Genomic DNA, 55,920 nt, shown 5'->3' with positions numbered 1-55,920 from the left:
CCCGATGACGATCGTGCCGAGCATGCTGCGCCGCCACAAAAACCAGCCGAGGCCGGCGAGCGCCGCGTAGAACGGATGATTGGACAGCCCGAACGACAGTCCGGCCGGCGTTTCGAGCACGTCGGGCAACACGACGGCGACCAGCGCGGCGGCCGGCGCGTAGCGCAGCGCGCGCTGCGCGCGTTCGGGCAGCACGGTGCGCTCGCCGCCGATCAGGAACAGCGCGCGCGTGACGGCCGTGACGATCGTCATCCCGACGATGACGATCCAGATCTCGGTCGCGCTCATTCGATGTCCTTTTCGTGCACGGTTTCGGTCCGGATGCGCCGCCAGTCGGCGCGCTCGACGAAGAAATCGGCCGCGCAGCCGGCCGCGAGCGCGGCGAGCACCGCGATCGGGAGCGCGAGCCGGTACGGCAGGTCGAACGCGATCAGCGACACGATGCCCGCGACCGCGACGGCCGCGAGCGTCGAGCGGTTCGCGACCGCCGACACCATGATCGGGATCAGCGCGAGCGTGCCGGCCAGCTCCAGCCCCCAGCTCGCGGGAAAGACGCTCGCGAGCAGGATGCCGGCGAGCGACGACACCTGCCACGACGCCCAGCTCGCGAGCGCCATCCCCCAGAAATACGCTTCCTTGCCCGGCACGCGGCCGTACGCGAAGCCCTGTTTCTGGAACAGCAGATAGATCACGTCGCCGTTGAAATAGCCGATCGCGAGGCGCCGCCACAGCGGCAGGTAGGAAAAATGGGGCGCCAGCCCGGCGCTGAAGATCACGAAGCGCAGGTTGACCATCGCGGCCGTGAGCAACACGGTCCAGATCGGCAGCTTCGCCGCGAGCAGCGGCAGCACCGCGAGCTGCGACGAGCCCGCGTAGACGAACAGCGACATCGCGCTCGCCTGCCCGAGCGTCATCACGGACTTGCTCATCGCGATGCCGGTGACGAGCCCCCAGGACAGGATCGCCATCAGTGTCGGGGAATAGTCGCGCGCGCCCTGGATCAGCGCGAAGCGGTCGGTGGCGGACAATCGAGCGAGCATCGGAAAGCGGGCCGCAGCGGGCGGTTCGTCGGGACGCCGGCGCCTCCTGCCGTGCGACCCATCGTTATTGGAATCGGTACCGGACGATTATAGCGCCGGCCCCGTGCCGCCCGACCGGATCGTCCCCAAATGACGCTAAAATAAGCGTCTTTCCGGTTCAACGCTGCACACCACCCGCAGCACATCACCGCTTCCAGGAGAATCCTATGTCAATGGCCGACCGCGACGGCAAGATCTGGATGGACGGCAAGCTGATCGACTGGCGCGACGCCAAGATCCACGTCCTGACCCATACGCTGCACTACGGCATGGGCGTCTTCGAGGGCGTGCGCGCGTACAAGACGGCCGACGGCGGCACCGCGATCTTCCGCCTGCGCGAGCACACCAAACGCCTGCTGAATTCGGCGAAGATCTTCCAGATGGACGTGCCGTTCGACCGCGAAACGCTCGAAGCCGCGCAGCTCGCGGTCGTGCGCGAGAACCATCTCGAGTCGTGCTACCTGCGCCCGATCATCTGGGTCGGCTCGGAAAAGCTCGGCGTGGCCGCGAAGGGCAATACGATCCACGTCGCGATCGCCGCGTGGCCGTGGGGCGCGTACCTCGGCGAGGACGGCCTCGCGAAGGGCATCCGCGTGAAGACGTCGTCGTTCACGCGCCACCACGTGAACGTGTCGATGGTGCGTGCGAAGGCATCCGGCTGGTATGTGAACTCGATTCTCGCGAACCAGGAAGCGACGGCCGACGGCTACGACGAAGCGCTGCTGCTCGATGTCGACGGCTACGTGTCCGAAGGCTCCGGCGAGAACTTCTTCCTCGTGAACAACGGCAAGCTGTACACGCCCGACCTGTCGTCCTGCCTCGACGGCATCACGCGCGACACGGTCATCACGCTCGCGAAGGACGCCGGCATCGAGGTCATCGAGAAGCGCATCACGCGCGACGAGGTCTACACGGCCGACGAAGCGTTCTTCACCGGCACGGCCGCCGAGGTCACGCCGATCCGCGAACTCGACAACCGCACGATCGGCAGCGGCGCGCGCGGCCCCGTCACGGAAAAGCTCCAGTCGGCGTTTTTCGATATCGTGTCGGGCAAGAACGCGAAGTACGCGCACTGGCTGACGAAGGTCTGAGCGCGCCGCGCCACCGACCGCCCCACACAAGAGTGATAAGAGAAAGTCTCATGAGCGAAATCAAGGAAATGCCGCTGGTCGAGCTGACGGCCAAGGATCTTCCCGCCTACTGCCCGAACCCGGCCATGACGCGCTGGAATGCGCACCCGCGCGTCTTCATCGACGTATCGCACGGCGAGGCGCGCTGCCCGTACTGCGGCACGCGCTACAAGCTGCGCGACGGCGAGGTCGTCAAGGGTCACTGAGCCCCGGCGGCCGGGCCTGACGGCCCGCCGACCCGCAAGGCGGCGCAGCCGGCAGTCCGGCGCGCCGCCCTTCCCCATTCTGGCAACCCGAACGCGGCGCCCGTGCGCCGTGCTTCATTACGACATCGGAAGTCGACCTGATGCGTCGAGCGCTGGTTATCGCACCGAACTGGATCGGTGACGCATTGATGGCGCAGCCGCTTTTTGCGCTGCTGAAAAAGCTCCATCCCCGCATCGCGATCGATGCCGTCGCACCCTCCTGGGTCGCGCCCGTGCTCGAGCGGATGCCCGAGATCCACGATGTCTACGCGACCGATCTCGCGCACGGCAAGCTGCAGCTGCTGCGCCGCTGGCAGCTCGCGAGCGACCTGCGCGACGTCGGCTACGACGCGGCGTACGTGCTGCCGAATTCGCTGAAGTCCGCGGTGATCCCGTGGCTCGCGAACATTCCGCTGCGCATCGGCTATACGGGCGAGCACCGCTACGGGCTGCTGAACGTGCGGCACGCGAACCCCGACAAGTCGGGCGAGCGGCCGCCGATGACGACCCATTACGCGGCGCTCGCGTACGCGCCGGGCGCGAAGCTGCCCGAGTCGATGAAGACGCTGCCCGCGCCGCGCCTGGACGCCGACCTGAACGAGACGGCGCGCGTGTCCGCACGTTTCAATCTCGATACGCGCAAGCCGCTCGTCGTGTTCTGTCCCGGCGCCGAATACGGCCCGGCCAAGCGCTGGCCGCCCGAGCACTTCGCGTCGCTCGCGACCATCGTCCACCAGTCGTTCCCGTATACGCAGATCGTCGCGCTCGGCTCGCCGAAGGATTCGGCCGCCGCGCAGGCGATCGCCGACCACGCGCCGAACGTGCGCAACCTGTGCGGGCAGACGTCGTTGTCCGAGGCGTGCGCGCTGATCGCGCGCGCGAACGCGGTCGTCACCAACGATTCTGGGCTGATGCACGTCGCCGCCGCGTTGCGCCGGCCGCTCGTCGCGTTGTACGGATCGACCGATCCGCGCCATACCCCTCCGCTGTCGGACCTGGCGAAGGTACAATGGTTACATCTCGAATGCAGTCCCTGCTTCGAACGCGAGTGCCCGCTCGGCCACCTGAAGTGCCTGCGCGAACTCGGTCCCGAGCAGGTATTCGGCGATTTGCGCGGCATGCTCGTCGGGCAGCGCTGACCCTGACCGGCAGCGTCGCACGGCGCGCCGGGCAATCCGATTCACCGGTGCACGGCGGCTCGATCCGGGCCGCCGTGCTGAATACGGCGCGCGATGCGCGCGAGAGACCACCCCGATGCCACGTTTTGCCCGCCTGTTCGAAGCTGCCGCCGATACGCTGAACGCCTACTACCAGGCCGTCGCGGATGCCAATCTCGACGCGCTGCTGGCGCTGTGGATCGACGAGGATTTCGCCAGCTGCGTGTGGGCGGACGGCGAGCATCTGCACGGCCTCGACCAGATCCGCAGCGGGCTGGGCAATCGCCTCGCGACGCGCCCCGTCACGATCGAGCCGCTCGACATCCGCGTGTACGACAGCCTCGGCACGGTCGTCTATACGATCGCCGAAGCACATCAGCAGGCCGACCTGACGGCCGAACCCGACATGGTTTTCGCGACGTACGTGATGATCCACGAACGTGGCGAATGGCGCATCGCGCACATCCACGCGAGCCCGATTCCTGAACGAGCGGCCGGACAATTCGCCGCGAAGATCCGTCACGGGCAGGGTCCGCTGCACTGACGAAAAACGAAGCAACGCATTAGCGGGGCGATCATGAGTACGGCTTCTCCGCCCACCTCGCCGCTGACCGGGCCCCCGGCCCCCGACGACGATTCATTGCGCTATCGCGCACCGCGCTGGCTGCCCAACAGCCATGTGCAAACCATCGTGCCCGCGCTGTTCGCGCGGCGGCCGGTAGTCGGTTATCGGCGAGAGCGATGGGAAACGCCCGACCATGACTTCATCGACCTCGACTGGGTCGCGCACCTCGACAGCGCGGCGCCGGCGCCCGACGCGCCGCTGTTCGTGCTGTTCCACGGCCTCGAAGGCAGCTCCGGCTCGCACTACGCGCTCGCGATGATGGCCACCGCGCGCGCGCACGGCTGGCACGCGGTCGTCCCGCACTTCCGCAGTTGCAGCGGCGAGATCAACCGGCAGCCGCGCTTCTACCATCTCGCCGACAGCGCCGAGGTCGACTGGATCCTGCGCCGGCTCGCCGCGCAGCACCGCGGACCGCTGGTCGTGGCCGGCGTGTCGCTGGGCGGCAACGTGCTGCTGCGCTGGCTCGGCGAGCATCGCAGCGACACGTCGATCGTGCGCGCCGCCGCCGCGATCTCGACGCCGATCGACGTGCATGCCGGCGGCCGCGCGCTGTCGCAGGGCTTCGCGATGGTCTACACGCGCAGCTTCCTGAAGACGCTCAAACGCAAGGGGCTCGCGAAACTCGAACAGTATCCGGGGCTGTTCGACCGCGACGCGATGCTGCGGGCCGTGACGATGCGCGACTTCGACGAAGTCGTGACCGCGCCGCTGCACGGCTTCGCGAACGCGGACGACTACTGGACCCAGGCGACGACGCGCCCGCTGCTGCGCGCGATCGACGTGCCCACGCTGATCCTCAACGCCCGCAACGACCCGTTCCTGCCCGAATCGGCGCTGCCGGGCCCGGCCGACGTGTCGCCGGCCGTCGAGCTCGACCAGCCCGCGCACGGCGGCCACGCGGGCTTCATGACCGGGCCGTTCCCCGGCCGCCTCGACTGGCTGTCGGCGCGGGTGTTCGGCTATTGCTCGAAATTCGTCGACCATGGATGACATCGTCAGGCAGGCGCTCGCCAAATGGCCGAACGTGCCGCATTGCACCGGCTGGCTGCTGCTCGATCGGCGCGGCGCATGGCGGCTGCGCGACGACGCCGCGCAGGCGGCCGGCGAGCTCGGTTCGCCGATCCGGCATGCGGCGCTGAACGCGTTCATCGGCCGCAACTACGCATGCGACGCGCAGGGCCAGTGGTTCTTCCAGAACGGGCCGCAGCGCGTGTACGTCGAACTCGCCTATACGCCGTGGGTCGTGCGGCTCGCCGAGCATGACGGGCAGCTTGCGCTCACCGACCAGACGGGCGCCCCGTTCAAGCCGGAGGCAGCGTGGCTCGACGACGGCGGCGGCGTGCTGTTTCGCGACGCCGGCACGCCCGCGCGCATCGCGGCGCTGCACGATCACGACCTCGGGCTGTTCGCCGATCACGCGGATTTCGATGCCGAGCCGCCCGTGCTGCGCTGGCGCGACGGCCGTACGCTGCCGCTCGGCAGCATTGCGTGCGCCGACGTACCGGCACGGTTCGGCTACGTCGCCAGCCCGGCGCGCCGCGCGCGCGACGCGGCCGACAGCGACCAGTGAGCCGCGGCGGCACCGGCCGCGTTCGCCGCGCGATGGCCGCTACCCGCGGCCGTTCTTCTCGTCGTCGCGCTCTTCCTTGTAGCGCGCCTCGAATTCCAGCAGCCGCGCGCCGATGATCGACTGCTCGTAGAACGACACGTCCTTCGCGTCGCGCGCTTCCTTCAGTTGCCGGATCGCCGATGGCCACGCGCCGTCGAGCGCCAGTTTCTCCGCCAGCGCGCGGCGCCGCGCGAGCACGTCGCCCTTGCCGTCGCTCGCCTTCGCGAGGTAATCCCACCAGTCCGGCTGTTCGGGGTCGGCCTTCGCCTGCGCCCGCGCGAGCGTCTGCGCGTCGGCGAAGCGGCGCGCGGCGATCAGCGCCTGCAGGTGCGCGACGATCGCCGCGTGCGACGCCGGCCAGTGCCGCTGCGCGAGCGCCGACAGCCGTACCGCGTCGTCGGTCCGGCCCGCGCGGCGGGCGATGTCGGCGGCCAGCACGTCGAGGCTCGGCGAACGGGTGGCCGGATCGTCGTCGCGCCGCCCGCGCTCGTCGAACGCGCCGCGCGCCGACGCGAGCGCCTTGTCCGCCGCATCGTACTGGCCGAGCAGCGTGTTCGCGAGCGCGATGCCGTACCAGTTCGCCGCGACGTTCGGCGCGGTGCGATCGTCGATCTCGAGCTGCATCCGGCGCGCCTCGGCCGAGATGTCGGTCGGCGCCCGGTTCTGCAGGATGCGCAGCCGCGCGCGCACGAACCCGTATTCGGCCGACTGGCGCGGTTGCCGGTACGGCGCGCGGCGCGCACGATCCTCCATGTCCGCAATCCGCTCGCCGGTCAGCGGATGCGTGCGCGCGTAGGCCGGCACGCCCGCATCGCCCATCGACGCGCGATCGAGCCGCTCGAAGAAGCCCGGCATCCCATACGGGTCGTAGCCGGCTCCCGCGAGCAACTGGAAGCCGACGCGATCGGCCTCGCGCTCGGCCGAACGCGAGAAGCGCAGCTGGTTGTCGACCGCGTACGCCTGCCCGCCCATCGCGATCGCGCTGCCGAGATCGCCGCTGCGCGCGAGCACGCCGGCCAGCACGCCGAGCAGCATCGTCGCGAGCGCCGTGTAGCCGCTCTTCTCGCTCGCGCCGATCATCCGCGCGATGTGCCGCTGCAGCACATGCCCCATCTCGTGGCCGACCACAGATGCGAGCTCCGACTCGGTCTGCGTCGTCACCACCAGCCCGCTGTTGATCCCGATGAAGCCGCCCGGCATCGAGAACGCGTTGATCTGCGGATCGCGCACCGGGAACAGGTCGAAGTCGGGCGTGTAGCCGCCGATGTAGCGCGCCGCCGCCGCGGCCGCGAGCCGCGCCGCCATCGCGTTCAGGTAGTCGCGCACGAGCCAGTCGTCGAGATAGTCGGGATCGCGCCGCACCTCGCGCATCACGCGCTCGCCGAGCCGGCGCTCGGCCCGCGGCGTCAGCGCGCCGCCGGAGCCGTCGCCAAGATCGGGCAGCTCCAGCGCACGCAGCGGCGCGCGCAGGCTCGCGACCGGCGCCGACGCACCGTCCGCGCCCGAGAACCGGCTCTCCGCGCCGCCGTACGTGCCGAACACGCCGGTCGCGATGCCGGACGGCACGGTGGATATCGACGTCGCGCCGCCCGCTGCCGGCTCGAGCGGCGGCGCGGCGGCGCTCTGCGCATGGCCGCCCGGCGGCAGCGCAAGCGCGGCCGACAGCGACACGGCAAGCAACTGTTTGACACGCATGGCAGGATGAATACGACGCCGTCCCGCGCGCGCGGCGCGCATCGCGGCGTTTGGTCTGAATATTCGGGTCATTGTACCGGCGCCGCGACGACTGTCCCCTGCCGCGCATGCGTCATCTGCGCGTCCGGCAACGCGAACGCCGCTGCTATGATAGGCGCCCGCTGCGCGGTTGGATCGGTTCGTCGCGCCGGTACGGGATTCGAAGCGCGGCCGACCGCGAAGCCGGATCGACGGACGTGCGCGCGCACGCCGTTCCACGAGAGGAAGACATGTCAGGACTCACCCATTTCGATGCCGCCGGCCATGCGCACATGGTCGACGTCGGCGACAAGCAGGAAACGCGGCGCATCGCGATCGCGCGCGGCACGATCCGGATGCTGCCGGCCACGTTCGCGCTGATCCGCGACGGCAAGGCCAAGAAAGGCGACGTGCTCGGCGTCGCGCGCATCGCGGCGATCCAGGGCGCGAAGCGCACGGCCGATCTCATTCCGCTGTGCCACCCGCTCGCGCTGACGCGCGTGGCCGTCGACTTCGAACTCGACGACGCGCTGCCGGGCGTGCATTGCGTCGTGCAGGTCGAGACGTTCGGCCGGACCGGCGTCGAGATGGAAGCGCTGACGGCCGTCCAGGTCGGGCTGCTGACCGTGTACGACATGTGCAAGGCGGTCGACCGCGGGATGGTGATCACCGACGTGAGCGTGCGCGAGAAGCGCGGCGGGAAGTCGGGGGACTGGAAGGCGGAAGACGCGGCGGGCTGAACGGCCAGGGCGCAGCCGGCCCGCAAATTCGAGATAAAACCGTTTATCTCATACAATTACCGGATTCCGCACGAGAGAGCGTGCGAACCAGCAAAACAGCACAACAAAGCGAGCCCTGGTGATGAATTCGCAAGCGTTAAGAAGCGCGTTGCTGGCCGGACCGGTCCAGCACGCGCGCCTCGTCAAGCTGGATACCCCGCTCGGCCCTGACGTCCTGTTGCCGCAGCGGGTCGCGGGCCGGTCGCGGCTCGGGCGCCATTTCGAGTTCACCGTCGATACCGTGTCGGTATCCGACGACGTCGAACTCAAGAAACTGATCGCGCAGCCGGTGACGCTCTGGATCCAGCAGGCCGACCAATCGTACGCGCCACACCACGGCTATGCGCATGCGGTCCGCCGGCTCGGATCGGACAGCGGCGTCACGCACTACCAGATCGTCTTTGCATCGTTCCTGCACTTCCTGAAGTTCCGCCGCGATCAGCGCATCTGGCAGGACCGGTCGGCCGACGACATCATCGCCGACGTGTTGAACCAGCACCCGCAGGCCCAGGGCCGCTTCACGTTCCAGCTCTCCCGGCCGCTGCCGTCGCGCTCGTTCTGCATGCAATACGAGGACGACTGGAATTTCGTGCATCGCCTGATGGAATCGGAAGGCCTGTACGGTTTCTGGGAACAGGACAACGACGGCAGGTCGCACCGGCTCGTCATCGTCGATCGCCTCGATGCGTTGCCCGCGCTGTCGCCGCGAACCGTGCGCTTTCATCACGCGGGCACGGGCGACGAAGCCGACACGCTCGTCCAGTTCACCGGTACGCGCACGCTGCGCAGCGTCGCGCGCGCCACGCGCACGTTCGACTACAAGCAGCCGCCCACCGCGTCGAATCCGAAGGCCACCCACACGCCGACGATCGCGAACCAGGGCGACCTGCCGGGGCAGCTCGAAGTCTACGAATACACGGGTGCGTACACGTATCCCGAGCAGTCGCGCGGCGACCATCTGTCGAAGATCTGGATGGAAGAACAGGAATCGCAAGCGAAGCGCTTTCATGGTGTCGGCGGCGTGCGGCGCATGGACGCGGGACGCACGTTCGCGTTCGCCGATCATCCCGAACACGACAAGGACGATGCCGGTCAACGCGAATTCGCGGTGATCGAGACGACGTGGGTCATCGTCAACAACCTGCCCGTGGCCGACGAGTCGGCCGTTTTCCCGCACAGTCTGCAAGCCGAGATCGGCCGCATCGTGCAGGCAGGCGATACTCCGCTGTCGCGTGTGCGTCATCCCGACGGCACGGAGGGCTTCTATCAGATCCGCATCGAAGCGCAGCGCACGACGGTGCCGTTCCGCAGCCCGTTCGAGCATGCGAAGCCGCCGATGCACCTGCAATCCGCGATCGTCGTCGCCCCGCAGGGCGAAGAGGTCCACACGGACGCGCTCAACCGGGTCAAGGTCCGCTTCCACTGGGACCGCCTGAACGACGGCGACGAAAAGGCATCGTGCTGGCTCCGCGCCACGTCGTCCGATTCGGGCAACGGCTACGGCGCCGTTCACCCGCACCGCAGCGGCGAGGAAGTGCTGGTCGACTTCGTCGGCGGCGACTGCGATCGTCCGATCATCGTCGGCAAGGTCTACAACGGCGCGACGAGTCCGCAATGGCACAGCAACGGGATCCTGTCCGGATACCGGTCAAAGGAATATGCGGGCGCCGGCTACAACCAGCTGGTACTGGACGACGCGACGTCGCAGAACCGCGTGCACCTGTACAGCAGCCAGACCAACGCACATCTGCATCTGGGCTACCTGATCGACCACGCGGGCAACAACCGCGGCAGCTATCTCGGCAGCGGCTTCGACCTGCGCTCGGACGCCTACGGCGCCGTGCGCGCGAACCGCGGGCTGTACGTCACGACGCATCCGAAGCAGGCGGCAAGCCAGCCGCTCGACGTCGACGAGACGCGGGAGCAGCTCGTGCGCGCGGAAGGACTGATCGACGCGATGTCGCAGGTCAGCGCGCAGCATCAGGGCGAGTCGCTCGCCCCCGGCCACTCGGCACTGAAGCAGTTCGCCGATGCGACGCGGAACAGCGTGAGCGGCGGCACGTCGGGCGGGCGGACGGCCGGCGGCGGAACCGGCAGCGCGAATGCGTTCAAGGAGCCGGTCATGCTGTTCGGCAGCCCGGCCGGCATCGGGATGTCCACGCAGCAATCCGCGCAATTTGCCGCGGACCAGCAGATCAACCTCGTCAGCGGACAAAGCACGCACGTCGCCGCCGGGAAATCGCTGGTCGCCAGTGTCCTCGACCGGATCAGCCTGTTCGCGCAAAACGCGGGGATGAAGTTGTTCGCCGGCAAGGGCAAGGTCGAAGTGCAGGCGCACGCGGACAACATCGAGCTGACCGCGCAGAAGGCGCTGAAGCTGATCGCCGTCACGCAGTCGGTCGAAGGCGCCGCGGCGAAGGAAATCCTGCTGACGTCCGGCGGCGCCTATATCCGCATCGCGAACGGCAACATCGAGGTGCATGCGCCCGGCAAGATCGACATCAAGGGCGCGCAGCATGCGTTCAGCGGCCCCACCCACCTGTCGCAAGCGATGCCGACGCTGCCGAACTCCAACGGCAACTACGACCAGGCGTTCATCGCGCACTGGGCCGGCACCGACATCCCGGTCGCGAACACGCGGTACCAGATGTTCTCGAACGGACAGCTGATCTCGGAAGGCGTCACCAACGCGGCAGGCGAGACAGAGCTCACGCAGAGCCACGTGCCGCACGACGTCGTCGTCAAGTTTCTGGGGAAATCGAATGGCTGACGGACAACAGGACAAGGTGCTCGGAACCGGTGCGGCGATGCTCACCCCGACGGGATACCAGGATCGGCCGAAGGTACAGATCAACATCTGCGACAAGCATGTGACGCCGGCGGCGGATTCCATTATCGGAACGTGCCCGTACTACTACCGGCCGCTGCATGGCGAGTACTGGGAAACGGTCGAAAAAGTCAGCACGTCGAGTATCTGGGCAACCGTCAAGAAATTCGCGACGTCATGGGATCCGTGGAAAGACACGAAAGTTGCCCGTGAACTGCTGCATCGGCGGGAGAACCTGATACAAGCCGAAAGCACCGATTCCGACTGGTCCCGCCACGGCAATTTCATGATGCGTCATATCGGATGCGGACATAAGCCGCCGGGATATTACGTCAGCTACGGTTACTACTATTGCTCGAATTACGGCAAATACCTGCTCCCGCAATTGAGCGACAAAGGCAAGGCGTGGCTTGCGAGCGCACGCTGGTTCCTGCAGCATTATCTGGAACAGGGTTTGCAGCAGAACATGCGCGGCGACACCATTTCGATCAGGGGCAAGAAGCCGAACAGCGGCGGTTGCGAGATGAACGTGCCGCAGTACGCGCTCGAACTGGATGACGACACCTTCAAGACGTACGCGTTCAAGACCCACCCTCTCGCCTATCTCGACGGCGGTCTGGCCGGGCTCGGGCCTGTCGATATGTACTACATCCTGAAGCAACCCAACGCCCAGGAATGGGGTGATCTCAGGACATTCTCCCAGGCATTCGACAGCGGTGTCGGCGTGGGCAAACAGTACGTCGACAATACCGTCGAATATGCGAAAAAGGCCGGTGATGCCGTCAACGAACATGTCATCGACCCTGTTGCACAGGCAATCGAAAAACTGATGCCGAAATGAAATGACGAAAAAATTCCTGAAGCTGTCGCTCGGTGCGGCAGTCGTGCTCATTGTCTTGATTGTCGGGTTCTCATCTATGTCGAATGACTGGCAGGTCGTTTCCAACACTTTCATGAAGAACAGCAAGCCTTACGGCGGAGGCGACTTCGTGATATCGGGAAACGAGGCGATCACGCTGAAGATCAGCGATCCTGAAATCACGTTCAAACCGTACGCGGAATGGAAGGACAAGGAAAAAGCCGAGCCGGCCGAAGCCTGGATGAGCGACAGTCGCGAAACGCTGAACCGGACGTCGGTCGAATTCTGGCGCGGCCCGGTGAACGGCGACATGACGCGCCATTTCAAGCAGGTGGGCCAGACCGCCGCCTGGTGGCACGCCAAGGACTGGACGGTCGAATTCATCAGCACCGGCTGGATGGACTACAAGTCGCCTCAGCCTGCCGACGGGCTGACGCCGCACGTGACCAAGCTCTGGAAGTCGTCCAACGGCGGACGCGACTGGGTACAGCTCGCGTGGCCCGAAGATCGGAACATCGGTCGCCTGCTCTTTCTGGATCCGCAGCGCGGCTATGCGATCGGTTGGGGCCCGCACGTGTGGCGCACGTCCGACGGCGGTCAATCGTGGCGGGAAATCCAACTGCCACCGGGTGCTGCGGAGGCCGGCAAACCCCGCCGCACCTTTGACGGCATCGACCTCGGCCCGGACGGTACCTTGCGCGTGGCATACCACGTCGAGAAATCCGAGCATGCTACCGCCGGAAGCGTCGTCTATCGGCTGGGCTGGGAGCAATCCGGGTTCGCCCTGGAGGCCGTTTTGCCCGAACAGGTAGTCGTCAACCTGTCCTCGTCTCCAACCGCGTCGAATCACTATGCGCTTTACGCGCTGTCGCGCCTCGGCGAACCGCGCAATTTCGATAATCCCGCCGACAAGGGAAAACGCGTCGGCGCCATTTCGACCTGGACGAACGGCGAACCCGAGCAGGTGCGCCAGTTGCATTCGTTTGACGACGCACTGACGCTCGATAGTCTGAGCGTCGGCCGGGACGGATTGCTGCTCGTCTACGCAACCGACGCCAGCCGCAACGGCACACCGCTCGATCTCACGTTCGTCAGCAGCGACGGCGGGAAGACCTGGAACTCGAGCAGGGAGAAACCGGCTCAGGGCGGATATTTCAACGCCCAAACGAACACGCTGTATTCGCTGGTCGCCTATACGCTCAAGAAGCGGCAGTTCTGACCGTTCCGATGCGATTGCCGCGGACCGCCGTCGCGATTCGGGTGCCGGCTCCGCGGCAGCGCACATCGAGCGCACGGCTCGGCGGCCGCACGGATCGACTTTCGGTGGCCGCGTGCAACGGTGCGGCCATCGGCGCGCAGCCCGCCCGTCACTGCCCGCGCTGCGGCTCGAACACGAACGGTTGCGTCAGCAGGAAAGGATTCGCGGTCGCGCCAGTCTGCGCGCAAGTCGCGTGCGTCATCGCCTCGACGGCCGCGCGATCGGCCGCCGCGTTGCGGCTACTCGTCGTCACGGTCACGTTCTGCGCTTCGCCGGACGTCGTCATCAGCGCGCGCACGAGCACGGTAACCGGACGCGTGAGCGGTTTCGCGCTATCCGGATAGACGGCCCGGGGGATATGGCAGGTCAGCTTGCTTTCCTGCGACGACGACAGCATCGCGCAGCCGGAAAGCAGTACCGCGACGGCGGGCAGGATCAGGTAGGTCGAGCGAAGGGCCATGGTCGAATGTCGTTCTTCAGCACTGTTCTGGGCACATGCGTCGCGCGCCGGCAGCCTTTCGCCGGCCGCATCGCGTGTGTCGCACCGCGCCGCGGCCATCGGACCGGCGCCCCGTTACGGCCGCGCGGCCGAGCAATGCTCGACCGCGATCCTGCTCGGCGGAATGCCCGGATAGCCTGGACATTCTCCGTATTCACACCGGCTACGCGCCGCGCCGGCGGGCACGCGAGCGCTTTCGCGCATTGTGCACGCGCCGCCCGGTCAGCGGCGGCGATTTGACAATGGTTGACGCGAATCGCCGCCCATTCGGCTGGAATCCGCGCGATCCGCGACGTAATCGATACCCGACCGGATTGGCGCGCTATGCGCCGGGCGGCCGTCTTGCTCCGACGTCGGCCGCCGTCAGCGCGGCGCGGTAGACGCCGGAATTCCCCGTTCCGGCGTGCACGACACGCGTCAATCCGAATCGTCGTCGTCCGAATCGTCGCCCTCGTCGGCCGGCGCTTCGCCGTACTTCGCGACGACGGCCGCCCTGAACGTCTTCAGCGCCGGCTCCTGATCGCACAGCTTGTACAACGCAGCCAGCTGTTGCGGCCAGTCCTTCAATTCCTTCGCAAACACATGCAGGCGCGCGACGGTATCGAGCGCGTCCGCTTCGCGGCCGGCCAGCGCCTGCAGCACCGCATAGCGGCGCAGCACCGTCTCGCCGGGCAGCAGCGCGATCGCGCGCTCGTGCGCGGCGAGCTTGAGCGGCAGGTTGTCCGACGAAATCGTGAGCAGCGTCGCCGCACCGTAATCGCCCCACGCGCCGAACAGCAGCGACGGCGCATCGCGGTACTGCGCGGCCGGGCTGCTGCCGTAATAGAGCACTTCCGCGCGCTGGTAGTCGCGCAGCACGGGCACCGCCGCCAGCACGCCGCCGAACGACAGCACCGCGAACAGCCCGAATGCCGCACGCCCCGGCAGGATACGCAGCGGCTTCACCTCGAGCAGCCCGATCACGAACATCGCCGGCAAGAGGAAGAACATGTATTGCTGCGGATACTCGACCAGCGCATGCATCAGCAGGATGCCGATCAGCGCGAAGCCGAACACGCGCATGCTCGACTGCGGCGCCCGCACCGCACGCACGAACCACATGACGAGCGTGACGGCGAGCACGCCGAGCCCGACGAGACCGGACTTCGCGAGCAGGTCGATGAAGATGTCGTGCGAGTTGTTCGCGATCTCGACGCCGCCGAGCGTGCGCACGAGCGCAAACTGATGCGACGGGAATTCGCCCCAGCCGACCCCGAGCAGCGGATGCTCGCGGAACATCGCGAGCCCGTACTTCCACAGCGCGAGGCGCGGCGCGATCTGCCCGGCATCGCGCATCCGGTCGGCTGCCGACTCCGCGAGATTCAGGTGGTAGTGCACGTTGGCCCAGCGCACCGCGACGTTCGCCGCGATGAATGCGACCGCAAGCACGACCGGTATCAGCCACGCACGCGCATTGCCCGGCGTGCGGCGCGATTCGACCCACGCCATCCAGAAGCCCGCGACGACCATCACCGCGACCTGCAGCCACGGCCCGCGCGACACCGTCAGCGCGAGACCGACCGACAGCACGAGCGACAGCGCGAGCCATGCCCACACCGCGAGCCGGCGCGTCTGCACCAGATACAGCGCACCCGCGAGCGCGAAGGCGATGTAGCTGGCCAGGTGGTTCGCCTGCGCCATGTTGCCGTACGGGCGGCGATCGACCGCGATGTTGTACACCACGACGAACGGCGAGACGGCCGATTCGAGGTGGAACAGCTGCACGATCTGGGTGCCGACCGCGAACACGCCGCCCACGAGCAGCGCACCGGCCATCATCCGCGACACGATTTCCGCCATCCCGTCGCGCGCCAGCGCATACCCGGCCTGCATCGCGACCAGCGCGGCGGCGAGATAGCCGACCGCCAGCCAGTTCATCGACGGCACCTTGAGCGGGATCAGCGCGACCTGCGCGATCAGCACCGCCGCAAAACCGAGCGGCGCCGCGAACGCCGCCGGCGCGGCAAACGGCTGGGCCGGGCGGCCGGTGCGCGCGAGCAGCACGACGGACACGCCCACCAGCAGATACAGCACCAGCGCGGAAAACTCCGAATAGAAGGTCGGGATCGGATACGTGTGATTCGTGATCGCGTACGGCACGATCAGGGCGACAGCCAGCGCAACGAGCGACAACGAACGGGAAAAAGTAGAAGGCATGAGCGAACCGGATGTCAGCAACCGGCGCACTATACAAAACTTTCCCCGCTCTGTGCGGGGCTGTCGCTCCGCGTGCCGGCGTCGGGCCGCAGCCCGGCCGGCCGAAGCGGCGGCCGGCAGGCCGCATGCGCGGCCGCTCTCCTTCTGCGCCAGCCTTATGCACGGCACTCCGCGGGCGCATATTTCGCGGGCAGCGTCGCGGCGTTACCGGGCAACGGCCCGGCGCCGGGCGCCGGCAGCGACGACGCGTCCTTGCCGGCGGCGAAGCATTCCCACGCAATCGCGCCCGCCTGTATCGCCCCCTTTTTGAGCGGCACGCGCGCGGTGGGCGCATCGGCCTTGTCGGGCGCGGACGGCACGAGCACCAGCGTATTCGTGCCGGCCGCGGCGACGCGGGTGGTGAACGCAACCGTGATCTGGCCGGTGGCGCCATCGATCGCAACCGATTCGACGTTGCGGGTCGCGGCCGGCGGGCTGTAGCCGCCGTCGAGGCTCGCGCCGCTCGCGGCATTGTCGGCGACCGCGAGCCGCGCCGACGACGCGAGCGCAAGCCCCTCGCCGACGCGCGACCGTGCGAGGTAATCCTGGTACGCGGGAATCGCATAGGCCGCGACGACGCCGACGATCGCCAGCACGATCATCAGTTCGATCAGCGTGAACCCGGCCAGCCGCCAGCGCGGCGACGACCGGTTCGCGCGCCGCAGATCGGCGGCAACGCGACGGAACAGGGAAACGGAAAAGGCTTCGAACATGGCAGGCTCCGGAAACGAAAAACGCCTGCCGACAAAGGCAGGCGTCTCGATCGTAGCCAGCGGGCCGCGAAGCCGGCAGTCGGCCGGATGGCCAGTCAGTGCTGCGGCACGTCGCGGCGTTTCCTGAGCGCGTAACCGATCGCGACGACGAACAGGGCCCCGACGATGCTCGCGCCGTAAACCACTTCCGGCGTATCGAGCACCGGCCAGCGGTCGCCGACCGGGTCGTTCACGATCAGCCCGCCCGCGATCCAGCCGAGCAGCCCGGCGCCGAGCGCCACGACGACCGGGAAACGGTCGAGCAGCTTCAGCACCAGCGTGCTGCCCCACACGATGATCGGCACGCTGACGACGAGCCCGAAGATCACGAGCGCGATCCGGTGCGACGGATCGGCTTGCTCGGCCGCGCCGGCGATCGCGATCACGTTGTCGAGGCTCATGACCGCATCGGCGATCACGATCGTCTTCACGGCATCCCACAGCCGGTCGGCCGGCTTGATGTTGTCGTGCGCGTCGGCGGCCGGCGCCATCAGCTTGATGCCGATCCACAGCAGCAGCAGCCCGCCGCCGAGCTTCAGGAACGGCACGTCGAGCAGCGCGACCGCGAACGTGATCAGCGCGACGCGCAGCAGGATCGCCCCAGCGGTGCCCCAGACGACCCCGCGCAGCCGCTGGTTCGCCGGCAGGTTGCGGCATGCAAGCGCGATCACGACCGCGTTGTCGCCGCCGAGCAGGATATCGATGATGACGATCTGGAGAATGGCGCCCCAGTGCAGCGAGGTCAGGAATTCGAGCATGGCGGTGAGGAAAGGGCAGCGGCCGCCTCGCGGGCGACCCGGTTCATCGTCGGCACATGCAGCACGCATGCCCGGTGCTTACGAATTCATTGCGGGAGCATAACAAAAAACGCCGGCAAAGCCGGCGTTTTCTGCAGGACGAGCCCGATGGAAATACTTACAGCGCCTTCTTCAGCAGACGGCCCATTTCCGACGGGTTGCGCGTGACGGTGATGCCGCACGCTTCCATGATTTCCAGCTTCGCTTCGGCCGTATCCGCACCGCCCGAGATCAGCGCGCCGGCGTGGCCCATGCGCTTGCCCGGAGGCGCCGTGACGCCCGCGATGAAGCCGACGACCGGCTTCTTCATGTTGTCCTTGATCCACTCGGCGGCGTTGGCTTCGTCCGGACCGCCGATTTCGCCGATCATCACGACCGCATCCGTATCCGGATCGTCGTTGAACATCTTCATCACGTCGATGTGCTTCAGACCGTTGATCGGGTCGCCGCCGATACCGACTGCCGACGACTGGCCGAGGCCCAGTGCCGTCAGCTGCGCAACCGCTTCATACGTCAGCGTGCCCGAACGCGACACGACGCCGATGCGGCCCTTGCGGTGGATGTGACCCGGCATGATGCCGATCTTCAGTTCGTCCGGCGTGATCGTGCCCGGGCAGTTCGGCCCGAGCAGCAGCGTCTTGCGGCCTTCGCGACGCATGCGGTCCTTCACTTCGATCATGTCGCGCACGGGAATGCCTTCCGTGATGCAGATCGCGAGATCCAGATCGGCTTCGACCGCTTCCCAGATCGCAGCGGCTGCGCCTGCCGGCGGCACGTAGATGACCGACACGGTCGCGCCGGTTTCCGCCTTCGCTTCCTTGACGCTCGCGTAGATCGGAATGCCTTCGAAATCTTCGCCGGCCTTCTTCGGGTTCACGCCCGCGACGAATGCTTCGCGGCCGTTTGCGTATTCACGGCAGGCGCGCGTATGGAACTGACCGGTTTTGCCGGTAATGCCCTGCGTGATGACCTTCGTGTCCTTGTTGATCAGAATCGACATGTATTTTGACCTCTGTTCGATGGGCGTCGCGTGCAAGCCGCGCCGCCATGCGTATTCGATAGCGTTACTTGCCTGCGGCAGCCGCGACGACCTTCTGCGCAGCCTCTTCCATGCTGTCGGCCGAGATGATCGGCAGGCCCGAATCGGCCAGCATCTTCTTGCCGAGGTCCTCGTTCGTGCCCTTCATGCGCACGACGAGCGGCACGTTCAGGTTCACGGCCTTCGAACCGGCGATCACGCCTTCCGCGATCACGTCGCAGCGCATGATGCCGCCGAAGATGTTCACGAGGATCGCCTTCAGGTCGGGGTTCTTCAGCATCAGCTTGAACGCTTCCGTGACCTTCTCGGTCGTCGCACCGCCGCCGACGTCCAGGAAGTTCGCCGGTTCGCCGCCGAACAGCTTGATGGTGTCCATCGTCGCCATCGCGAGGCCTGCGCCGTTCACGAGGCAGCCGATGTTGCCGTCGAGCGAGATGTACGCGAGATCGAACTTCGACGCTTCGATTTCAGCCGGATCTTCTTCGTCCAGATCGCGGTACGCAACGATTTCCGGGTGACGGAACAGCGCGTTCGAGTCGAAGTTGAACTTCGCGTCGAGTGCGGTGACCTTGCCGTCGCCGGAGACGTTCAGCGGGTTGATTTCAGCCAGCGAAGCGTCGGTTTCCCAGAATGCCTTGTACAGGCCTTGCAGGATCGCGCGCGCTTGCGGAATCGATGCGGCCGGCACGCCGATCTTCGCGGCGAGGTCGTCGGCCTGCGCGTCCAGCAGGCCCGTCGACGGCTCGACGATGACCTTGTGGATCAGTTCCGGGTGCTTTTCGGCGACTTCTTCGATGTCCATGCCGCCTTCGCTCGAACCCATCAGCACGATCTTCTGCGAGATGCGGTCGACGACGAGGCTGACATACAGTTCCTGCTTGATGTCGGCGCCTTCTTCGATCATCAGGCGGTTGACCTTCTGGCCTTCCGGACCGGTCTGGTGCGTGACGAGCTGCATGCCGAGGATCTGGTTCGCGTATTCGCGCACCTGTTCGATCGACTTCGCCACCTTCACGCCGCCGCCCTTGCCACGGCCACCCGCGTGAATCTGAGCCTTCACGACCCAAACCGGGCCGCCGAGCTCTTCCGCCACCTTGACGGCCTCGTCAACCGAGAACGCCGGCTTGCCGCGCGGTACCGCGACGCCGAATTTCCGCAGGATTTCCTTACCCTGGTACTCGTGAATCTTCATGCGTGATTCCCTTCAGTCTGAGAGTTGGATGAAATGTCGCTTAAGACGCTTCTTCGAATGATTTCCGTTCATTCCTTCGTGCTGCCTTCACCGGGCAGATCCGGCCGAATCGGGCCATACCAGCGCGGGTAGTACTGCCGCACGACCTCGCCATCGAATCGCAGCGCGCGGCAGCGGCCGAGCTGGAAAGGCGGTTCGGCGTGCACGCCGTCATGGTCCGGCCCTTCGCCACCCTCCTCGCGCACGTTCCATACATCACCGGCGAACGCCTGGATCGCGGCCGTCGGCAGCACGGCGCACAGTTCGGTGAGATGGGAACAGCCTGCGACGCCGGCGAGCAGCCGGTTCGCGTTGCGGCGGAAATTGCGGAAGAGGTTGAGCCCGATGAGGGCCCGATAGGCGGGGGAAGCGGATTGACAGTGACCGGGATAGGGCACCCATTCCGAAGACGCTTCGGCGTCGACGACATTGAGGTCACGATCGATGGTCACGCGCAGCCAGAGTTCGTGGATCGGCAGGCCCTGAGGCCGGATGCCCGACGCAAGCGCGACATCGCGCGGCTTGTGGTCGGTCAGGCAGGCTTCGATGTCCCACAAGCCGTCGCCGCGCTCGTAGGCTTCCGCTCGGATTGCGCGTCGATGTCGCAACTGACGGGGCACGGGCTCGGATAGCGGCATGCTGGAGGTTGAGGCCGAAGAGGAAAACCCGTGGATTTTAGCATATTGGGTATTTGAGGCATTCGGCCCCGACGGCGGGTATTCCCGCCTGTCCGGAAGCGGTTGCGATGCAGCAAAATCGCGCGCCACGCGCGCGACCGGGCGGCTCAGTCATCGATCGGGAAATCGTCGCCGACCTTCAGCAACTTCACGATGGTCGCGCTCGAGAAGCCCCGCGCGGCCAGGAAGCGCGCCTGCTTCGCGCGCTCGGCAGGCGTTTGCGGCAGTGCACCGAATTTCTTGCGCCAAACGGCCTGCGCGCGCGTCCACTCGGTCTCGCGCAATTGGGCATTCACCTCTTCGACGAGACTGTCGCCGACCGCATGGCGCTTCAGTTCGCTGACGATGCGCGCGACGCCGACGCGCGACGCGCGACGATGCACGAGGCTCTCGGCGAAGCGCGCGTCGGACAGCCAGCCTTCCTTTTCCAGCGCATCGAGCACCGGGTCGACGGATTCGTCCTCGCCGACGTAAGGGGCGAGCTTGCGCGCGAGTTCCGCGCGGCTGTATTCGCGCCTCGACAGATAGCCGAGCGCGCGCCCCTTCAACGACCGCGGCGGCTTCGACGACTCGCGTTCGCGAGCGCCCGGGGCGTCGCTTGAAGCAGCGCCGCCGGAAGATGCGCCGGATGCACGGCGTGTGCGGCGCGGATGCTGGCTGCTGCGCGTATAGACATCTTCCGTCGCGGGCGCATCGGCTGCGCGATCGCCCGGGGCTCGATCGCCCGGGGCACGAGCGCCCGGGGCACGATCGCCCGGGAAGCGGACACCGGACACCCGACGGCGGGGGCGATCGTGTGCGTCGAACGATTCGTCGTCGTCGAACGGATCGTCCGGTGCGGCAATCTCAAACGAAACGAGGGCATCGTCGGATGCCCTCGTCGCGGTGCGGTTCGCGGCGTTGCCGCCTGCGTCCCGCCGGCTGGCGCCCGAGGGTGCGGCTCGCCGGCCGGAGCGACCCGCCGTTTCGGGCGTGTCGTGCTCCTCCGGCTCGCCAGCCCGACCTCGGCGCGCAACCATCACTCTTCTTCGTCCAGCGCCTCGGCTTCGTTGGCTACGCCATCGGGCATGCTGACGACACCGAGCGATTCGCGGATGCGGTTTTCGATCTCGCGCGCGATTTCCGGATTTTCGCGCAGGAATTCACGCGCGTTGTCCTTGCCCTGGCCGATCTTCTCGCCGTTATAGCTGTACCAGGCGCCGGCCTTGTCGACGATCTTCGCCTGCACGCCGAGATCGATGATCTCGCCCTGGCGGGAAATGCCTTCGCCGTACAGGATGTCGAAGATCGCTTCGCGGAACGGCGGCGATACCTTGTTCTTGACGACCTTCACGCGGGTTTCGTTGCCGATCACCTCGTCGTTCTTCTTGATCGAGCCGATCCGGCGGATGTCGAGACGCACCGACGAATAGAACTTCAGTGCGTTGCCGCCCGTCGTGGTTTCCGGGTTGCCGAACATCACGCCGATCTTCATCCGGATCTGGTTGATGAAGATCACGAGGCAGTTCGTGCGCTTGATCGTGCCGGTCAGCTTGCGCAGTGCCTGCGACATCAGGCGGGCCTGCAGGCCCGGCAGCGAATCGCCCATCTCGCCTTCGATTTCGGCCTTCGGCACGAGCGCCGCGACCGAGTCGATGACGATCATGTCGATCGAGCCCGAGCGCACCAGCGCATCGGTGATTTCGAGCGCCTGCTCGCCGGTGTCCGGCTGCGAGATCAGCAGCTCCGGCACGTTCACGCCGAGCTTCGACGCGTACTGGACGTCGAGCGCGTGCTCGGCGTCGATGAAGGCTGCGGTGCCGCCGATCTTCTGCAGTTCGGCGATGACCTGCAGCGTGAGCGTGGTTTTACCGGACGATTCCGGACCGTAGATCTCGACCACCCGGCCGCGCGGCAGGCCGCCGACGCCCAACGCGATGTCGAGACCCAGCGACCCCGTGGAGACGACTTGGATATTCTCGGCCGCCTCGCCGTCGCCCATGCGCATGATCGAGCCCTTGCCGAACTGCTTCTCGATTTGCGCGAGCGCGGCCGCCAGCGCCTTGCTCTTCTCGGCGGTCATCCCGGAGCCCTTCTTGCTATCTTCCATGAATCGTCCTTTGCTATGATGAGCAGCGTCTGTTGGAGGCGCGCCCGCATCAAGCGCTGCCCACGAATGCAGACACTGTATAAAAAAACAGTGGTTTATGCAAGCCCGCAATGCGGGTTGCGTTGTACACGAATAACTTCGGAGACAGCCGCGCCGGCGCGAACGCCCTGCCGGCATCGGTCAGCAACATGCGAATTCTCATCGCCGAAGACGACAGCATACTCGCGGACGGACTCACCCGGTCACTCCGCCAATCGGGCTATGCCGTCGATCACGTGAAGAGCGGCGTCGACGCCGACACCGCGCTGTCGATGCAGACTTTCGACCTGCTGATCCTCGATCTCGGGCTCCCGAAAATGTCCGGGCTCGACGTGCTCAAGCGCCTGCGCGCGCGCAATTCCAATCTCCCCGTGCTGATCCTGACCGCCGCCGACAGCGTCGACGAACGCGTGAAGGGGCTCGACCTCGGCGCCGACGACTACATGGCCAAGCCGTTCGCACTCAACGAGCTCGAGGCGCGCGTGCGCGCGCTGACCCGGCGCGGCGCCGGCGGCGGCCCGACGGTCGTGCGCCACGGCTCGCTCGCATTCGACCAGGTCGGCCGCATCGCGTATGCGAACGATCACGTGCTCGATCTCTCCGCGCGCGAACTCGGCCTGCTCGAGGTGCTGCTGCAGCGGATCGGCCGCCTCGTGTCGAAGGAACAACTCGTCGATCACCTGTGCGAATGGGGCGAGGAAGTCAGCAACAACGCGATCGAAGTCTACGTGCACCGGCTGCGCAAGAAGATCGAACCGAGCGGCGTGCGGATCTCGACCGTGCGCGGCCTCGGCTATTGCCTCGAGAAGGTCGCGCCCGCGACGCCGGCCGACACGGCGGCGCCCCAGCCCGCGGCCGCCGGCACGCCGCTGCGCTGACGCCGGACGGCGCCGCGATGGCCACGCCGGCCCATTCCCCTTCCCGCCACCCGACCGGCGCGCCGTCGTCGGCTGCCGACGACGCGCGCGACGCCCGCTACGAGAACCCGTTCGCGCCGCCCGACGAAACCGAATCGCCCGAAACGCCGCGCCCGCGCTCGCTGTTCGGCGAAATCCTCGACTGGATGCTCGCGCCGCTGCTGCTGCTGTGGCCGATGAGCATCGCCGTCACCTATCTCGTCGCGAAGACGATCGCGAACGGCCCGTTCGACCGCGCGCTCGAGACCAACGCGTACGTGCTCGCCCGGCAGATCCATCCGGTCAACGGCGTCGCCGAGCTGACGCTGCCGGAGCAGACGCGCGACTTCCTGCGCGCGGACAACATCGACAGCGTCTACTTCCAGGTGCTCGGCACGCGCGGCGAGCTGGTCGCGGGCGAGGCCGACATGCCGCTGCCGCGCGACGAGGACCGCCCGCCGCCGGGCGTCGTCGTGTTCCGCGACGACCTGCTGCGCGGCAACGACGTGCGCGTCGCATATACGACCGTCGCGCTGCCGCAGGCGAGCGGCGCGCAGCCCGTGCTCGTGCAGGTCGGAGAAACGCTCGACAAGCGCAACGCGCTCGCGAACGACATCATCAAGGGCGTGATCCTGCCGCAATTCGTGATCCTGCCGCTCGCGATCCTGCTCGTCTGGTTCGGGCTGTCGCGCGGGCTCGCGCCGCTCAACGCGCTGCAGGCGCACATCCGCGCGCGACGACCCGACGACCTGTCGCCCGTCGAGGCGCAGCGCGCGCCGCCCGAGATCGAACCGCTCGTCACGTCGTTCAACGACCTGCTCGCGCGGCTCGAACAGAACATGGCGCTGCAGAAGCGTTTCATCGCCGACGCCGCGCACCAGATGAAGACGCCGCTCGCGGGCCTGCGCACGCAGGCCGAATTCGCGCTGCGCCACCCGGTGCCGCCCGACGTGCAGCGTTCGCTCGAGCAGATCGCGACGAGCTCCGAGCAGGCCGCGCGGCTCGTCACGCAACTGCTGGCGCTCGCGCGTGCCGAAAACCGCGCGAGCGGGCTGACCTTCGAGCCGGTCGAGATCGGCGCGCTCGCACGACGCACGGTGCGCGACTGGGTGCAGGCCGCGCTCGCGAAACGGATGGACCTCGGGTACGAAGGCCCGGACGACGACGCGCCGCTCGACGTCGACGGCAATCCGGTGATGCTGCGCGAGATGCTCGGCAACCTGGTCGACAACGCGATCCGCTATACGCCCGAAGGCGGCCGCATCACGGTGCGCGTGCGCGCCGAGCCCGCGGCGCGGCGGGTGCATCTCGAAGTCGAGGATACGGGCCCCGGCATCCCGGCCGGCGAGCGCGATCGCGTCGTCGAGCGCTTCTACCGGATCCTCGGCCGCGAAGGCGACGGCAGCGGCCTCGGGCTCGCGATCGTGCGCGAAATCGCCACGCAGCACGGCGGCACGCTGACGCTCGACGATCACGTCTATCAGCACGCCCCGCGCCTCGCCGGCACGCTCGTGCGCATCAGCCTGCCGCTGACCGCCCCCGCCCCGGATTAACCCTGACGCGCGCCGCCGCGGATCGGCGCAACCCCGTCGAAACCGGCGATTTACCGGCCGTTCGCGCCACGATCGGCGCGCGAAGCGGCCGATTCGACGCGGGTTAACGCGCAGTGGTTTTGTACGCGCGAGTCAGTGGGCCGTAAGTTTCCGTGCCAATAATCGTCGACAGGCCCGCCCCTCCCACGGCGGCCGCATATCTATATCAAGGGACTTGGAGACGATTCATGGCAACGTTAGGCGGGCAAATTTCGCACTCGCCGATGACGGGCGAAGAGAAGAAGGTGATCTTCGCGTCGTCGCTCGGCACCGTGTTCGAGTGGTACGACTTTTACCTGGCCGGCTCGCTCGCGGCCTACATCAGCAAGAGCTTCTTCTCCGGCGTCAATCCGACCGCCGCGTTCATCTTCACGCTGCTCGGCTTCGCGGCCGGCTTCGCGGTGCGGCCGTTCGGCGCGATCGTGTTCGGCCGGCTCGGCGACCTCGTCGGCCGCAAGCACACGTTCCTCGTGACGATCGTGATCATGGGCGTCTCGACGTTCGTGGTCGGCTTCCTGCCCGGCTACGCGTCGATCGGCATCGCCGCCCCCGTGATCTTCATCGCGATGCGGCTGTTGCAGGGCCTCGCGCTCGGCGGCGAGTACGGCGGCGCGGCGACCTACGTCGCCGAGCATGCGCCGGCCAACCGGCGCGGCTTCTACACCGCGTGGATCCAGACGACGGCCACGCTCGGCCTGTTCCTGTCGTTGCTCGTGATCCTCGGCGTACGCACGTTCATCGGCGAGGAAGCGTTCGGCAGCTGGGGCTGGCGCGTGCCGTTCGTCGCGTCGATCCTGCTGCTCGCGGTGTCGGTGTGGATCCGGCTGCAACTGAACGAATCGCCGGTGTTCCTGCGCATCAAGGCAGAAGGCAAGACGTCGAAGGCGCCGCTGACCGAAGCGTTCGGCCAGTGGAAGAACCTGAAGATCGTGATCCTCGCGCTGATCGGCCTGACGGCCGGCCAGGCCGTGGTGTGGTACACGGGTCAGTTCTACGCGCTGTTCTTCCTCACGCAGACGCTGAAGGTCGACGGCGCGAGCGCGAACATCCTGATCGCGATCGCGCTCCTGATCGGCACGCCGTTTTTCCTGTTCTTCGGTTCGCTGTCGGACAAGATCGGCCGCAAGCCGATCATCCTCGCGGGCTGCCTGATCGCGGCGCTGACCTATTTCCCGCTGTTCAAGGCGCTCACGCACTACGCGAACCCGCAGCTCGAACTCGCGACGCAGAAGGCGCCGATCACGGTCATCGCCGATCCGGCCGCCTGCTCGTTCCAGTTCAACCCGGTCGGCACGTCGAAGTTCACGAGTTCGTGCGACATCGCGAAGAGCGCGCTCGCGAAGGCCGGCCTGAACTACGAGAACGTCGCGGCGCCGGCCGGTACGCCGGCCCAGATCAAGGTCGGCGACACGGTGATCCAGACCTACGACGGCAAGGCGGCCGACGCGAAGGTGCAGGGCGCGGCATTCGACAAGACGCTCGCGTCGACGCTGAAGGGGGCCGGCTACCCGGCCAAGGCGGACCCGGCGCAACTCAACTGGCCGATGACGATCGTGATCCTGACGATCCTCGTGATCTTCGTGACGATGGTCTACGGCCCGATCGCGGCGATGCTGGTCGAGATGTTCCCGACGCGGATCCGCTACACGTCGATGTCGCTGCCCTATCACATCGGCAACGGCTGGTTCGGCGGCTTCCTGCCGGCGACCGCGTTCGCGATCGTCGCGGCGAAGGGCAACATCTATTCGGGGCTCTGGTATCCGATCGTGATCGCGCTGGCCACGTTCGTGATCGGCCTGCTGTTCGTCAAGGAGACGAAGGACTCGGACATCTACGCGCAGGATTGATGTTGGCTGCGCAGCGGGGAAAGGCCGGCGGAGGCACTGCTTCCGCTGGCCGGCTCCCGCCCGCGATGGAGGCCGGCACGGGCCGCCGGCAACTTTTTTCGGGGAAGATGGAAAAAGGTATTGACAGCCGGCCGGCCGATCGACATAATTTGGGTCTTCGGCGAATTAGCTCAGTCGGTTAGAGCGACGGAATCATAATCCGCAGGTCCGGGGTTCGAATCCCTGATTCGCCACCAAATGCGAAAAGCCGCTGTTTCGAAAGAAACAGCGGCTTTTTTCATTACTTCAGCGCACACGGTGCCGCACGTTGCCCGTCCCTCAGGCCGCGTGCTGCGCCGCGACTACGCCACCACCGCTCCGCGCTTCGCATCCCGTGCCTCCGCCCCCACCTTCCCCCGCCAGTTCTCCCCACCCTCCAGCGCCGGCGTCGACTCGAACACCTCCGCGATCCAGTCCGCAAACACGCGCACCTTCTGCGACAAATGCCGGTTGTGCGGATACACGATGGAAATCGGCTTCGGCTTCGGATTGCTGTCCGGCAGCACTTCGACCAGCGAACCGTCGAGCAGGTGCGGCAGCACCATGAACAGCGTCGGCTGGATCATCCCGAAGCCTTCGAGCCCGCACGTCACGTAGGCATCCGAATCGTTGACCGTGACGCTGCCGTTCATCCGCACCTCGAACGGCTTGCCGTCGATCATGAACACCCACGGAATCGCCCGCGCGCCGTGGCTCGCGCGGAAATTCACAGCATGATGCTCGACGAGATCGGCAATCTCGTTCGGCTCGCCGTGACGCGCGAGGTAATCGGGCGACGCGCACGTCACGCGCTTGAGCATCCCGATGCGCCGCGCGACCATCGAAGAATCCTCGAGCGGCCCGACCCGGATCATGCAGTCGATGCCCTCCTCGACCGGATCGACGTAGCGGTCGGACAGCCCCAGCTCGAGCGTGATGTCCGGATAGCGCTGCCGGAAAATCGACAGCGACGGCAGCACGATGCGCCGCCCGAGCGAACTCGGCATGTGGACGCGCAGCATGCCGCTCGGCTTGCGGTTGCCGGCCTGGAAACTCGCGTCGGCCTCGGCGATCTCCGCGATGATCTTCATGCAATGCTCGTAGTACGCGGCGCCCTCCGGCGTCAGCGACAGCCGGCGCGTCGTCCGGTGCATCAGGCGCACGCCGAGCAGCGCCTCGAGATTCTGGATGATGGTCGTCACCGACGCGCGCGGCATCGCGAGCGTGTCGGCCGCCCGCGTGAAGCTGTTCGCGTCGACCACGCGGGTAAAAACTTCCATTGCCTGGATTCGGTCCATGCCGCTTCCCCTTCGAATCACCAACGGAACAGAATAGAGCCCGCGGCGGGCGCGGCACAAGCCCCCGCCTATTGTTGTCCAATCCTGAATAGTTTCGGTGCTTCGGACTCGAAACCGACCGGTTTCCGTTCAGTTCCGCGCAGCGCCTGCTCCGGCCCCGCTCATCCGTCGTCCGTTACCGCACGAACCGCTCGCGATATCCCTGCGGCGACACGCCGAGCACGCGCACGAAACTGCGTCGCAGCGTCTCCTCGGTACCGAAGCCGCAACGCCCGGCGATCCGCTTGACGGGCCACGCCGTTTCGCCGAGCAGGCGTTGCGCGGCCTCGACCCGGATCTGCTCGACCGCGCGCGCGGGCGTGCGGCCGGTCTCCGCACGATAGTGGCGCACGAAGCTGCGCTCGCTCATGCTCACGCGCTCGGCGAGCGCGGGCACCGACAGGTCGGCCGTCAAGTGCTCGGCCATCCACGCGTGCAGCTCGCCGAACCGGTCGGCAGTGCGCTGCATCGACAGCATCGTGCTGAACTGCGCCTGTCCGCCCGGACGCTTCAGGAACACGACGAGTTCGCGCGCGACGTCGAGCGCGGTCGCCCGACCGAGATCCTCTTCGACCAGCGCGAGCGCCAGATCGATGCCGGCCGTCACGCCGGCCGACGTCCACAGCGCGCCTTCGCGGATGAAGATCGGGTCCGGTTCGACACGCACGTTCGGGTAGCGCGCCGCGAATTCGTCGCAGCGCGCCCAGTGCGTGACCGCGCGCCGCCCGTCGAGCAGGCCGGCCTCGGCGAGCAGGAACGCGCCGGTGCAGACCGACGCCACGCGCCGCGCGCGCCCGGCCTGCTGCCGCACCCAACTCACCACCCGCGCATCCTTCGACGCCGCATGCACGCCCTTGCCGCCGGCGACGATCAGCGTGTCGGGACGGCGCGCGGCCGCGCGCAGCGACTCGGCCATCACGACGAGGCCCGACGACGTCTCGACGGGCCCGGCTTCGACGGCCACGACGCGCGGCGCATACGGCGCCGGCTGCCCGCGCTCCAGCGCGAGCTCGTTGACGGATGCGAACACCTGCAGCGGCCCCGTCACATCGAGCAGTTGCGCACGGGGAAACGCGAGGACGAGGATCGAACGCGGAGCGGCGGCGGGCATGGCGATTGGCTGAAAACGTGGGCGATATGGCAATTTCGCCAAACACTACGCGCCTAGAATCGATCTGTCCATCCCGTGCCGAACGGCGCGCGTTCCCTTCCCGACGGAGTCCTCGCATGAGCCTGCATATCGGCCTTCTCGTCTTTCCGGGCGTCCAGCAACTCGACCTCACCGGCCCGCACGACGTGCTCGCGTCGCTGCCCGACGCGACCGTCCATCTGGTGTGGAAGTCGCGCGACGCGGTCGCGTCGAGCAGCGGCCTCGCGCTCGCGCCCACCTGCACGTTCGACGATTGCCCGCCGCTCGACGTGATCTGCATCCCGGGCGGGATCGGCATCAACGACCTGCTGCTCGATACCGAAACGATCGCGTTCGTGCAACGGCGCGCGGCCACCGCGCGCTACGTGACGTCGGTCTGCACGGGCGCGCTGCTGCTCGGCGTGGCCGGCCTGCTGCGCGGACGGCGCGCGACGACGCACTGGCGGTTCCACTCGCTGCTCGAACCGTTGGGCGCGATACCGGTGCGCGAGCGCGTCGTGCGCGACGGCAACCTGGTCACGGGCGGCGGCGTGACGGCCGGCATCGACTTCGCGCTGACGATCGCCGCGGAGCTGGTCGGCGACGAAGAAGCGCAGGCGATCCAGTTGCAACTCGAATATGCGCCCGCGCCGCCGTTCGACGCCGGCTCGCCCGATACCGCGCCGGCTGCGGTCGTGACGCGCGTCACCGAACGGACGGCCGCCGGCTTCGAGAAGCGCAAGCAGATCGTCGAGCAGGCGCTGCGCGCAGCGTCGCGCTGAACGCGGATGTCGGAAAAATCACGGGAAAGCGGCACACACGCGTGCCGGAGAACACATCGATGAAGATCATCCGGAGTGCCGCATTCACGGCGGACCGCGCGTGGGGCGCGCTCGACATCGCGAACCTGAACGGCATCACGGTCCGGCTGCACTGGACCGACCAGCCGTATCGCTGGCACGTGAACGACGGCGAGGAGGTGTTCGCGGTGCTCGATGGCCGCGTCGAGATGCGCTACCGCGACGCAGGCGTCGAGCATGCGACGGTGCTCGAGACGGGCGACGTCTTCCATGCGACGGTCGGCACCGAGCACGTCGCGCATCCGCTCGGCGCCGCGCGCATCCTCGTGATCGAGACCGCAGGCAGCGTCTGACAGCGGGCATCGGTGTCTCGACGCAGCGCGGACGACGACCGCCTGCGCGCGGCGGGGCTCAGCCCGAGATCGTCCCGGTCGCCTGCGACGGGATCAGTTTCGGCTGCGGCGTGCACAGACACTGGCACAGGTCGTGTTCGAGCGCGACGACCTTGCCCATCACGGTCATCGTGCGCTCGCCGCCATCCGATACGATCACGCCCGGCGACTTGCACGCCGCGCAGAACACAGCTGCGCCGAGATAGGAGAGTTCGCGCCCGTCGAACGACGAATTGGCGATCCCTTCGAGCACGACGCCGCCGTGATCGGTTGTGTCGCCCTTCAGAATGAATTTGCGGCTCATGATGTCGGTTCTTCCCTCGGAAACGCCGCGCGACGCAACCGCGCACGGGCATCGTGAAACCGCCCGTCGGTCGCGGGCGTCCCGCGAGCATATCACCGCTGGCCGCGGCCGCGACACGGGTCCTCGGCGTGGGCCGCCCGCTGCAACACGTGCTCGCCGCGCACGGCCATCCGGCGGCCACGCGCGCTCACGCGCCGCGATGCGCCAAACCCGATTACCTGCGACTACCCGTTCCGCCGTTCCACCGAGGCCGTGCGCCGGCACGAACGCGCGAAGCTGCCAACACAACAGGGACGTATACGGTTCGGCATCACATCGCATCGATAACGTCCGATTCTTTAACGAAAAGTAGCCTATATTTTCGTACAATTACTAAATACAAATCCGTCAAAAAGGTTTAATGGCAATCTCAATCAAATCACCAATTCAACGACCTTAATGCCTCGGAACCCACCATCCTCATACCGTTCGCACACCAGATAAATACGCGATTCCATAATAATAATTCGCTAAAAACATCCGTTAAAATCCAGCAAACCGATAGATAGAATCAAGTCATCACTTTCTATTTATCGATAAAAAATGGACGCACTCCTACCGATGCGACTATTCGTCAAGGTCGCCGAACTTCGCAGTTTCGCGCGCGCGGCCACGGAACTGAACATCTCCAATTCGTCGGCCACCCGCCTCGTGATGAGCATCGAGGATCGGCTCGGCGCGCGCCTGCTGAATCGCACCACCCGCAGCCTGTCGCTGACCGACGCGGGCCACCTCTATCTGGCGCAGATACGTCACGTGATCGACGAAATCGACCGGGTCGAGGAAACGATCGCCTCGATGCATCACGAACCGATTGGATCGCTGAAAATCGCCGCGCCGGTCATGTTCGGCATGCACGTGCTCGCGCCGGCCATCGACGCGTTCAAGACGCGCCATCCGGCCATCGTGCCGGAAGTCACGATCGTGGACCGTCACGTCGACCTCGTGTCCGAGGGCTTCGACATCGGGCTGCTGCTGTCGCAGCACATCGGCAACAACACCCTCGTGAAGCGCCCGCTCACGCGCATCAAGCGGATCGTCTGCGCGGCGCCGCACTATGTCGAACGGCACGGCGCGCCGGCCCATCCGCACGATCTCGCATCGCACGCGGGCCTGGCATTCCATGCCGATTTCGCAGGCGAATACCTGTCGTTCGAACACGAACAAACGCGCATCACCGTGCGCCCGAACAAATCCGCATCGTCGAACAACGTCGGGTTGATCCGGAACTGGGCGCTGTCCGGCATGGGCATCGCGGTCCTGCCCGATTTCCTCGTCAAGCCGGATCTCGACGACGGCCGGCTGCTCGCGCTGCTGCCCGGCTATCGGCTCGAAGCCCTCGAGATGAATGTCGCGTACCCGACCCGCCGGCATTTTCCGCGCAAGGCACGGCTGTTCGTCGATCACCTGATCGAGCATTTCACCAGTTGAATGAACGGTGAAATCGCGCACCATTTTTCCACGCTGCGTCGCCGCCGCCCGCTCGACCTGCCCAGGGCCGGCGCACCGCGCCGGCTGGCGCCCCGACCGCCATCGACCCGTTGCCCGGCCGGCGCGGGCACGCCTGTTGCGCCGGCGCATCTCGGTAGTCAACCGGCCTTGGCAGCCCGCCGCGGAGGACTACACTAATCCTTAATGGGGTGTGGCCGGACAACCGCGCCCTCAGGGAGACGCCGCCATGAATCGGCCGCTGAATCGTATCCTCCCGCGCGTGACCGGTCCCGCATCGGTCTGGACGTGGGTCAAGTGGTCTTTGCTCGCCGCACTGCTGATCGCGGTGGCGATCGTCGCGCGGCTGGTGCAGACCGAGATCGAAACGTCCCGGCTGCAGGCGCGCTACCTGTCCGAGCTCACCCGCGACGTCGGCTACACGGTCGAGACGGGGCCGAGCGATCACATCCGCTTCCCCGGGAACGGCCCGTACGACCAGCGCTTCGGCTACGCGCTGATCCCCGCGTTCCAGCAGCGGCTGCTCGCGCGCGGCTTCGTCGTCAGCGAACAGGCGCGCGATTCGCAGCGGATGCTGTCGCTCGGCGAGCGCGGGCTATTTCTCCCTTACGAAGAGAAAGACCAGACGGGCCTGATGCTGTTCGATTCGACCGGCTCGCCGCTGTTCGCGACCGTGTTCCCGCAGCGCGTCTATGCCGACTTCGACACGGTGGCGCGCGTGATCACCGATTCGCTGCTGTTCATCGAGGATCGCTACCTGCTCGATGCGAACGAACCGAACCGCAACCCGGCGATCGACTGGGGGCGCTTCAGCCGCGCGCTGGCCGACCAGGCGCTGCACGTGGTCAATCGCCATCAGGCGCGCCCGGGCGGCAGCACGCTCGCGACGCAGATCGAGAAATTCCGCCATTCGCCCGAGGGCCGCACCGCGACGCCGCCCGAGAAGCTGCGGCAGATCGCGTCCGCGTCGGTGCGCGCGTACCTGAACGGCCCGCAGACGATGCTCGCGCGCCGCACGATCGTGGTGCGCTACCTGAACTCCGTGCCGCTCGCCGCGCGGCCGCACGTCGGCGAAATCACCGGCATCGGCGACGGCCTCGCCGCGTGGTACGGCCGCGACTTCAACGACGTGAACCGGGTGCTCTCCGCGCCGACGACCGGCGACAACGTCGACCAGCAAGGCAAGATGTTCCGCGAGGCGCTGTCGCTGCTGATCGCGCAGCGCGCGCCGTCGTACTTCCTCAACCGCGGCTATCCGGCGCTGCAGAAGCTGACCGACAGCTACCTGCGGCTGCTGTCGAACGGCGGCGTGATCTCGCCCGCGCTGCGCGATGCCGCGCTCGCCGCGCAGATCGAACGCAGCGCGCCGCCGGCCGCCGCGCGCGTGCAGTCGTTCGTGTCGCGCAAGGCCGTGACCTCCGCGCGCGCGTCGCTGCTGTCGGCGCTCGGCATCAGCGACCTGTACCAGCTCGACCAGCTCGATCTGCAGGCCACCAGCACGCTCGACAACGGCGTGCAGCAGGCGGTCGCGGAGCGGCTCGCGCGGGCATCGACGCGCGACGGCGCGCAGGCCGCCGGCCTGTACGGTTTCGAGATGCTGGCGCCGAAGGACGACCCGTCGCACCTCACGTACAGCTTCACGCTGTACGAGCACCGCAACGGCGCGAACATGCTGCGCGTACAGACCGACAGCGTGAACCAGCCGTTCGACGTGAACCGCGGCGGCCGCATCAACCTCGGCTCGACCGCGAAGCTGCGCACGCTGATCACGTACCTGCAGATCGTCGCCGACCTGCATGCGCGCTATGCGAACCTGTCGAACGCGGAGCTGGCGCGCGTGAAACCGGATCCGATCGACGGGCTGTCGCGCTGGGCGCTCGACTACCTGTCGCATACGCGCGACCGCTCGCTGCAGGCGATGCTGGATGCGTCCGTCGAACGCAAGTATTCGGCGAGTCCGGACGTGTTCTACACGGGCGGCGGCGCGCAGGTATTCTCGAACTTCGAAAAGTCGGACAACGGCCGCATCCTGACGCTGCACGCGGCGTTCGAGCACTCGGTCAACCTCGTGTTCGTGCGGCTGATGCGCGACATCGTTCACTACGAAACGCTGCAGGCGGCCGGCCCGTCGTCGTCGTGGCTCAACGATCCCGCGCAGCGCCAGCATTACCTGCAGCAATTCGTCGACGGCGAAAGCCAGGTCTACGTGAAGCGCTACTACACGCGCTATGCGGGCAAGGCGCCCGACGACGCGCTCGCGCTGATGCTGCGCGACGTACGCAAGTCGCCGCCGAAGCTCGCGACGGTGCTGCGCAGCGTCGCGCCGAACGAATCGCTTGCATGGTTCGATGCGCAGATGCGCGCGCAACTGAAAGGCACGCCGGCCGCGACGCTGTCCGACGACGATCTCGCCGCGCTCTACGCGAAGTACGCGATCGACCGCTTCAACCTCAACGATCGCGGCTATATCGCGAGCGTTCATCCGCTCGCGCTGTGGACGCTCAACTACCTGCGCGCACATCCGGCCGCGTCGCTCGCCGACGTGCAGCGCGACAGTCGCGATGCGCGTTTCTACACGTATTCGTGGCTGTACAAGACCCGCTACCACGCGACGCAGGACCGCCGCATCCGCCGCATGGTCGAGCTGCGCGCGTACGCGGAAATCACGAAGTCGTGGCGCGCGCTCGGCTACCCGTTCGCGGAGGTGACGCCGTCCTACGCGGCCGCGATCGGCGCCTCGGGCGACCAGCCCGACGCGCTCGCGAAACTGATCGGCCTGATCGCGAACGGCGGCCAGAAGGCGCCGACCGAGACGATCACACGGCTCGATTTCGCGAAGGGCACGCCGTACGAAACCCGCTTCGTGCGCGCGGCCGCGCAGCCGCAGCCGATGCTGGCGCCGGAGATCGTCAACGTCGCGCACACGCTGCTGCGCGACGTCGTGCTCCACGGCACCGCGCGCCGCCTCGCGGGCGGGCTCACGCTGCCGGACGGCAAGACGCTCGACGTGTACGGCAAGACCGGGACGGGCGACCAGCGCTTCAACATCTATGCGCGCGGCGCGCGGCTGATCGAGTCGCGCAAGGTCAACCGCAGCGGCACCTTCGTGTTCGCGATCGGCGACCGGTTCTTCGGCGTGCTGACGGCGACCGCGCACGAGCCGTATGCGGCGCGCTACGACTTCACGAGCGCGATGGCCGTGCAGTTGCTGAAGTCGATGGCGCCGGCGCTCGCGCCGCTGATCGAACGCCCGGCCGACGCCGGCACGCGCACCGCCGGCCCGGCGCCGCAAGCGGAAACGCCTGCGCCGAACGCGGCGGCCGTGCAACCCTCCTGATCCGATTGCGCCGCGCAGGCGCCCGCAACCGCGCGCCGCTCAGCGCGAGCGGCCGTCGTAGTGCGTGACGGGCAGCGCGTCGAGATCAACGCCCTCGACGCAGCGCACGTTGATCGCGGCCATTGCGGTGCCGTCCGGATGGACGCCTTCGCCGAATACATGAATCCCGCACCGCTTGCAGAAGCGATGCCGGATCACGTGCTTGTTGAACAGGTAGGTCGCGAGATTTTCGTCGGGCGTCAGCAGCTTCATGTGGTCGCGCGGCACGAACCACATCAGCGCGCCCTTGCGCTGGCAGATCGAGCAGTTGCACGCCATCACGCCCTGCAGGTCGCCTTCCGCCTCGAACGTCACGTCGCCGCAATGGCAGCTTCCGCGATAAAGCATGGTCGTCTCCCGGTGCAGCCCGTGCGCAGCGCCGGCGCCCGGGCGGGACGCCGTTGGCCGGGCCGATCCAAACGCGTACAGTAGCGCTCGCACGCGCCGCACGCAATGTCCGGGCGGCGCCCATCCGTCATCGACCCAGGAGACCCTCATGCTCGAACTGCGCCCCGGCTGCGAATGCTGCGACAAGGACCTGCCGCCCGATTCGGCGGAAGCGCGCATCTGTACATTTGAATGTACGTTCTGCGCGACCTGCGCCGACGACGTGCTGAAGGGCCGCTGCCCGAACTGCGGCGGCGACCTGGTCGCGCGGCCGCGGCGGCCGGCGAGCCTGCTCGCGAAGTACCCGCCGTCGACGGAACGCATCCACAAGCCGGGCGGCTGCGCGAACGCCTGACGACACGGCGCGGCGCGGGGGCCGCCTCGCCCCGCTCCGTCACGACATCTCGATCCGCGCGCGCGTCACCGCGAGCAGCGTCGCCATCGCGCGGCGCGCGCCGTCTTCGTCGCGCACGCGGATCGCGTCGCTGACGGCCGTGTGCTCGGCAAGCGACGCGTTGTACACGTCCGCCCGGCGCGCGTTCAGCTGCAGTTGCGCCTCGAGCGTGCGATCGATCAGCGCGCCGAGCGGCACCAGCAGCTCATTGCCGCCGGCCTCCAGCACGCTCAGGTGAAAGTGCAGGTCGGCGCGTACCCATTCGTCGACGTTGCGCGCGGCGGCCATCGCGCGCACCGCGCCGTCGATCGCGTCGAAGGCTTCGGGCGTATGGGTGCGCGCGGCGAGCGCAGCCGCGTGCGGCTCGATCATCTCGCGCATTTCCTGCAGCTTCAGCGCAAACGCGAGCGGCGGCGCGACGCGCGCATACCAGTCGAGCAGGTCGGCATCGAGCAGGTTCCACGCACGGCGCGGCCGCACGCGCGTGCCGACCTTCGGGCGCGATTCGACCAGCCCCTTCGACGTCAGCGTGCGCAGCGCCTCGCGCATCACCGTGCGGCTCACGCCGTACATCTCCATCAGGTCGGGTTCCCTCGGCAGCAGCGATTCGGGCGGATAGTCTCCGCGCAGGATCGCCGTCGCGAGCCGGAAGGCCGTCTGTCCATGCAGGTCGCGTTGAATGATCGTTCTCCGTCGGGCGGGCAGCCCACTATCTGCACATTAATGCTATTAATACTATTTTTTATTGGACTACGCTAGGATAACCGCGAAAGCACGGATCGTGCGCCGCGCCCGCGCGGGCGCGCCGGTCAATCATGGAGACACGCGTCATGAAAATCACCCGCCTCGAAACGTTCGTCGTCCCGCCCCGCTGGCTGTTCCTCAAGATCGAAACCGACGAGGGCATCATCGGCTGGGGCGAGCCCGTCGTCGAAGGCCGCGCGCACACGGTCGAGGCCGCCGTGCAGGAACTGGCCGACTACCTGGTCGGCCGCGACCCGCTGTTGATCGAGGATCACTGGCAGGTGATGTACCGCGCGGGCTTCTACCGCGGCGGCCCGATCATGATGAGCGCGATCGCGGGCGTCGACCAGGCGCTGTGGGACATCAAGGGCAAACATCACGGCGTGCCCGTGCACGCGCTGCTCGGCGGCCAGGTGCGCGACCGCATCAAGGTGTATTCATGGATCGGCGGCGACCGGCCGAGCGACGTCGCGAACAATGCGCGCGCGGTGGTCGAGCGCGGCTTCAAGGCCGTGAAGATGAACGGCTCCGAGGAACTGCAGATCGTCGACACCTACGACAAGGTCGAACAGGTGATCGCGAACGTCGCGGCGGTGCGCGACGCGGTCGGCCCGCACGTCGGGATCGGCGTCGACTTCCACGGCCGCGTGCACAAGCCGATGGCGAAGGTGCTCGCGAAGGAACTCGACCCGTACAAGCTGATGTTCATCGAGGAGCCGGTGCTGTCGGAGAACGCCGAGGCGCTGCGCGACATCGTCAACCAGACCAACACGCCGATCGCGCTCGGCGAGCGGCTGTACTCGCGCTGGGACTTCAAGCACATCCTCGCGGGCGGCTACGTCGACATCATCCAGCCGGACGCATCGCACGCGGGCGGCATCACCGAGTGCCGCAAGATCGCGACGCTCGCGGAAAGCTACGACGTCGCGCTCGCGCTGCATTGCCCGCTCGGGCCGATCGCGCTCGCCGCGTGCCTGCAGCTCGACGCGATCAGCTACAACGCGTTCATCCAGGAACAGAGCCTCGGCATCCACTACAACCAGGGCAACGACCTGCTCGACTATCTGCGCAACCCCGAGGTGTTCCGCTACGACGATGGCTTCGTCGCGATCCCGCAAGGGCCGGGGCTCGGCATCGACGTGAACGAGGAGAAGGTGCGCGAGATGGCGAAGACCGGCCATCGCTGGCGCAACCCGGTGTGGCGCCACGCGGACGGCAGCGTCGCCGAGTGGTGATGAACGCGTGAGATAAATAAGAAAGACGCGGGGTGCGGCGCGCGCCGCGCAATGCGTTCGACACGGCCGCCCGACAAGGCGGCCGTTCTTGCATCCGCGCCACGCCAGCGGCGCGCGCCAGCGCCCTGCGCCCTGCGCCGTTCGGCCGTCAGCCGAGCGCCGCGAACCCCGGCACGCTGAACGACAGCACGGCCGCCGCCACGAACACGCCGATCATCGTCATCCCTTCGAGATGCAGGATGTTGCGGAACGTGTACGCGTCCTCGGTCGACGCGGTGCGGCGCAGGCGCGGCAGCGCCGAGAAGCGGTTGAGCCCGCCGAGCACGAGCGCGAGCGCGACGAGCAGCAACTTCAGCAGCAACACGCGCCCCCACGTGCTGCCGTCGAGCGGCGCGAGCGAGCCGCCGAGCCCGCGGATCGCGTTGAGCACGCCGGTGCCGAGCACGAAGACGACCGCGACGATCGACGTGCGCGACAGGTGCTGGCCGATGCGGATCAGCGCGCCGCGCGCGACCGACGTCCCGAGCGCCGGCAACACCGCGAGCCCGCCCGCGAGCACGAGGCCGCCCCATACGGCGGTGGCCAGCAGGTGCAGCGTCTGCACGCCGACCGCCGCGGACAGCACGCCGCTGTCGGCCGCATGGCCGAGCGACGCCTTGCCGGCCGCGACCACGATCACCGCGAGCCACAGCACTGCATGCGCGACCGGGCCGTCCGGCTTCGCGAGCGCGACGATCGCGAGCAGCAGCGCGCCGGCGAACGCGACGCTCCACGCGAAGCCCGTATGCGTTTGCATCAGCATGACGGGAATCGCGGCGAACGCGCCGCCGAGCCCCGCGCCGCTCATCGTCGCGGCCTCGTAGACGAGCCAGCCGAGATCGGCGAGCACCAGCGCCAGCGCCGCCGCGACCAGCGAATGTTGCGCGCGCAGCCAGGCGGGGTGCGACGGCGCGATGACCGGCCGCGCACCGTCCTTGCCGAGCCACGCCTTGAGCAGCGCCGAGCCGACCGCCATCGCGAACGCCGCATCCATCAGCGCCGCGAGCGCGACCTGACCGATCCACAAGCTGTCGAACTTCATCGCGCGCACCCTCCCGCAAGCGGCAGGCCGGCAGTGCGGCGGCACCGGGACGGACAGCGGGACGGACAGCGGGACGGACAGCAGGAGGCAGGCAACGGCACGGTAGAAAACGTCATCGATGAATCCGGAAACGGGAGAAATGACTGGACCTGCGGCGGAGGCGGCGCCGCGCGACCCGCGAGTGTACGGTCTTCGATGGGGAAAACGCACGCCGGTTCACATGACCCCGGCGCAATGCGCGTCAAATTGTCGCAAGTCGCAAACGGACAGGAACCGATGTCCTTTTGCCAAATAGCCGTCATTACCCATCGATGATAGAATGCCGCGTCGCAGCAGCCCGGCTGTCCTGCCGTCCATGCGCCGAGCCGATCGTAGCCCGGACAAGGTCCCCGACGAATAAACATGGAGTCTCGTGTGTCTTCAAGACGCCTCTTCCGTCCGCTGCTCGCCGTTCTGATGATCGGCGGCGCGGGCCTTATGAGCGCTGCCCAAGCGCAGACCAAGCCCACGGAGCAAGCGCACGCCCAGCAGGCGCCGCTCAAGGCACCCGATACCATGGCCGAGCGCGTGCGCGGCTGTACTGCATGCCACGGCGTTCACGGCCAGGGCACGGACAACGACTACTTCCCGCGTCTTGCCGGCAAGCCGGCCGAGTACCTGTACAACCAGCTCGTCAACTTCCGTGACGGCCGGCGCAAGTACCCGCCGATGAACTATCTGCTGACGTACCTGAACGACGATTACCTGAAGGAAATCGCCGAGCACTTCTCGGCCGAACGTCCGCCGTACCCGACGCCGGCGAAGCCGACGCTGCCGGCCGCGACGCTCGCACGCGGCAAGCAGCTCGTCACGCAGGGCGACCCGTCCCGCAAGCTGCCGGCCTGCGTGGCCTGCCACGGCGCAGGGCTGACCGGCATGCAGCCGGCGATCCCGGGCCTCGTCGGCCTGCACGCCGATTACCTGAGCGCGCAGCTCGGCGCATGGCGCTCGGGCAACCGCCACGCGAAGGCGCCCGATTGCATGCACGACATCGCCGCGAAGCTTTCCGACGAAGACGTGACGGCCGTGACCGCGTGGCTCGCCGCGCAACCGGCGCCCGCCAACCCCGTGCCGGCCCCGGCGCGTTCGATGAAGACTCCGCTCGCCTGCGGCAGCGAACCGCAATAAGGCAAGGGAGACAGACACAATGAAACGCAAGTCCCTGTTTGCACTCTCGGCCGTCGCGATCGTCGCGGCTGCCGCCCTCGTGCCGGTCCTGTGGCCGGGCAACGACACGCTGCACGGCGCTGCCGCCGTCGCGGCCACGCCGGCCGACCAGGCCGCGCTGATCAAGAAGGGCGAATACCTCGCGCGCGTCGGCGACTGTATCGCGTGCCACACCGTGCGCGGCGGCAAGTCCTTCGCGGGCGGCCTGCCGATGGCGACGCCGTTCGGCACGATGTACACGCCGAACATCACGCCGGACGACCAGAACGGTATCGGCAAGTGGACGTCGGACGACTTCTACCGCGCGATGCACACCGGTCGCTCGAAGGACGGCAGCCTGCTGTACCCGGGCTTCCCGTTCGCGAGCTACACGAAGGTCACGCGCGCCGATTCGGACGCGATCTACGCGTACCTGCGTTCGGTCGCGCCGGTGTCGGTGCCGAGCCGTCCGCACGAACTGAAGTTCCCGTTCAACAACCGCAACCTGCTGATCGGCTGGCGCACGCTGTTCTTCAAGGAAGGCGAATACAAGCCGGATCCGACGAAGTCGGTCGAATGGAACCGCGGCGCGTATCTCGTCGAAGGCCTCGGCCACTGCTCGATGTGCCACACGTCGATCAACATGATGGGCGGCCCGGTGAGCTCGTCGGCGTTCGCCGGCGGCCTGATCCCGCTGCAGAACTGGTATGCGCCGTCGCTGACGAACGACAAGGAGCTCGGCCTCGGCGACTGGCACGTGCAGGAGCTGTCCGACCTGCTGCAGGCCGGCGTGTCGCAGAAGGGCGCGGTGTTCGGCCCGATGGCGGACGTGGTCCACAACAGCCTGCAGTACATGACCGACGAAGATACGCGCGCGATGTCGACGTACCTGAAGTCGATCCCGCAGAAAGCCGAAGCGCCGAAGAACATGCAGTACGAGCCGTCGAAGCAGTTCGGCAACGCGCTGTTCGACCAGGGCAAGAAGATCTACGCGGACAACTGCGCGACCTGCCACGCCGAAAACGGCGCGGGCAAGCCGCCGGCCTATCCGCCGCTCGCGGGCAACCACTCGATCATGATGGAATCGGCCGTCAACCCGATCCGCATGGTGCTGAATGGCGGCTACCCGCCGAGCACGTTCAAGAATCCGCGTCCGTACGGGATGCCGCCGTTCGCGCAGTCGCTGTCGAACCAGGAAGTCGCGGCGGTCGTCACGTATATCCGGATGTCTTGGGGTAACAACGGTACGCCGATCTCGCCGCAACAGGTGAGCGACCTGCGTTCCGCGCCGCTCGACTAAGAAGCGGCTCACACAAACGGGGCGCGGCTGCGGGAAACCGCGGCCGCGCCCTTTTGCTTTTTGGCTGTTTTGCGATGCAGGTTTGCCGCGCGGGCCGCGCGATGCATCGCCGATCATAAAACTCAAGAGTGGTATCTATGTCTTTCGAATCTCTCGGCCTGGCCGAACCGCTGGTCAAGGCGGTCAACGAGCTCGGCTACACGTCGCCGACCCCGATCCAGCAGCAGGCGATCCCGGCCGTCCTCGGCGGCGGCGACCTGCTCGCCGGCGCACAAACCGGCACCGGCAAGACCGCCGGCTTCACGCTGCCGATCCTGCAACGCCTGCATACGTTCTACGCGGAGCACCGTGGCGCGAAGCGTGCGGTGCGCGCGCTGATCCTCACGCCGACGCGCGAACTCGCCGCCCAGGTCGAGGAAAGCGTGCGCGCATACAGCAAGTACCTGAAGCTGCGCTCGACCGTGATGTTCGGCGGCGTCAGCATCAATCCGCAGATCGATGCGCTCAAGCGCGGCGTCGACATCGTCGTCGCGACGCCGGGGCGCCTGCTCGACCACATGCAGCAGAAGACCATCGACCTGTCGGATCTCGACATCCTCGTGCTCGACGAAGCCGACCGGATGCTCGACATGGGCTTCATCCACGACATCAAGCGCGTGCTCGCGAAGCTGCCGCCGCAGCGCCAGAACCTGCTGTTCTCGGCCACCTTCTCCGATGAAATCAAGGCGCTCGCCGACAGCCTGCTCGATTCGCCCGCGCTGATCGAGGTCGCCCGCCGCAACACGACCGCCGAGAGCGTCGCGCAGAAGATCCACCCGGTCGACCGCGACCGCAAGCGCGAGCTGCTCACGCACCTGATCCGCGAACACAACTGGTTCCAGGTGCTCGTGTTCACGCGCACCAAGCACGGCGCGAACCGGCTTGCCGAGCAGTTGACGAAGGACGGCATCAGCGCGATGGCGATCCACGGCAACAAGAGCCAGTCGGCGCGTACGCGCGCGCTGGCCGAGTTCAAGAACAGCACGCTGCAGGTGCTCGTCGCGACCGATATCGCCGCGCGCGGGATCGACATCGACCAGTTGCCGCACGTCGTCAACTTCGACCTGCCGAACGTGCCCGAGGATTACGTGCACCGGATCGGCCGCACGGGCCGCGCGGGCGCGACCGGCGAAGCCGTGTCGCTCGTGTGCGTCGACGAGAAGCAACTGCTGCGCGACATCGAGCGGCTGATCAAGCGCGAGATCCCGCAGGAAGTGATCGCGGGCTTCGAACCCGATCCGAACGCGAAGCCGGAGCCGATCCAGCAACGCCGCGGCCAGCAGCAACCGCGCGGCGGCGGCGGTGGCGGCGGCAATCGCCAGCCGCGTGCCGGCGGCTCAGGCCAGCCGGCCGCGAAACGCGACGGCAACGCGCAACCGAAGGCATCGCAGCAGAAGACCGCGAAGCCGCGCACGCAAGGCGGCGCCGCTGGCAATAGCGGCGGACGTCCGGCAGGCGGCGCCAACGGCGCCCGCCCGGCAAGCGGCAACGCCGCGCATCCGAACCGCAACCGTTCGTCGCGCAGCGGCCAGCGCGGTCACTGAAGCCGCGCGGCCGCGCGCCGCAGGTGCTCGATCTGGCGTTGCCAGCGTGCGAGCACCGCGGCGCGCTCCCCTTCCAGCGTGAACGTGACGCCTGTCGCGAGACGCGCATAGCCGACCCGCTGCGCATCGCCGTGCGCGATCGTCGCAGCGAATCCGGCCAGTCCGCCGAAGTCCCCTTCGAGCGGCCTCATCTCCAGTTGCGCCTGAAAAAACGCGCCGTCCGCGACCAGCGTCAACGCGGCCGTGCGCCGTTGCGCGATCGCGCGCGCCGCCCGCGACTGCGGCCAGAGCGCGATCAGCAGCGTGCGCGCATCGTGTGCGTAGATTTCGCCGACGCCGAGCAGCGTCGTGCGCAACTGGCCGTCGTCGGTCGCGACGATCAGCGACGCGGCGACGTCGGCATGACGCTCGAGCGCGGTGCCGTCGAACAGCGACACGACGGCGGACGGCCACGCATCGAACGTCCATTGTTCGAGTGCGTGGCGATGGGTATCGGTCATGATGGCGTGGCCCGGCTGCGGATCGGATGAGGATGCGCCAGCATACGCGCGACGGGCCGCCCCGCGGCGATCAGCGCAGGAAAACGTGCCGCGTGATCTTCGTGAGCGGATAGTGGACGCCCGGCTGGATCTTCGCGGGCAGGTCGAGCGGCTTGAGCAGCATCTTCACGCACATGTCGGCCGACAGGTTGCGCCGGACCAGCGAATTGATGCGCGCGGCGCGCTCGCGGTTGTACTGGCTGTCGCCGACGCGGTCCGGATAGCGGATCGCGAACACGTGGCGCAGCGCGATCTCGGAATCCTCGTTCTTGATTTCCATCACGCGGCGCGCAAGCGCACCGAGCACCGCGAGCCGGCCGTTGCCTTCGACCTGGTTGTACTTCTTGAAGAACTTGAAGAAGTGCTTGTAGTGACGCACTTCGTCCGTGCGGATGTTGTCGGTGATTTCCTTCAGCACCGGCTCGTCCGAGCATTCGTTGATCGCGCGATAGAGCGTGGCCGTGCCCGTCTCGACGACGCAGCGCGCGACCATTTCGAGCGCGCGGGTTTTTTCGAATGCCTCGACCGAGCACGTCTTCGAATACTCTGCGAAGAAATTCGCGAAGGCCGTATCCCAGTCGAACTCGGGCCACACGTGCGCGATATACGCCTTCAGCGCGCGGCCGTGCTGCAATTCTTCGGGCTCCCATGCATTGTTGAGCCATGCGGAGACTTCCGGATCGTCATTGAAGAATTCGCTCAGATTGCTCGTATAGAGATCCGAGCCGCTTTCGATGAACGACGACGCGCACAGCAGCAGTAGCAGATCCTCGTTCGCGGCGGCACGCTGACGATCGATCCGGTTCAGGTCGATGTCCTCGATACGCCACGGCATCACATGCGTCGTTTTGGTGTCCATGGTAGTGCGCTCCCAGTCGTCGCGCGGAGGCCGGCCCATGCCTGGGGCACAGGCGCCAGCCGATCCGCAGGCGGCGTTTTACTTGCGTTTATAGTGAGTCGGTCCGGCCGAACCATCCTGGCATCTTAGCCGGACTTTGAAGTTCGTGCTCCAGAGCACTGACCATACCCGACAGGCGCAGTTCCACGGCGTCTGTTGCCGTTCGTTAGACGAGTCCTTCAAACCGCTTGCGCGCGGTCGACGAGATCCGCCGCATCAAACGAAACGGGCGGCCGCCGGGCCGCCCGTAATGCTGGACAACTGCAAAGAAAGCCGGAAGCGATCCGTCAGAAACCGGCCGCGAGCCCGTCGCGCCGGCTGTCGCTCGCGGCCACGTAGCCGCGCTCGGGATCGTCGGGATCGAGGCGCCACACGAACTGCCCCGAACCGAAATCCATGTAAGGATCGTCGATCGACTGGATCGTATGGCCGCGGGCGGCCAGCGCGTCGACCGTCGCGCGGTTCATCGTCGCCTCGACGTCGAGCGTGAAGTCGCGATTGACCTTCCAGCGCGGCGCGCAACACGCGGCCTGCGGCTGCTGGCCATAGCCGAGCATCCGCACGACGGTCTGCAGATGGCCCTGCGGCTGCATGTCGCCGCCCATCACGCCGAAGCTCATCACGGCCTCGGTGCGGCCATTGGCTTCCTCGGTAACGAACGCCGGGATGATCGTGTGGAACGGCCGCTTGCCGCCCCCGACGACGTTCGGCGAAGCCGGGTCCATCGAGAAGCCGTGCCCGCGGTTCTGCAGCGCAATGCCGGCGCCGGGCACGACGAGCCCCGAGCCGAAGCCCATGTAGTTCGACTGGATGAAGCTCACCATCATCCCGCGCTCGTCGGCCGCCGACAGGTAGATCGTGCCGCCCGAATGCGGACGGCCGGCGGCGAAGTGCGTCGCACGCGCGCGATCGATCAGCTTCGCGCGTTCGGCGAGATGCGCATCGTCGAGCATCTGTTCGGGCGTGACGTCCATCGCGCGCGGATCGGCGACGTAGCGATAGACGTCGGCGAACGCCAGCTTCATCGCCTCGATCTGCAGATGCTGCGAATCGACCGAGTCGACCGGGCACTCGGTCACGCCCGCCTGCTCGGCGATGCCGAGCGCGATCAGCGCGGCGATGCCCTGCCCGTTCGGCGGGATCTCGTGAATCGTGTGACGGCCGAAGCGCTTGCCGATCGGCTCGACCCATTCCGGCCGGTACGCGCGCAGGTCGGCTGCGGTCAGCGCGCCGCCGCCTTCGCGCGCGAACGCGGCGATACGCTCGGCGAGCGCGCCTTCGTAGAACGCCCGCGCGCCGTCCTTCGCGAGCGTGCGCAGCGTCTGCGCATGACCGGGCAGGCACACGCGTTCGCCGACGAGCGGCGCGCGGCCGCGCGGCATGAAGGTGTCCGCGAAACCGGGCAGGCCCTGCAGTTCGGGGACGGCCGCCGCCCACTTGTGCGCGACGATCGGCGGCACCGAAAAGCCGCGCTCCGCGATCTCGATCGCCGGCTCGAGCAGGTCCGCGAACGGCAGTGAACCGAACTTCGCGTGCAGCGCTTCCCAGCCCGCGATCACGCCCGGCACGGTGACGGTGTCCCAGCCGCGGGTCGGCTTGTTCGCGTTGCCGCGCGCGTCCTCGCCGTGACGCTTGCGGAAGTAGTCGACGTTCCATGCGGCCGGCGCGACGCCCGATGCGTTGAGCCCCGACAGTCGGTCGCCATCCCATACGAGCGCGAACGCATCGCCGCCGAGCCCGCACGACACGGGCTCGACGACCGTGATCGCGGCGGCCGCGGCCAGCGCCGCATCGACCGCGTTGCCGCCCTTCCACAGCATCCGCAGCCCGGCCTGCGCGGCCAGCGGATGCGACGTCGACACGACGTTGCGCGCGAACACCGGAATACGGGTCGACGGATACGGGTTGTGCCAGTTGAAGCCACTCATCGAGACCACCTCGTCGAAAGCTGAATGAACGGGCCCGTGCGAACGGGCAATCCGCCATTGCAGCGCGATCGGCCTGATCGCACAAATTCATTTGTCACATGAATCCATGCCATTCCCGCATGAATCATGCGCGCCGATGTCCGGCAGGCCGGCCGAACGCCGTTGCCGCCCTTACAATACCCGCTCCGTCTCACGACACGACCATCGAGCCATGACCCGAGATCCCCGCCTCACCCTCAACGCGCGCCAGCAGGAATTGCTCGAATGGGTGCAGCGCGACGGCTTCGTGACCGTCGACGATCTCGCCGCACACTTCGCGGTCACGCCGCAGACGATCCGCCGCGACGTGAACTGGCTTGCCGACCTGAACCTGCTGCGCCGCTATCACGGTGGCGCGAGCCTGCCGACCAGCTCGGAGAACGTGTCGTACACCGCGCGCCAGCGGATGTTCCACGACGAGAAGCGGCGCATCGCGGCGCTCGCGGCGTCGCACATCCCCGACCAGGCGTCGCTGTTCATCAACCTCGGCACGACGACCGAGGAAGTCGCGCGCGCGCTGAACCGCCATCACGGGCTGCACGTGATCACGAACAACCTGAACGTCGCGTCGATGATGAGCGGCTACCCCGACTGCGAGGTGCTGATCACGGGCGGCATCGTGCGGCCGTGGGACAAGGGCATCGTGGGCGAACTCGCGATCGACTTCATCCGGCAGTTCAAGGTCGACTACGCGATCATCGGCACGTCGGCGATCGAGGCCGACGGCACGCTGCGCGATTTCGACACGCGCGAGGTGCGCGTCGCCGAGGCGATCATGCAGCATGCGCGCACGGTGTACCTCGTCACCGATCATTCGAAGGTCGGCCGCCCGGCGCTCGTGCGCCAGGGCCATCTGAGCCAGGTGCACGCGCTCTTCACCGACAAGCCGCTGCCGCCCGACATGGCCGATACGGTGGCCGCCGCCGGCACCCAGGTGTACGTCGCGGAATGACGGTTGCGATGCTGCACCGCACCTGAAACTTCAAGTGAAATCAAGAAGTTGGCGCCGCGCACGAACCGCTTGCGGCATGCCCTTCTGTCAAACGGAAAATTAACGGGGCACGATTTGTCGTTGCGTGTGCGCTCGACTAGACTCCAGTTCCCCGGCCCGTTCGCCGATCCGCCTGTGCCAGGGCGGTGCGAACTGCAGGGCCGGCGAATACAGCTTTCCCCCCAAGCCATACCCCGCGGGGTATCGCGCGTCGGCGTATGCGCCGGCCGCGCGGGCAGTCCGATTGCCATGGAGAGAACGATGCTGAGTCCGCATGAATTCGCCACGCTCTTGCTTGTGAAGGACGCGCCTGATCAGCGCGACATGGATCGGGATGAACTGGACATCCTGCTCGAACAACAGCTCGTCCGCCTGGAAGGGCTCGGCTCGGGGCGCAGATACTGCGTGACCGAGACTGGCGACGCCACGCTGCGATCCGTCAAGTACCGCTATTCGTAAGCCCCGCTGTTCCCGACCTTGACCTGATCGCGCGGCCGGCATCCGGCCGCGCGGTCGTTTCCGCCTCCCCGCCCGTTCGTCGCCGCCGGCTTCAACCGCCGCGCAGCGTCGGATCGACCGCCGCCCGCCAGCTGATGGCCTGCGCGCGCGCTCCGTTGAAATACGCGATCCAGCCCGCGCGCGCCGCCGCGTCAGGCGCCACATAGTGGGTCGAAAGTTCGTTTACGAACGCACAATAGTTCGCTTCGGTCAGCCCACGATACCGTTTCGCGACGTACACGTCGTACAGCGTCGAATAGACCGGCTGCGCGTCCGCGCCCCAGTCGCGCGCGGCGCCGCCGCACGACGTCTGCAGGTCGACGAACGACGGCGCGCGCCAGTTGCCGGCGAGCGGCGGCGTACCCGCGCCGCACCCCGCCAGAAGGATGGCGCACACGCCGGCCCACATCCCAATACGCATGATTCACCTCGCGAAACGGTCGATTTCGCCAGTATCGTCCGGGATCGTGTCGCGCGCTACTGGCCCCGCTTTATCGAACTTTACTTTTTCGATTTCGTTCGTTAAATTTCGAATTCGAACATTTCATGTTCGCCCTATTTCAACAGACGATAAGGACAGCAGGTGACCCAACCGAATCGCTACGATCTGCTCGTCGTCGGCGGCGGCATCAACGGCGCGGGGATCGCGCGCGATGCGGCCGGCCGCGGCCTGTCGGTCATGCTCTGCGAGCAGGACGACCTCGCGTCGCATACGTCGTCGTCCAGCACGAAGCTGATTCACGGCGGCCTGCGTTACCTCGAGTACAACGAGTTCGGACTGGTGCGCAAGGCGTTGCAGGAGCGCGAAACGCTGCTGCGCGCGGCGCCGCACATCATGTGGCCGCTGCGCTTCGTAATGCCGCACATGCCGAACCTGCGCCCGGCCTGGCTGATCCGCATCGGCCTGTTCCTCTACGATCACCTCGCGAAACGCGAACTGCTGCCCGGCTCGCGCGGCATCGACATGCGCCGCCATGCGGCCGGCGCGCCGCTGATCGACTCGATCAAGCGCGGCTTCGTGTATTCCGACGGCTGGGTCGACGATGCCCGCCTCGTCGTGCTGAACGCGATGGACGCGAAGGAGCGCGGCGCCGAGATCCTCACGCGCACGAAGCTCGTGTCCGCCGAACGCCGCGGCGACGAATGGGAAGCGCGGCTCCAGCACGCCGACGGTTCGATCCGCGTCGTGCAGGCGCGCGCGATCGCGAACGCGGCCGGCCCGTGGGTCGGCGACGTGCTGCACGGCGCGCTCGGCCGCGGCGCGCATCACAGCGTGCGGCTCGTGAAGGGCAGCCACATCATCACGCGCCGCCTGTTCGATCACGATCACGCGTACATCTTCCAGAATCCGGACAAGCGGATCATCTTCGCGATTCCGTACGAGCACGACTTCACGCTGATCGGCACGACCGACGTCGAATACACGAACGATCCCGCGAAGGTCGCGATCGATCGCGACGAGACGCAATATCTGTGCGATTCGATCAACCGCTACTTCAAGCGCAAGATCTCGCCGGCCGACGTGCACTGGACCTATTCGGGCGTGCGCCCGCTGCTGGAAGACGAGAACGCGGCGAACGCGTCGGCCGTCACGCGCGACTATCGCCTCGAACTCGACGACGGCGCGGGCGCCCCGCTGCTGTCGGTGTTCGGCGGCAAGATCACGACGTTCCGCAAGCTCGCGGAAGAAGCCGGCGACATGCTGTGCCGCGCGCTCGGCCGCGACGCGAAGACCTGGACGGCCGGCGTCGCGTTGCCGGGCGGCGATATCGCCGACGCGAAATTCGACGGGTTCGCCAGCGCGTTCGCGAAACGCCATCCGTGGCTGCCCGCCGCGCTCGCGCGCCGCTATGCGCGCGCGTACGGCACGCGTGCGGAGCGCGTGGTCGACGGCGCGACCTCGCTCGCCGACCTCGGCGCCGAAATCGCACCGGGCATCCACGACGCCGAACTGCGCTATCTGCGCGACGCCGAATGGGCGACCTGCGCACAGGACGTGCTGTGGCGCCGCTCGAAGCTGGGCCTGCACGTCGCGCCCGGCACGCTGGACGCCGTGACCGCCGCGGTCGACGCGTGGTTCGCCGCCGCGCATGCGCCGCACGCCTGATTCGAATGCAAGTTGCAGTTGCCGTTGCCTGACCGACGTTGATTCACCGACGCGCCGCCCACATGCGGCGCGCATCACAACTAAGCCAATCCACGGATGGAGATGAGAGACATGCAGGACCAGTACATCCTCGCGCTTGACCAGGGCACCACGAGTTCCCGCGCGATGCTGTTCGATCGCCAGGGCAACATCGTATCGATCGCCCAGAAGGAATTCGAACAGATTTACCCGCAACCCGGCTGGGTCGAGCACGACCCGCAGGAAATCTGGTCGACGCAAGCCGGCGTCGCCGCAGAAGCCGTCACGCGCACGGGCCTGAACGGCACGTCGATCGCCGCGATCGGCATCACCAACCAGCGCGAGACGACGATCGTCTGGGATCGCGAGACGGGCCAGCCCGTCTACAACGCGATCGTCTGGCAGGATCGCCGCACGGCCGACTTCTGCGACTCGCTGAAGAAGCAAGGGCTCGAAGCGAAGGTGCGCGCGAAGACCGGCCTGCCGATCGACTCGTACTTCTCCGCGACGAAGATCCGCTGGATCCTCGACAACGTGCCGGGCGCGCGCGACAAGGCGCGCCAAGGCAAGCTCGCGTTCGGCACCGTCGACAGCTGGCTCGTGTGGAACTTCACGAAGCACGAACTGCACGTGACCGACGTGACCAACGCGTCGCGCACGATGCTGTTCAACATCCACACGCGCGAGTGGGACAGCGAACTGCTCGAACTGCTCGACATTCCGCGCAGCATGCTGCCGGAAGTGAAGGCGTCGTCGGAGATCTACGGCCACACGAAGACCACCGTGTTCGCGTCGAAGATCCCGCTCGCGGGTATCGCCGGCGACCAGCACGCGGCGCTGTTCGGCCAGATGTGCACGACGTCGGGCATGGTGAAGAACACCTACGGCACCGGCTGCTTCCTGATGATGAACACCGGCGACAAGCCGATCGAGTCGAAGAACAACCTCGTCACGACGATCGCGTGGCAGATCGGCGACGACGTGCAGTACGCGCTCGAAGGCAGCATCTTCATCGCGGGTGCGGTCGTGCAGTGGCTGCGCGACGGCGTCGGCCTCATCAAGACGGCCGCCGAAATCGAAGCGCTCGCCGCGAGCGTGCCGCATACCGACGGCGTCTACCTCGTGCCCGCGTTCGCCGGCCTCGGCGCGCCGCACTGGAACGCGCGGGCGCGCGGCTCGGTGTTCGGCGTCACGCGCGGCACGACCGCCGCGCACCTCGCGCGCGCGGCGCTCGATGCGATCGCGTACCAGTCGCTCGACGTGCTGGCCGCGATGGAAGCCGACTCGGGCATCAGCATCGGCGAGCTGCGGGTGGACGGCGGCGCGAGCGCGAACGACCTGCTGATGCAGTTCCAGGCCGACCTGCTCGGCGTCGACGCGGTGCGCCCGCAAATCACCGAGACGACCGCGCTCGGCGCGGCCTATCTCGCGGGCCTCGCGATCGGCTACTGGAAGAACCTCGATGAAGTGCGCGACCAGTGGCAGCTCGATCGCCGCTTCGCACCGTCGATGCCGAAGGAGCAGGTCGAACAGCGCATGGCCGGCTGGCAGCGCGCGGTACGCGCCGCGAAGGCATGGGCCGACGACACCCAGTAATCCGAACGACTTCAAACGACATACAACAACACCGGCGGACCGCGCAGCGCGCGAGTCCGCCGTGACTTCGAGAGACAATCATGTCACCTTATATTGCAGAATTCATCGGCACCGCGATCCTCGTGCTGCTCGGCAACGGCGCGGTCGCAAACGTGCTGCTGGCAAAAACCAAGGGCAAAGGCGCGGACCTGATCGTGATCGTGATGGGCTGGGCGATGGCGGTATTCGTCGCGGTCTACGTGACCGCGTCGTTCAGCGGCGCGCACCTGAATCCGATCGTCACGATCAGCCTCGCGCTCGCGGGCAAGTTCGCATGGTCGAAAGTCGGCGGCTACGTGCTCGCGCAGATGCTCGGCGGGATGGCGGGCGCGCTGCTCGTGTGGCTCGCGTATCGCCAGCACTTCGCGAAGGAAGCCGATGCGGACCTGAAGCTCGCGGTGTTCTGCACGGCGCCGGCGATCCGCAGCACCACACACAACGTGCTGACCGAAGCGATCTGCACGTTCGTGCTGATTCTCGGCGTGCTGTATCTCGCGTCGCCGCAAGTCGGCCTCGGCGCACTCGACGCGCTGCCCGTCGGCCTGCTGGTGCTCGGCATCGGCATCTCGCTCGGCGGCCCGACCGGCTATGCGATGAGCCCCGCGCGCGACCTGTCGCCGCGCATCATGCATGCGCTGCTGCCGATCCCGGGCAAGCGCGACAGCGACTGGCGCTATGCGTGGGTGCCGGTAATCGGCCCGCTGCTCGGCGGCGCCGCGGCGGCCGGCCTGTATCTGCGCCTGCACGCGATGGCCTGATCGCGGTGTGGACGAAGCGCGCGGCGTGCGCTGCCGCGCGCTTCACTCCCTTCTTTTCGTCTACCGGTCATTCACGGCCGCCATCAGCGATTTCAGCTTCACCGCGACGTCCGCGACCGCGGCCGGCGTCACGTCGATCCGGCGTTCGACCAGCATCCTCGCGACGCGCATTTCCTTCACGAATCCCGCTGCACGGCCGAAACCGCTCGCCGCGACGAGCCGTGCGCCCGCATCGAAATGGAAATGAATTTCCGCGTCGTCGCCGAGCACGCGCGCGACCGACTGCGTGCCGAGCGCCGGCTCCCCGGCCACCTGCAACTGCGCATCGTATTGATCGGACCAGAACCACGGTATGTCGCGATACGGTTCGTTCGCGCCGAGCATGTTGCGGGCGGCGACGTGCGCCTGCGTATCGGCGCCGTGCCACGTCTCCTGTCGAATCGGCAATCCCGATAACGCGCTCGGAAACACCGCGACGTCGCCGGCCGCGTAGATGCCGCGCGCCGACGTCTCGAGCCGCGCGTTCACGACGATTCCGCGCTCGACCGCGAGGCCCGCGTCGCGCGCCAGTTCGTCGGCCGGTTCGATGCCGATGCCGGCCACGACCGTGTCGGCGAGCAGCGTGTCGCCGTCGTCGAGCACGACGGCCAGCGCCCCGCCCGCGGTTCGCTCGATCGCAATCGGCGTCCGGTTCAGACGAATCGCCACGCCCTGCTCGTCGTGCAGCGCATGCACGCGCGTCGCAATGGCTTCCGGCACCGCGCGACCGAGCAGCCGCGGCGCCGCATCGAGCACGGTCACGCGGCAGCCGCGCCGTCGCGCCGACGCCGCGACTTCGAGACCGATGAAGCCGCCGCCGATCAACACGATCCGCGCGTCGGGCACGAGCCGCGCGCCGAGCGCGGCCGCATCGTCGAGCGTGCGCAACGCGACTACGCCGTCGAGCGCCGCGCCGCGGATGGCCAGGCGGCGCGCACGGCCGCCGGTGGCCAGCAGCAGCGCGTCGTAGCCGAACACGTGCCCGCCGGACACGCGCACTTCGCGTGCATCCGGATCGATGCGCTCGACGGTCGCGACGACCCGCTCGATGCGATCGGCCGCCCAGGCTTGCGCCTCGCGCAACCGGCATTGCGCCGCGCTGCGCTCGCCCGTCAGCACGCCCTTCGACAACGGCGGCCGCTCGTACGGCGGATGCGGCTCCGCGCCGATCAGCACGATGCGCCCGCGCCAGCCGCACGCGCGCAACACCTGCGCCGCGCGGCCGCCCGCATGGCCCGCGCCGACGATCGCCATCACCCGGTCGCTCATCATCGCGTCATACCTCGATCAGGATGCGGCCGTCTTCGATCTTCGCGCGGTACGTGCGCAGCTTCTCGCACGCGGGCGCCGACAGCGGCCGGCCGTCGCGCACGTCGAAGCGGCCGTTGTGCTTCGGGCATTCGATCACGTGATCCATCACGAGCCCGTCCGCGAGATGCACCTGCTCGTGCGTGCACAGGCCGTCGCTCGCATACACCTCGCCGTCGATCCGGTAGATCGCGTACGTGCGGCCAGCATGATCGAAGCGCGCGACATCTTCGTCGTCGATGTCGTCGAGCGCGCCGGTGTCGATCCATTGCGTCATGGTGTGTCTCCTTCGTTGGCAGGTTCGATAACGGTCATGCACGCGTGGCATCCGGCACCGGCCGCACGACGTAATCGGACGGATCGCGCGTCTGCCGGATCAGCGCCGGCACGATCTCCGCATATGCGGCCAGCGTGCTGCGGTACGGCGGCGGCATGTCGGCCTTCACGGCGTCGTGCAGCTTCGGCAGCGCATGGAACGGCACCATCGGGAACATGTGGTGCTCGACGTGATAGTTCATGTTCCAGTACAGGAAGCGAAACACCGGATTCATCATCACGGTCCGGCAGTTGCGCCGGTGATCGAGCACGTTCTCGGGCATGCCGGCGTGCTGCGTGAGGCCGAAGTACAGGTACAGCCACGCGCCGTAGAGGCTCGGCAGCCCGATGTAGAGCAGCGGCAGGATCGTGCGCCAGTAGACCGCGGCGCCCGTCACGAGTGCGTAGATCGCGAGATGGATGCGCGACTCGCGCACGACCTTCGGCCATTCCGATTCGGGCACGTAGGTGCGCTCCTCGTCGTCGAGCCGGCCCGTGAACGACACCGCGATCATCTTGCGCAGCTCGCCGGCCACGTGCTTCAGCGCGACGACGTTCAGCGCGAGCGCGAGCCAGTCGGTCGGCTTCGGCGCGGCGATTTCCGGGTCGCGCCCGACGACCAGCGTATCGGTGTGATGGCGCGCATGGCTCCAGCGCCAGGCAGTCGCGCGGCGGAACACCTGGAACGACGCGACCTGGTACAGCGCGTCGTTCATCCAGCGCGTGCGGAACGCGGTGCCGTGCCCGCATTCGTGCCAGCGCGAATCGGCCGGGCTGCAGTACAGCGTGCCGTACACGAAGAACGCCGGGATCGCCCATGCCGAATGCGCACGCCACGCCAGCCACGCGAGCGCGCCGCTGAGCGCAATCGCCGCGTACCAGATCAGCGTGTCGCGAATCGCACGCGCATCGCCGCGCTGCATCAGTTGCTTCATCAGCGGTCGCGGCACCGCGCATCGGTACCACGCGGCGTTGACGAGCCCGGCGGCCGCCGCGCGATCGCCGGCGCCGCCAATCATTCGGTATGCCTGACGGCGCGCCGCCGTGCGTTCGCGTGCCGGGTCGTCGGTATGGGCCACGTCTGTCTCCTGGGGGTCTTGTGCGCGGGAAGCGCGGCAAA

At 67.3% G+C, this 55,920-nt stretch carries 53 protein-coding genes and 1 tRNA gene (1 of these 54 running past the window's edge); 28 read left to right on the top strand and 26 right to left on the bottom strand.

The genetic code is table 11. From position 1 onward, the window contains the following. Together J8I33_RS25315 and J8I33_RS25310 are read right to left on the bottom strand one after the other, a co-directional pair. Window positions 1-288 carry the 5' portion of an AzlD domain-containing protein gene (locus tag J8I33_RS25315; RefSeq protein ID WP_050014552.1) on the bottom strand. The gene continues 36 nt to the left of window position 1, outside the view, so the window shows 288 of its 324 coding nt (coding positions 1-288); its start codon is at window positions 286-288; its stop codon lies off the left edge, out of view. Beyond that, on the bottom strand, window positions 285-1,040 hold the full coding sequence (locus tag J8I33_RS25310; protein ID WP_050014553.1) for an AzlC family ABC transporter permease: 756 nt from the start codon (window positions 1,038-1,040) through the stop codon (window positions 285-287). Before J8I33_RS25310 ends, J8I33_RS25315 begins: the two co-directional genes overlap by 4 nt. Window positions 1,041-1,246: 206 nt before the next feature. Between J8I33_RS25310 and J8I33_RS25305 the strand changes: the two genes are divergently transcribed. From J8I33_RS25305 to J8I33_RS25280, 6 genes are all read left to right on the top strand, one after another. Beyond that, window positions 1,247-2,170: a branched-chain amino acid transaminase gene (locus J8I33_RS25305; RefSeq protein WP_006477940.1), complete on the top strand. Its 924-nt coding sequence runs from the start codon at window positions 1,247-1,249 to the stop codon at window positions 2,168-2,170. A gap of 50 nt (window positions 2,171-2,220) precedes the next feature. Beyond that, entirely contained in the window at window positions 2,221-2,415 is a 195-nt protein-coding gene (locus J8I33_RS25300) for a zinc-finger domain-containing protein (RefSeq protein ID WP_006482499.1), read from the top strand. Window positions 2,416-2,555: 140 nt separating this feature from the next. Then, entirely contained in the window at window positions 2,556-3,593 is a 1,038-nt protein-coding gene (gene waaF, locus J8I33_RS25295; protein WP_050014556.1) for a lipopolysaccharide heptosyltransferase II, read from the top strand. A 115-nt stretch (window positions 3,594-3,708) separates the two neighbouring features. Continuing rightward, window positions 3,709-4,155, top strand: a complete 447-nt coding sequence (locus J8I33_RS25290; protein WP_050014558.1) for a nuclear transport factor 2 family protein — start codon at window positions 3,709-3,711, stop codon at window positions 4,153-4,155. A gap of 33 nt (window positions 4,156-4,188) precedes the next feature. Then, window positions 4,189-5,226 carry an alpha/beta fold hydrolase gene (locus J8I33_RS25285; protein WP_050014560.1) on the top strand — a complete coding sequence of 346 codons (1,038 nt, stop codon included), beginning with the start codon at window positions 4,189-4,191 and terminating at the stop codon, window positions 5,224-5,226. Further along, window positions 5,219-5,806 carry a DUF2946 family protein gene (locus tag J8I33_RS25280; RefSeq protein WP_050014561.1) on the top strand — a complete coding sequence of 196 codons (588 nt, stop codon included), beginning with the start codon at window positions 5,219-5,221 and terminating at the stop codon, window positions 5,804-5,806. The genes J8I33_RS25285 and J8I33_RS25280 overlap by 8 nt, the downstream gene beginning before the upstream one ends. Before the next feature lie 39 nt (window positions 5,807-5,845). Here J8I33_RS25280 and J8I33_RS25275 read toward each other — a convergent pair whose 3' ends face one another. Further along, a complete protein-coding gene (locus tag J8I33_RS25275) occupies window positions 5,846-7,540 on the bottom strand; it encodes a M48 family metalloprotease (RefSeq protein WP_209939370.1) in 1,695 nt (564 codons plus the stop codon). Between the two features lie 269 nt (window positions 7,541-7,809). Here J8I33_RS25275 and moaC point away from each other — a divergent pair, with 269 nt between their 5' ends. The 4 genes from moaC to J8I33_RS25255 all read left to right on the top strand — a co-directional run bounded on the left by moaC (window position 7,810) and on the right by J8I33_RS25255 (window position 13,242). Then, entirely contained in the window at window positions 7,810-8,298 is a 489-nt protein-coding gene (gene moaC, locus J8I33_RS25270; protein WP_050014564.1) for a cyclic pyranopterin monophosphate synthase MoaC, read from the top strand. A 121-nt stretch (window positions 8,299-8,419) separates the two neighbouring features. Beyond that, entirely contained in the window at window positions 8,420-11,107 is a 2,688-nt protein-coding gene (locus tag J8I33_RS25265) for a type VI secretion system Vgr family protein (protein WP_209939369.1), read from the top strand. After that, window positions 11,100-12,005 carry a hypothetical protein gene (locus tag J8I33_RS25260; RefSeq protein WP_050014566.1) on the top strand — a complete coding sequence of 302 codons (906 nt, stop codon included), beginning with the start codon at window positions 11,100-11,102 and terminating at the stop codon, window positions 12,003-12,005. Before J8I33_RS25265 ends, J8I33_RS25260 begins: the two co-directional genes overlap by 8 nt. A 76-nt stretch (window positions 12,006-12,081) precedes the next feature. Continuing rightward, window positions 12,082-13,242 (top strand): glycosyl hydrolase, encoded by a 1,161-nt coding sequence (locus J8I33_RS25255; protein WP_050014706.1) that lies wholly within the window; start codon window positions 12,082-12,084, stop codon window positions 13,240-13,242. Between the two features lie 148 nt (window positions 13,243-13,390). Here the strand turns inward: J8I33_RS25255 and J8I33_RS25250 are convergent, their stop codons facing one another. The 10 genes from J8I33_RS25250 to J8I33_RS25205 form a co-directional block, all read right to left on the bottom strand. Next, the gene (locus J8I33_RS25250; protein ID WP_124556531.1) at window positions 13,391-13,741 is read right to left on the bottom strand and encodes a TonB family protein; all 351 of its coding nucleotides are present in this window, start codon (window positions 13,739-13,741) and stop codon (window positions 13,391-13,393) included. A gap of 456 nt (window positions 13,742-14,197) precedes the next feature. After that, on the bottom strand, window positions 14,198-15,976 hold the full coding sequence (locus J8I33_RS25245; protein ID WP_209928288.1) for a Wzy polymerase domain-containing protein: 1,779 nt from the start codon (window positions 15,974-15,976) through the stop codon (window positions 14,198-14,200). A 155-nt stretch (window positions 15,977-16,131) separates the two neighbouring features. Beyond that, the gene (locus J8I33_RS25240; RefSeq protein WP_050014570.1) at window positions 16,132-16,728 is read right to left on the bottom strand and encodes a pilin; all 597 of its coding nucleotides are present in this window, start codon (window positions 16,726-16,728) and stop codon (window positions 16,132-16,134) included. Window positions 16,729-16,823: 95 nt separating this feature from the next. Beyond that, entirely contained in the window at window positions 16,824-17,525 is a 702-nt protein-coding gene (locus J8I33_RS25235) for a TerC family protein (protein ID WP_050014572.1), read from the bottom strand. Between the two features lie 157 nt (window positions 17,526-17,682). Beyond that, the gene (gene sucD, locus J8I33_RS25230) at window positions 17,683-18,564 is read right to left on the bottom strand and encodes a succinate--CoA ligase subunit alpha (RefSeq protein WP_006477916.1); all 882 of its coding nucleotides are present in this window, start codon (window positions 18,562-18,564) and stop codon (window positions 17,683-17,685) included. Window positions 18,565-18,628: 64 nt separating this feature from the next. Next, window positions 18,629-19,795: an ADP-forming succinate--CoA ligase subunit beta gene (sucC, locus tag J8I33_RS25225; protein WP_006477915.1), complete on the bottom strand. Its 1,167-nt coding sequence runs from the start codon at window positions 19,793-19,795 to the stop codon at window positions 18,629-18,631. Window positions 19,796-19,863: 68 nt separating this feature from the next. After that, the gene (locus J8I33_RS25220) at window positions 19,864-20,472 is read right to left on the bottom strand and encodes a DUF2889 domain-containing protein (protein ID WP_050014576.1); all 609 of its coding nucleotides are present in this window, start codon (window positions 20,470-20,472) and stop codon (window positions 19,864-19,866) included. Between the two features lie 146 nt (window positions 20,473-20,618). Then, window positions 20,619-21,530 carry a recombination regulator RecX gene (gene recX / locus J8I33_RS25215; protein WP_209939368.1) on the bottom strand — a complete coding sequence of 304 codons (912 nt, stop codon included), beginning with the start codon at window positions 21,528-21,530 and terminating at the stop codon, window positions 20,619-20,621. Next, window positions 21,530-22,600 (bottom strand): recombinase RecA, encoded by a 1,071-nt coding sequence (gene recA / locus J8I33_RS25210; protein WP_011546125.1) that lies wholly within the window; start codon window positions 22,598-22,600, stop codon window positions 21,530-21,532. The genes recX and recA overlap by 1 nt, the downstream gene beginning before the upstream one ends. 49 nt (window positions 22,601-22,649) lie before the next feature. Then, complete coding sequence (locus J8I33_RS25205) at window positions 22,650-22,790, bottom strand: hypothetical protein (protein WP_160300515.1); 141 nt, start codon at window positions 22,788-22,790, stop codon at window positions 22,650-22,652. On the opposite strand from J8I33_RS25205, the gene J8I33_RS25200 reads away from it, so the two are divergent. From J8I33_RS25200 to J8I33_RS25185, 4 genes are all read left to right on the top strand, one after another. Further along, window positions 22,789-23,517 (top strand): response regulator transcription factor, encoded by a 729-nt coding sequence (locus J8I33_RS25200; protein WP_006497347.1) that lies wholly within the window; start codon window positions 22,789-22,791, stop codon window positions 23,515-23,517. The genes J8I33_RS25205 and J8I33_RS25200 overlap by 2 nt on opposite strands. Window positions 23,518-23,534: 17 nt before the next feature. After that, window positions 23,535-25,088, top strand: a complete 1,554-nt coding sequence (locus J8I33_RS25195; RefSeq protein WP_209939367.1) for a sensor histidine kinase — start codon at window positions 23,535-23,537, stop codon at window positions 25,086-25,088. A gap of 227 nt (window positions 25,089-25,315) precedes the next feature. Then, window positions 25,316-26,974, top strand: a complete 1,659-nt coding sequence (locus J8I33_RS25190) for an MFS transporter (RefSeq protein WP_050014581.1) — start codon at window positions 25,316-25,318, stop codon at window positions 26,972-26,974. A gap of 159 nt (window positions 26,975-27,133) precedes the next feature. Beyond that, window positions 27,134-27,210, top strand: a tRNA-Met gene (locus tag J8I33_RS25185). 105 nt (window positions 27,211-27,315) lie between these two features. Here the strand turns inward: J8I33_RS25185 and J8I33_RS25180 are convergent. Both J8I33_RS25180 and J8I33_RS25175 read right to left on the bottom strand, forming a co-directional pair. Beyond that, window positions 27,316-28,290 carry a LysR family transcriptional regulator gene (locus tag J8I33_RS25180; protein ID WP_209939366.1) on the bottom strand — a complete coding sequence of 325 codons (975 nt, stop codon included), beginning with the start codon at window positions 28,288-28,290 and terminating at the stop codon, window positions 27,316-27,318. Window positions 28,291-28,465: 175 nt separating this feature from the next. Beyond that, window positions 28,466-29,440 carry a GlxA family transcriptional regulator gene (locus J8I33_RS25175; RefSeq protein ID WP_050014583.1) on the bottom strand — a complete coding sequence of 325 codons (975 nt, stop codon included), beginning with the start codon at window positions 29,438-29,440 and terminating at the stop codon, window positions 28,466-28,468. A 116-nt stretch (window positions 29,441-29,556) separates the two neighbouring features. On the opposite strand from J8I33_RS25175, the gene J8I33_RS25170 reads away from it, so the two are divergent. Together J8I33_RS25170 and J8I33_RS25165 are read left to right on the top strand one after the other, a co-directional pair. Beyond that, window positions 29,557-30,240, top strand: coding sequence for a DJ-1/PfpI family protein (locus J8I33_RS25170; RefSeq protein ID WP_209939365.1), 684 nt, complete (start codon window positions 29,557-29,559; stop codon window positions 30,238-30,240). Window positions 30,241-30,299: 59 nt separating this feature from the next. After that, window positions 30,300-30,611: a cupin domain-containing protein gene (locus J8I33_RS25165; protein ID WP_069621228.1), complete on the top strand. Its 312-nt coding sequence runs from the start codon at window positions 30,300-30,302 to the stop codon at window positions 30,609-30,611. Between the two features lie 58 nt (window positions 30,612-30,669). Here the strand turns inward: J8I33_RS25165 and J8I33_RS25160 are convergent, their stop codons facing one another. Next, a complete protein-coding gene (locus J8I33_RS25160; RefSeq protein ID WP_050014589.1) occupies window positions 30,670-30,954 on the bottom strand; it encodes a PAAR domain-containing protein in 285 nt (94 codons plus the stop codon). Between the two features lie 582 nt (window positions 30,955-31,536). Here J8I33_RS25160 and J8I33_RS25155 point away from each other — a divergent pair. Then, window positions 31,537-32,424, top strand: coding sequence for a LysR family transcriptional regulator (locus J8I33_RS25155; RefSeq protein WP_209939364.1), 888 nt, complete (start codon window positions 31,537-31,539; stop codon window positions 32,422-32,424). A gap of 247 nt (window positions 32,425-32,671) precedes the next feature. Further along, on the top strand, window positions 32,672-35,779 hold the full coding sequence (locus J8I33_RS25150; protein ID WP_209939363.1) for a transglycosylase domain-containing protein: 3,108 nt from the start codon (window positions 32,672-32,674) through the stop codon (window positions 35,777-35,779). 39 nt (window positions 35,780-35,818) lie between these two features. On the opposite strand, the gene J8I33_RS25145 is transcribed toward J8I33_RS25150, so the two are convergent. Further along, window positions 35,819-36,166, bottom strand: coding sequence for a GFA family protein (locus J8I33_RS25145; RefSeq protein WP_050014595.1), 348 nt, complete (start codon window positions 36,164-36,166; stop codon window positions 35,819-35,821). Window positions 36,167-36,314: 148 nt separating this feature from the next. On the opposite strand from J8I33_RS25145, the gene J8I33_RS25140 reads away from it, so the two are divergent. After that, entirely contained in the window at window positions 36,315-36,560 is a 246-nt protein-coding gene (locus J8I33_RS25140) for a DUF1272 domain-containing protein (RefSeq protein ID WP_006483256.1), read from the top strand. A 39-nt stretch (window positions 36,561-36,599) separates the two neighbouring features. On the opposite strand, the gene J8I33_RS25135 is transcribed toward J8I33_RS25140, so the two are convergent. Beyond that, on the bottom strand, window positions 36,600-37,304 hold the full coding sequence (locus J8I33_RS25135) for a FadR/GntR family transcriptional regulator (RefSeq protein ID WP_209939373.1): 705 nt from the start codon (window positions 37,302-37,304) through the stop codon (window positions 36,600-36,602). 125 nt (window positions 37,305-37,429) lie between these two features. Here J8I33_RS25135 and dgoD point away from each other — a divergent pair, with 125 nt between their 5' ends. Next, window positions 37,430-38,578, top strand: coding sequence for a galactonate dehydratase (gene dgoD / locus J8I33_RS25130; RefSeq protein WP_050014598.1), 1,149 nt, complete (start codon window positions 37,430-37,432; stop codon window positions 38,576-38,578). A gap of 148 nt (window positions 38,579-38,726) precedes the next feature. On the opposite strand, the gene J8I33_RS25125 is transcribed toward dgoD, so the two are convergent. Then, window positions 38,727-39,659, bottom strand: coding sequence for a CopD family protein (locus tag J8I33_RS25125; protein WP_050014599.1), 933 nt, complete (start codon window positions 39,657-39,659; stop codon window positions 38,727-38,729). A gap of 402 nt (window positions 39,660-40,061) precedes the next feature. Between J8I33_RS25125 and J8I33_RS25120 the strand changes: the two genes are divergently transcribed. The 3 genes from J8I33_RS25120 (at window position 40,062) to J8I33_RS25110 (ending at window position 43,727) form a co-directional block, all read left to right on the top strand. Continuing rightward, window positions 40,062-40,826, top strand: a complete 765-nt coding sequence (locus J8I33_RS25120; RefSeq protein WP_050014600.1) for a c-type cytochrome — start codon at window positions 40,062-40,064, stop codon at window positions 40,824-40,826. A 19-nt stretch (window positions 40,827-40,845) separates the two neighbouring features. Beyond that, window positions 40,846-42,144 (top strand): cytochrome c, encoded by a 1,299-nt coding sequence (locus J8I33_RS25115; protein ID WP_050014602.1) that lies wholly within the window; start codon window positions 40,846-40,848, stop codon window positions 42,142-42,144. Between the two features lie 137 nt (window positions 42,145-42,281). Beyond that, a complete protein-coding gene (locus J8I33_RS25110) occupies window positions 42,282-43,727 on the top strand; it encodes a DEAD/DEAH box helicase (RefSeq protein ID WP_050014604.1) in 1,446 nt (481 codons plus the stop codon). Here the strand turns inward: J8I33_RS25110 and J8I33_RS25105 are convergent. The 3 genes from J8I33_RS25105 to J8I33_RS25095 all read right to left on the bottom strand — a co-directional run bounded on the left by J8I33_RS25105 (window position 43,721) and on the right by J8I33_RS25095 (window position 47,092). Next, complete coding sequence (locus J8I33_RS25105) at window positions 43,721-44,227, bottom strand: hypothetical protein (RefSeq protein WP_050014605.1); 507 nt, start codon at window positions 44,225-44,227, stop codon at window positions 43,721-43,723. The genes J8I33_RS25110 and J8I33_RS25105 overlap by 7 nt on opposite strands. Before the next feature lie 70 nt (window positions 44,228-44,297). Next, window positions 44,298-45,125, bottom strand: coding sequence for a ferritin-like domain-containing protein (locus J8I33_RS25100; protein WP_011546143.1), 828 nt, complete (start codon window positions 45,123-45,125; stop codon window positions 44,298-44,300). 326 nt (window positions 45,126-45,451) lie between these two features. Next, a complete protein-coding gene (locus tag J8I33_RS25095; RefSeq protein ID WP_209939362.1) occupies window positions 45,452-47,092 on the bottom strand; it encodes a gamma-glutamyltransferase family protein in 1,641 nt (546 codons plus the stop codon). A 211-nt stretch (window positions 47,093-47,303) separates the two neighbouring features. On the opposite strand from J8I33_RS25095, the gene J8I33_RS25090 reads away from it, so the two are divergent. Then, the gene (locus tag J8I33_RS25090) at window positions 47,304-48,083 is read left to right on the top strand and encodes a DeoR/GlpR family DNA-binding transcription regulator (RefSeq protein WP_034208319.1); all 780 of its coding nucleotides are present in this window, start codon (window positions 47,304-47,306) and stop codon (window positions 48,081-48,083) included. A 300-nt stretch (window positions 48,084-48,383) separates the two neighbouring features. Next, window positions 48,384-48,581 (top strand): hypothetical protein, encoded by a 198-nt coding sequence (locus J8I33_RS25085; protein ID WP_050014609.1) that lies wholly within the window; start codon window positions 48,384-48,386, stop codon window positions 48,579-48,581. 91 nt (window positions 48,582-48,672) lie between these two features. On the opposite strand, the gene J8I33_RS25080 is transcribed toward J8I33_RS25085, so the two are convergent. Continuing rightward, window positions 48,673-49,041, bottom strand: a complete 369-nt coding sequence (locus J8I33_RS25080) for a hypothetical protein (RefSeq protein WP_209939361.1) — start codon at window positions 49,039-49,041, stop codon at window positions 48,673-48,675. Between the two features lie 162 nt (window positions 49,042-49,203). Between J8I33_RS25080 and glpD the strand changes: the two genes are divergently transcribed. The 3 genes from glpD (at window position 49,204) to J8I33_RS25065 (ending at window position 53,138) form a co-directional block, all read left to right on the top strand. Next, window positions 49,204-50,727, top strand: coding sequence for a glycerol-3-phosphate dehydrogenase (gene glpD / locus J8I33_RS25075; RefSeq protein ID WP_050014611.1), 1,524 nt, complete (start codon window positions 49,204-49,206; stop codon window positions 50,725-50,727). A gap of 111 nt (window positions 50,728-50,838) precedes the next feature. Next, entirely contained in the window at window positions 50,839-52,341 is a 1,503-nt protein-coding gene (gene glpK, locus J8I33_RS25070; RefSeq protein WP_050014613.1) for a glycerol kinase GlpK, read from the top strand. 80 nt (window positions 52,342-52,421) lie between these two features. Next, window positions 52,422-53,138, top strand: coding sequence for an MIP/aquaporin family protein (locus J8I33_RS25065; protein WP_050014615.1), 717 nt, complete (start codon window positions 52,422-52,424; stop codon window positions 53,136-53,138). Between the two features lie 60 nt (window positions 53,139-53,198). Here J8I33_RS25065 and J8I33_RS25060 read toward each other — a convergent pair whose 3' ends face one another. From J8I33_RS25060 to J8I33_RS25050, 3 genes are read right to left on the bottom strand one after another with little or no spacing between them, the layout of a single operon-like run. Next, the gene (locus tag J8I33_RS25060) at window positions 53,199-54,449 is read right to left on the bottom strand and encodes an FAD-dependent oxidoreductase (RefSeq protein WP_209939360.1); all 1,251 of its coding nucleotides are present in this window, start codon (window positions 54,447-54,449) and stop codon (window positions 53,199-53,201) included. A gap of 4 nt (window positions 54,450-54,453) precedes the next feature. Continuing rightward, window positions 54,454-54,762: a non-heme iron oxygenase ferredoxin subunit gene (locus J8I33_RS25055; protein ID WP_011546150.1), complete on the bottom strand. Its 309-nt coding sequence runs from the start codon at window positions 54,760-54,762 to the stop codon at window positions 54,454-54,456. 34 nt (window positions 54,763-54,796) lie between these two features. Continuing rightward, window positions 54,797-55,879, bottom strand: a complete 1,083-nt coding sequence (locus J8I33_RS25050) for a fatty acid desaturase family protein (RefSeq protein ID WP_185722658.1) — start codon at window positions 55,877-55,879, stop codon at window positions 54,797-54,799. Window positions 55,880-55,920 lie beyond the last annotated feature (41 nt).

The sequence above is a fragment of the Burkholderia sp. AcTa6-5 genome (assembly GCF_017815075.1).
Classification (GTDB): Bacteria; Pseudomonadota; Gammaproteobacteria; order Burkholderiales; family Burkholderiaceae; genus Burkholderia; species Burkholderia sola.
The sequence above is the reverse complement of the archived record's forward strand: the minus strand, read 5'-3'. Positions and strand labels throughout refer to the sequence as shown.

What these genes read in the sequence shown, in the direction of transcription:
- J8I33_RS25290 (WP_050014558.1), top strand. Translation starts at nt 3,709, where the DNA reads ATGCCACGTTTTGCCCGCCTGTTCGAAGCTGCCGCCGATACGCTGAAC.
- J8I33_RS25220 (WP_050014576.1), bottom strand. Translation starts at nt 20,472, where the DNA reads ATGCCGCTATCCGAGCCCGTGCCCCGTCAGTTGCGACATCGACGCGCA.
- J8I33_RS25285 (WP_050014560.1), top strand. Translation starts at nt 4,189, where the DNA reads ATGAGTACGGCTTCTCCGCCCACCTCGCCGCTGACCGGGCCCCCGGCC.
- J8I33_RS25095 (WP_209939362.1), bottom strand. Translation starts at nt 47,092, where the DNA reads ATGAGTGGCTTCAACTGGCACAACCCGTATCCGTCGACCCGTATTCCG.
- glpK (WP_050014613.1), top strand. Translation starts at nt 50,839, where the DNA reads ATGCAGGACCAGTACATCCTCGCGCTTGACCAGGGCACCACGAGTTCC.
- J8I33_RS25300 (WP_006482499.1), top strand. Translation starts at nt 2,221, where the DNA reads ATGAGCGAAATCAAGGAAATGCCGCTGGTCGAGCTGACGGCCAAGGAT.
- J8I33_RS25250 (WP_124556531.1), bottom strand. Translation starts at nt 13,741, where the DNA reads ATGGCCCTTCGCTCGACCTACCTGATCCTGCCCGCCGTCGCGGTACTG.
- J8I33_RS25125 (WP_050014599.1), bottom strand. Translation starts at nt 39,659, where the DNA reads ATGAAGTTCGACAGCTTGTGGATCGGTCAGGTCGCGCTCGCGGCGCTG.
- waaF (WP_050014556.1), top strand. Translation starts at nt 2,556, where the DNA reads ATGCGTCGAGCGCTGGTTATCGCACCGAACTGGATCGGTGACGCATTG.
- J8I33_RS25065 (WP_050014615.1), top strand. Translation starts at nt 52,422, where the DNA reads ATGTCACCTTATATTGCAGAATTCATCGGCACCGCGATCCTCGTGCTG.
- sucD (WP_006477916.1), bottom strand. Translation starts at nt 18,564, where the DNA reads ATGTCGATTCTGATCAACAAGGACACGAAGGTCATCACGCAGGGCATT.
- sucC (WP_006477915.1), bottom strand. Translation starts at nt 19,795, where the DNA reads ATGAAGATTCACGAGTACCAGGGTAAGGAAATCCTGCGGAAATTCGGC.
- J8I33_RS25085 (WP_050014609.1), top strand. Translation starts at nt 48,384, where the DNA reads ATGCTGAGTCCGCATGAATTCGCCACGCTCTTGCTTGTGAAGGACGCG.
- J8I33_RS25165 (WP_069621228.1), top strand. Translation starts at nt 30,300, where the DNA reads ATGAAGATCATCCGGAGTGCCGCATTCACGGCGGACCGCGCGTGGGGC.
- J8I33_RS25115 (WP_050014602.1), top strand. Translation starts at nt 40,846, where the DNA reads ATGAAACGCAAGTCCCTGTTTGCACTCTCGGCCGTCGCGATCGTCGCG.
- J8I33_RS25180 (WP_209939366.1), bottom strand. Translation starts at nt 28,290, where the DNA reads ATGGACCGAATCCAGGCAATGGAAGTTTTTACCCGCGTGGTCGACGCG.
- J8I33_RS25205 (WP_160300515.1), bottom strand. Translation starts at nt 22,790, where the DNA reads ATGTTGCTGACCGATGCCGGCAGGGCGTTCGCGCCGGCGCGGCTGTCT.
- J8I33_RS25200 (WP_006497347.1), top strand. Translation starts at nt 22,789, where the DNA reads ATGCGAATTCTCATCGCCGAAGACGACAGCATACTCGCGGACGGACTC.
- J8I33_RS25120 (WP_050014600.1), top strand. Translation starts at nt 40,062, where the DNA reads ATGGAGTCTCGTGTGTCTTCAAGACGCCTCTTCCGTCCGCTGCTCGCC.
- J8I33_RS25090 (WP_034208319.1), top strand. Translation starts at nt 47,304, where the DNA reads ATGACCCGAGATCCCCGCCTCACCCTCAACGCGCGCCAGCAGGAATTG.
- J8I33_RS25175 (WP_050014583.1), bottom strand. Translation starts at nt 29,440, where the DNA reads ATGCCCGCCGCCGCTCCGCGTTCGATCCTCGTCCTCGCGTTTCCCCGT.
- J8I33_RS25160 (WP_050014589.1), bottom strand. Translation starts at nt 30,954, where the DNA reads ATGAGCCGCAAATTCATTCTGAAGGGCGACACAACCGATCACGGCGGC.
- moaC (WP_050014564.1), top strand. Translation starts at nt 7,810, where the DNA reads ATGTCAGGACTCACCCATTTCGATGCCGCCGGCCATGCGCACATGGTC.
- J8I33_RS25055 (WP_011546150.1), bottom strand. Translation starts at nt 54,762, where the DNA reads ATGACGCAATGGATCGACACCGGCGCGCTCGACGACATCGACGACGAA.
- J8I33_RS25105 (WP_050014605.1), bottom strand. Translation starts at nt 44,227, where the DNA reads ATGACCGATACCCATCGCCACGCACTCGAACAATGGACGTTCGATGCG.
- J8I33_RS25190 (WP_050014581.1), top strand. Translation starts at nt 25,316, where the DNA reads ATGGCAACGTTAGGCGGGCAAATTTCGCACTCGCCGATGACGGGCGAA.
- J8I33_RS25260 (WP_050014566.1), top strand. Translation starts at nt 11,100, where the DNA reads ATGGCTGACGGACAACAGGACAAGGTGCTCGGAACCGGTGCGGCGATG.
- J8I33_RS25170 (WP_209939365.1), top strand. Translation starts at nt 29,557, where the DNA reads ATGAGCCTGCATATCGGCCTTCTCGTCTTTCCGGGCGTCCAGCAACTC.
- J8I33_RS25255 (WP_050014706.1), top strand. Translation starts at nt 12,082, where the DNA reads ATGTCGAATGACTGGCAGGTCGTTTCCAACACTTTCATGAAGAACAGC.
- dgoD (WP_050014598.1), top strand. Translation starts at nt 37,430, where the DNA reads ATGAAAATCACCCGCCTCGAAACGTTCGTCGTCCCGCCCCGCTGGCTG.
- recA (WP_011546125.1), bottom strand. Translation starts at nt 22,600, where the DNA reads ATGGAAGATAGCAAGAAGGGCTCCGGGATGACCGCCGAGAAGAGCAAG.
- recX (WP_209939368.1), bottom strand. Translation starts at nt 21,530, where the DNA reads ATGGTTGCGCGCCGAGGTCGGGCTGGCGAGCCGGAGGAGCACGACACG.
- J8I33_RS25110 (WP_050014604.1), top strand. Translation starts at nt 42,282, where the DNA reads ATGTCTTTCGAATCTCTCGGCCTGGCCGAACCGCTGGTCAAGGCGGTC.
- J8I33_RS25150 (WP_209939363.1), top strand. Translation starts at nt 32,672, where the DNA reads ATGAATCGGCCGCTGAATCGTATCCTCCCGCGCGTGACCGGTCCCGCA.
- J8I33_RS25140 (WP_006483256.1), top strand. Translation starts at nt 36,315, where the DNA reads ATGCTCGAACTGCGCCCCGGCTGCGAATGCTGCGACAAGGACCTGCCG.
- J8I33_RS25305 (WP_006477940.1), top strand. Translation starts at nt 1,247, where the DNA reads ATGTCAATGGCCGACCGCGACGGCAAGATCTGGATGGACGGCAAGCTG.
- J8I33_RS25100 (WP_011546143.1), bottom strand. Translation starts at nt 45,125, where the DNA reads ATGGACACCAAAACGACGCATGTGATGCCGTGGCGTATCGAGGACATC.
- J8I33_RS25240 (WP_050014570.1), bottom strand. Translation starts at nt 16,728, where the DNA reads ATGTTCGAAGCCTTTTCCGTTTCCCTGTTCCGTCGCGTTGCCGCCGAT.
- J8I33_RS25080 (WP_209939361.1), bottom strand. Translation starts at nt 49,041, where the DNA reads ATGCGTATTGGGATGTGGGCCGGCGTGTGCGCCATCCTTCTGGCGGGG.
- J8I33_RS25155 (WP_209939364.1), top strand. Translation starts at nt 31,537, where the DNA reads ATGGACGCACTCCTACCGATGCGACTATTCGTCAAGGTCGCCGAACTT.
- J8I33_RS25280 (WP_050014561.1), top strand. Translation starts at nt 5,219, where the DNA reads ATGGATGACATCGTCAGGCAGGCGCTCGCCAAATGGCCGAACGTGCCG.
- J8I33_RS25060 (WP_209939360.1), bottom strand. Translation starts at nt 54,449, where the DNA reads ATGATGAGCGACCGGGTGATGGCGATCGTCGGCGCGGGCCATGCGGGC.
- J8I33_RS25145 (WP_050014595.1), bottom strand. Translation starts at nt 36,166, where the DNA reads ATGCTTTATCGCGGAAGCTGCCATTGCGGCGACGTGACGTTCGAGGCG.
- J8I33_RS25265 (WP_209939369.1), top strand. Translation starts at nt 8,420, where the DNA reads ATGAATTCGCAAGCGTTAAGAAGCGCGTTGCTGGCCGGACCGGTCCAG.
- J8I33_RS25195 (WP_209939367.1), top strand. Translation starts at nt 23,535, where the DNA reads ATGGCCACGCCGGCCCATTCCCCTTCCCGCCACCCGACCGGCGCGCCG.
- J8I33_RS25235 (WP_050014572.1), bottom strand. Translation starts at nt 17,525, where the DNA reads ATGCTCGAATTCCTGACCTCGCTGCACTGGGGCGCCATTCTCCAGATC.
- J8I33_RS25245 (WP_209928288.1), bottom strand. Translation starts at nt 15,976, where the DNA reads ATGCCTTCTACTTTTTCCCGTTCGTTGTCGCTCGTTGCGCTGGCTGTC.
- J8I33_RS25310 (WP_050014553.1), bottom strand. Translation starts at nt 1,040, where the DNA reads ATGCTCGCTCGATTGTCCGCCACCGACCGCTTCGCGCTGATCCAGGGC.
- J8I33_RS25275 (WP_209939370.1), bottom strand. Translation starts at nt 7,540, where the DNA reads ATGCGTGTCAAACAGTTGCTTGCCGTGTCGCTGTCGGCCGCGCTTGCG.